The following is a 57230-nucleotide window of genomic DNA, read 5'->3' as shown; positions in this document are numbered from 1 at the left end:
CTTTAACAAGGGCACCGTCACCGAGAAGCGCGCGCTCACCGACGTCGACCTCACCCTCAACGATGGCGACTTTGTAACCGTGATTGGCGGCAACGGCGCCGGCAAGTCCACGCTGCTCAATATGATCGCCGGCGTGTATCCGCTTGATTCGGGTGTTATTGAGCTCGACGGCACCGACATCTCGCGTCTGAGCGAGTCGCAGCGCGCCAAGTACCTGGGCCGTGTGTTCCAGGACCCCATGCGCGGCACCGCAGCCGACATGCAAATTGCCGAAAACCTGGCCCTCGCCAAGCGCCGCGGCCAGCGTCGCGGTCTTTCGTGGGGCGTCACCAAGGCCGAGAAGGACGAGTACGTTGAGCTGCTCAAGCGCCTGGACCTCGGTCTGGACACGCGCCTCAACGCCAAGGTCGGCCTGCTCTCGGGCGGCCAGCGCCAGGCACTCACCCTGCTGATGGCCACGCTCACCAAGCCGCGCCTGTTGCTGCTCGACGAGCACACGGCGGCCCTCGACCCCAAGACGGCTTCTAAGGTGCTCAATCTGACCGAGGAGATTGTCGACGAGAACCACCTGACCACGCTCATGGTCACGCACAACATGAACGACGCCATCCGTCTGGGCAATCGCCTGATCATGATGCACGAAGGCCACGTGATCTACGACGTGGCCGGCGATGAGAAGAAGTCGCTCACCGTCGCCGACCTGCTCCAGAAGTTCGAGGAGGTCTCGGGCGGCGAGCTCGCCAACGACCGCATGCTGCTGAGCTAACGACCTAGAAAACCACCACAAAGGGGACAGGCACCTTTGTGGTGGTTTTCGTTAACCCTTATATCGAGCGCAGAAGCCCGTCCAATGTGATCGGACGGGCTTTTTGGTGGGTATCATGGTTGGACGATCATTAGGAGGTTTCCCTACATGGAATTGTTTGAGCCAATTCTTCATTTCTTTGCACAACGATGGGTCCACAACATCATCTGGGCAGGTATCTTGGCTATCGGAACCGCCGTTGCCGCCAAGGTCGCGTCCAAGACCCTGCGCCACCTGCTTAACCGCGACGATAACCCACTCCCTTCATCCAGCATCTTCATCAACATCGCGCGCGCCGTCATATGGACGATCGGCGGCAGCTTTATCCTCGACAACTGCTTTGGCATTAACGCAAACGCCCTCGTCGCCGCTCTTGGCGTCGGCGGCATCGCCATCTCGCTCGGCTTTCAGGACACGCTGTCAAACCTCATCGGCGGCATGCAGGTGACGTTTATGGGCATTATCAAACCCGGCGACAATATCGAGGTCGGCGGCGTGTCGGGCGTGGTCCAAGATATCACCTGGCGCCATACGACCATCGAGGACGCCTGCGGGCAGACCATCATCGTCCCCAATTCAAACATCTCCAAGAACACGCTCGTGCACTTGATGCCCTTTGGGCGCGTTACCGTGCCCGTTGCCGTAAAGGACACGTCCAAGTGGGCCTCGCTGGATGCGCTGGCAGATGAGCTTACCGACGCCACCAAGGCCGCGGTGCTTCCCATCTCTGGCTTTGACAAGGAGCCGTACGTGCTCTTTAGCGAGATCGGCGACTTTGGCGTCAAGGGCAAAATCATCTTTATCGTCAGCGACGATAGCACCACCTTCACGGCAGCCGACGCCTGCATCCGCGCCATCGCCCCCATCATCGCCTAAAACCACCACAAAGGGGACAGGCACCTTTGTGGTGGTTTCGCATCGTGGTACCATGGTTCATATCGTTGTTTAAACGACTAAGGGAGTAGACACCATGGAAGAGGCCTATCGTCAAGCACGCAAGCGCGGCGAGCAGGGACGCCGTCACGCCATCAGCCAAAGCGAGCACCCGTACCTTACGGACCTCGATAGCCTCGTTGCCCAGCTCCCCTTAGGTCAGCGAGAGAGCGTCGGCCTAAGGGACATTCCGCTCGAAATGGTCGTCGGCACGGTTACCAAGGGCCGTCAGTCAGCCTTTTCGTGCAACTTTATGCCCCTGTTGCCATTTAGCACCGAGTTCGCCCGCAAGTGGTCCAACCTCTATGACATCCAGGTGACCGAGGGCTATCGCGACCCCATCATCGTCACCGAGTTCATGCATCGGTTCTACGTCCAGGAGGGCAACAAGCGCGTCAGCGTCCTCAAATTCCTGGACGCCCCGACGGTTTCGGCCAAGGTCACCCGCCTCTACCCCGGCACATGGGATTCCGTCGAAAGTCGCCTGTACGGCGAGTTCTGCGCGTTTTGGCGCGTCTGCCCCCTATACGAGATTGAGTTCTCGCGCGAGGGAAGCTATGAGACGCTCGCCAAGATGCTCGGCCAGGACCTTGTCGAAAAGTGGCCACAGAAAAAGGTCGACTACCTGCGCCATACCTTCCTACTCTTTAAACGAGCCTACCTGCGCGCCGGCGGCGACCATCTGGACATTACGCCCGCCGACGCTATGCTCGTCTACCTCAACGTGTACAACCAAGACCGCCTGCTGGATACGCCGACTGATATCGTCGTAAACCGCCTGTGCAAGATTTGGCGCGAGCTGGTCATTGCCGGCAAAAATGACGAGGACAAGGTCGATCTTGTCGAAGCGCCGAGCGTCGATGAGGAAGAGGCACCCGCCAAGCCCACCTCCGGCGTGCTCAACTTCTTTATGGGCAAGACCGTCTATTCAGCAGCCAATCCCCTGCGTATCGCCTTTATTCACGAATACCCGTGTGCCACGTCGAGCTGGGATAGTCTGCACGACCAAGGGCGCCAATATCTCGACGAGCACTTTGGCGGCATCGTGCGTACCGAGGCGTTCGAGGACTGTCACGATCCGGACGTGTTCTACGCCGCCGTGGAAACGGCTGTCAAACATGGAGCAAACGTCATCTTCTCGACCTCGCACCGCCTGATGGAATACACGCTCAGGGCTGCCGTCGAGTATCCTCAGGTGCGATTCCTCAACTGCTCCATCGGCCTTCCCCACCAAAGCGTCCGTTCGTACTTTGGCAAGATGTACGAGGCCAAATTTCTCTTGGGCGCCCTTGCCGCCAGCATGGCGGACAACCACCGCATCGGTTACCACGCGTCGGTCTTCGCCTCGGGCGCGCTCAGCGAGATCAACGCCTTTGCGATTGGCGCCTCGCTGCTCGACCCCCGTGCGCAAATTATCCTGACCTGGGGCGATGTGCCCGCTGGAGGCCTTGCCGAGGCCATGTGCCGCGAAGGCGCGAGCGTCATGACCGGCGCCGACATGTCAAAGTCACTCGAAGACCCCACGGCCTACGGACTCCACCGTCTGGTCGATGGCAAGGTTGTCGGCATTGCCATGCCGGTATGGAACTGGGGCCGATACTACGAGCTTATCGTGCGAAGTCTGCTGCACGGCACCTGGGATGAGACCAGTGACGACAGCCAGGTTCGTGCCGTCAACTACTGGTATGGTATGAGCTCGGGCGTCATCGACATTCGCTACGCTCCGGGCCTGCCCTATCAGACGCGTAAGCTTGTTCAGCTGCTCCGCAATGGCATCGTCGAGGGCTCCATCAATCCATTTGGCGGCGAGCTCCATAGCCAAGACGGCGTGGTGCAGATCGAGGGCTTTCCCCCGCTGCCGAGCACGCAAATCGTCGAGATGGACTGGCTGGCCGACAACGTGGTGGGCACCATTCCGCAACTCGACGATGAGCCGAAGGTCCGCGCCCTATGAAAATCCTTGCCATAGCCGATACCGAAGAACGATGCCTATGGGAGTGCTTTCGCAAGGAGCGCTTTGAGGGTATCGATTTGATTTTATCCGCAGGAGATCTGGACCCGGATTATCTTGAGTTTTTGGTCACGGTCATCAACAAACCGCTCATCTACGTGCGTGGCAATCACGATGACCGCTATGCGCGTCATGCACCGGGCGGCTGCATTTGTGTCGAAGACACCGTGTACGTGTATCGCGGCGTCCGCATTGCGGGGCTTGGCGGCTCCATGCGCTACCGAGACGGTGCCAACATGTATACCGAGCACGAGATGGCCAAGCGTGTGCGCAAGCTGTCCCGCAAAGTGAGGATGGTCGGCGGCTGCGACATTCTGCTGACCCATGCACCCGCCGCCGGCGTGGGCGATCTGGATGATCTGCCGCATCGAGGATTCGAATGCTTTAACACAGCACTCGAATCCTGGAATCCCGAGTACATGGTGCACGGGCATGTGCACCAATGCTATGGTCGCGACTTTCAACGCGAACGTCAGCACGCATGCGGGGCAACGATCATCAACGCCTGTGGCTATACGCAGTTTGAGCTGGACGAAGCGAGCTACCCCATCCGTGGCTGGCAGGCAGCTTGGCTCAATTCGCAAACCATGCGCCGCGAGCTCAAGCGCCACGAGGCAATCGAGTCCTCTACCGCCAGAACACCCTGGTAACCGTCACAAAGGGGACAGGCACCTTTGTGGCGGTTTTGGCCCGAGATAGCAAGAAACCCGGTCCTGCACGAGGCAGAACCGGGTTTCTTTAGCAATGCTTGCTTTGCTCAGGCAGTAACTAAAAGTTACTCAGCCAGGAAGTCACGCTGGACAGCGGGATCGACCTTGACGCCAGGGCCCATGGTGGAAGACACGGAGATGGACTTGACGTACTTGCCCTTAGCAGAAGAGGGCTTGACGCGCAGGATCTCGGTGTACAGGGCAGCGTAGTTCTCGACGAGCTGCTGCTCAGAGAAGGACTTCTTGCCCAGGGGCACGTGGCAGATGCCGTAACGGTCGGCGCGATACTCAACGCGGCCGGCCTTGAGCTCGGAAACCATCTTGGCAACATCCATGGTCACGGTGCCGAGCTTGGGGTTCGGCATGAGGCCACGGGGACCAAGAATCTTACCGATGCGGCCAACCTTGGCCATCATGTTCGGCGTAGCGATAGCGGCGTCGAAGTTGATCTCGCCCTTTTGAATCTGGGCGACGAGCTCGTCGGAACCGATGATGTCGGCGCCGGCAGCCTCGGCCTCGCGGGCCTTCTCGCCCTCGGCGAAGACGGCAACACGAACGGTCTTGCCGGTGCCGTGGGGCAGGGAGATGGAACCACGGATGTTCTGGTCAGCCTTACGAGTATCGATGCCCAGACGGAAGTGAGCCTCGACGGTCTCGTCGAACTTGGCGGTGTCGAGCTCCTTGATGAGCTTGGCAGCCTGAAGGGGGGTGTAGAGCGTGGCGCGGTCGATCTTCTCGGCAGCGGCGTTATAGCTCTTACCATGCTTAGCCATGTGCATTACCTCCTGTGGTTAAACGGGCGTGAGCCCTCCCACATCGTATCGTGTGCCCTATTGCACACATATAACGGGCGCCCCGGTCGGAGCACCCGTTATTACCTAAAGAAATCGCTACTCAGCGATGGTGACGCCCATGGAACGGGCGGTACCGGCGATGATCTTCTTGGCGGCGTCAATGTCGTTGGCATTGAGGTCCGGCATCTTGATCTCGGCGATCTTGGTGAGCTGCTCCTGGGAGAGCTGACCGACCTTGTCAGCCTGGGGCTTAGCGGAACCAGACTTGAGGTTCAGCTCCTTCTTGATGAGGTGAGCCGCCGGCGGGGTCTTGGTGATGAAGGAGAAGGACTTATCCTCGTAGACAGAGATCTCAACGGGGATGATGTCACCCTTCTTGTCCTGCGTCTCGGCGTTAAAGGCCTGGCAGAACTGCATGATGTTCACGCCAGCAGCGCCCAGGGCGGGGCCGACGGGAGGAGCGGGGTTAGCTGCACCAGCAGGAATCTGGAGCTTAATGACGTTGGCAACCTTCTTCTCAGCCATGGTCATTCCTTTCGAATCACGAGTGTGAAGTACTTGCTATATCGTAAGCACGCACGTGTTAGAAGCACTCCTGAGATGAGCAGTCACAGAAGAAGCACGCTCGCGCGAACGGACGAAAACTTAAGCGATGACAGCGACCTGGTTAAAGTCGAGCTCAACCGGCGTCTCGCGGCCAAAGATCATCAGCGTGACCTTAAGCTTGCCTGCCTCGGTGTTAACCTCGGAGACCTTGCCATCAAAGTCGGTAAGCGGGCCATCGGTGACGCGGACAGACGTGCCGACCTGAATATCGACCGAAGTGCGCTTGGGCGAATCGCCCTTACCGGGACGACGAGTCATCTTGTTGTACTCGTCGCGGGAAAGCGGAGCGGGCTTGCCGTTGCCGCCCAGGAAACCGGTGACGCCAGGCGTGTTACGAACGCACGTCCAAGCATCGTCATCCATCTCCATGCGGACCAGGACATAACCCGGGAAAATCTTAGAATCCTTGGTCTCGCGCTTGCCACCCTCTTTAATCTCGGTGACGCGCTCCATAGGAATCTCGATATCAAAGATACGGTCCTGCATGCCCATGGTCTCGATGCGATGCTCGAGATCGGACTTAACGCGGTTCTCGTATCCGGAGTAAGTGTGAACGACGTACCAACGCTTAGACATGGTTTAGCCCCTCAATCCAGAGAACAGAGCAAGAGCCTCGCCAAAGCCAGCATCGAGCAGAGCGATGACGACGCCGACGACGATCAGAGAAGCGCAAACGACGACAGAGTAGTTCACGAGCTCCTTCTTATCGGGCCACGTGACACGCTTCATCTCGGACTTGACCGAAGCGAAATACTTCTTGGTGCGGGCGAAGAAACCAGGCTTCTCGTTCTTCTTGGACTTCGCAGCCTTCTCGTTCTTCTTGGCAACGGCCTTCTTGGCCTCAACCTTGGAGTTGGCGGCAGCGTTATTGGCAGGTGCCGACTGCTGAGCCTTCTTCTTGTTCTTCTTGTTGGCCATTTGGGTTACCTCCGCGCAATGCGCTTATACATGAGTAAACCGTAAGCCCCCAATTGGGAGCTTACGGAATAATGACTGGCACGCCAGGAAGGACTCGAACCCTCAACACTCGGTTTTGGAGACCGATGCTCTACCAATTGAACTACTGGCGTATATGACTAGAGACTAGCGAGTCTCTTTGTGCAGCGTATGGTGACGGCACCAGGGGCAATACTTCTTGATCTCCATACGATCAGGCATGTTCGACTTGTTCTTGGTGGTCGTATAGTTGCGGCGCTTGCACTCAGTGCACGCAAGAGTAACTAGAGTACGCATTTATCCTGAACCTTTCATTTCCGCCCCGTACGGGCACGAGATGGTACTTTATCAGCTCTATGTAAGTGCTGTCAATGAAAACCTCGAATCAATTGGTTCTCGGTGGATCCATTCATATTTGGAACACATCAATGAAGCCATCGAGAGCTAATCGACGGTGCAACCAGGACCATTATTGATCCTCTCGACACCAGCAACGGCTCAATATCCATTGCAGAAAAGAACCCGGCACCCATATAAGTGCCGGGTTCTCTAAGTCAACTATCAGAGAGCTAATTTACTCAATGATCGTGGAGACGATGCCCGAACCGACGGTGTGGCCACCCTCGCGGATAGCGAAGCGCAGGCCCTCCTCCATGGCGATCGGGTGGATGAGGTCGCCCTCGATGGTGATGTGGTCACCAGGCATAGCCATCTCGGTGCCCTCGGGGAGCTTGACCGTACCGGTAACGTCGGTGGTACGGAAGTAGAACTGAGGACGATAACCATCGAAGAACGGGGTGTGACGGCCGCCCTCCTCCTTGGTCAGAACGTAGATCTCGCCGGTGAACTTGGTGTGCGGGGTAACCGAACCGGGCTTGCAGAGAACCTGGCCGCGCTCGATGTCCTCGCGCTTGATGCCGCGGAGCAGCAGACCGACGTTGTCGCCAGCCTCGCAGAAGTCCATGGACTTACGGAACATCTCGATACCGGTAACGACGGTGTTCTGGGTATCCTTGATGCCGACGATCTCGACGGGCTCGTTGAGCTTGAGCTCACCGCGCTCGACACGGCCGGTAGCAACAGTACCACGGCCGGAGATGGTCATAACGTCCTCAACGGCCATCAGGAACGGGAGGTCGTTGTTACGAGCAGGCGTCGGGATGTACTCGTCGACGGCGTTCATGAGCTCGCGGATAGCGTCCATCCACTTGGCGTCGCCCTCGAGAGCGCCCAGAGCGGAACCACGGATGACGGGGATGTCGTCGCCGGGGAAATCGTACTCGGAGAGGAGCTCACGGGTCTCCATCTCGACGAGGTCGATAAGCTCGTCATCGTCGACCATGTCGCACTTGTTCAGGAAGACGACGATGTAGGGAACGCCGACCTGACGGGCGAGCAGGATGTGCTCGCGAGTCTGAGCCATGGGGCCGTCGGTAGCAGCGATGACCAGGATAGCACCGTCCATCTGAGCAGCGCCGGAGATCATGTTCTTGACGTAGTCAGCGTGGCCCGGGCAGTCAACGTGAGCGTAGTGACGGGAAGCGGTCTCGTACTCAACGTGGGAGACGGAGATCGTAATGCCGCGCTCGCGCTCCTCGGGAGCCTTGTCGATGTTCTCGAACGCCGTAAAGTCAGCCTTGCAGCCCTCGGTCTCGGAGAGAACCTTGGTGATGGCAGCGGTCAGCGTGGTCTTGCCGTGGTCGACGTGACCAATGGTGCCGATGTTAACATGCGGCTTAGTGCGCTCAAACTTCTCTTTGGCCATAAAGCCCTCCTCTAAACAGGTCGTCCCCGGACGGGACTTTGCCTTTATACCATAGTGGCCTCTCAACATATTATTGAGAAGCCACCGTGTTACCTATGGTAGCGGTGACTGGATTCGAACCAGTGACGCCACGGGTATGAACCGTGTGCTCTAACCAACTGAGCTACACCGCCGGATGGAGCCTGCAACCAGACTTGAACTGGTGACCTCTTCGTTACCAACGAAGTGCTCTACCGACTGAGCTATACAGGCACTTGACGGGTGGGAGCTATAGGATTCGAACCTATGTAGGCAGAGCCAACGGGTTTACAGCCCGTCCCCATTAACCACTCGGGCAAACTCCCAATCGTTCAAGTATCCGCAGGTCCTTTGGTCTTTTGGACCGCCGCCCCCGCGAACGAAAAAGATAATACGATGCAACCTTGGGGGCTGTCAACGAAAACCTCTAGATACACGGTTCCGGGCGTATCTATATACCTTTGACCTGCGGTTTTGCTGTGTTTGGATATGAAGGATGGTGGATTTGCATGTAGCGGTAACATTTCCCGAGGGAACACTTTGTCGTAGTGGAGTACGCTGGCTGGAACGAACTTCGATAACGACTCATTTGCACCTATATATAGGTCGAGATCGGGCTTCCCTGGATCGATCGAGCGTGGATAATCTCCCGTTTGAAATCGAGCGTGGATAATCTCCCACTTTTGGTGTGCCCCCAAGGCCAAAGTGGCAGATTATCCACGCTCATTCTCCAGACGGGAGAACTATAGAGCCGCAACTACTCGGGCCAGGCCAAAGTAGACCCATAGAGCGGCTCACCCTTGGTGCAGGGGTAGCGACTCAAGTAACACGACGATAGCAAGTCGAAGAAATAAGTCATGGCATATTTCGAATAAACGCCGAGTCGGTCAATTCCGTTTCCCGCATTACCAAGACGATATATACGGTCAAAAGACCTCGATTTGTCATCGTTGCTAAACGCAGTAATTAGAATCTTCCTGCCCGAACGGCAATCAAGATACTCACGCGCCTGTGACGCAAATAGCCCGGAGACCGATACGAGAATTATCAATGACTGCGAAGCATCTCCCATGTTTTTCAATTCCGCGACGTTAGCCCCAGCAACTATGCGAACTATCTTGCCCGCATAAAACATTTCCTGCTGAAATCGTACGAGATTGGCGCTCACATTATTGGTGCACCAGATTTCAACGTTTTTATGGCCATCAATTTCGTCGGCAAGGTGCTTAATAGCAATATCGGACACGCCGCTTTCAACCTCAGCGAACATCTCGATCATGCGAACGTCGAGCTCTGCCCTGTACTCCTCGTAGCCAAATTCCTCCTCTCGATGGCTTAAGTCGCTTGGAAAGACTGATTGAGTAAATGATTCTTTCAAATCGCTAAGAGACTGGTAGCCCAATCGATTGCAGAAACGACGAACAGCGGAACGGGTCACGAATGCATCGCGGGTTATTGCGGCAACATTGATTTCGCTCGAACGCCTAATGTGAGCGACGAGATATCGAGCGATGGCGGCATCGTTTGACCCAAACTCGCTGTTGATGATGGAGCTAATGCGATTGAGCACATCGAAGTCATTGATATTCACGTGATCCCTCTTTCCGCTCTCCTCGAAATCATAGTTCATTTATTGAATCAAACAGCTTTGGTCGTTCTCCTATGATTCAAATCAGTTGACGTCATCTTAATCGTAATTCCGCCACACGTATCCACCGTGTTGAATGATGGAAAGGGGATTCATGGGCAACGTGAACAACATGCCGTTTCTCTGGGGTTCCGCCACGGCGTCTTATCAGTGCGAGGGTGCCTGGAACGAAGACGGCAAAGGCCTTGGCGAGTGGGATTTCTTTAGCCACACAAGCAATAAGAACATCAACCATGTTGACGGTGATGTATCTTGCGACTTCTACCATCGCTATGAAGAAGATATCCGCATGATGAAAGAAGGCGGACAAAACACCTATCGCTTCTCTCTTTCATGGAGTCGAATCATCCCCACGGGTATCGGCGAAGTGAATGAAGAGGGTATCGATTTTTATAATCGGGTCATTGATTGCTGCCTCGAAAATGGCATAGAGCCCAACGTTACGCTGTTCCATTACGATCTGCCATTCACGCTTGCTTGCAAAGGCGGATGGCTGAACAATGACATGGCAGAGTGGTTCTGCAAATACGCCAAGATTTGCTTTGAGCGCTTTGGAGACCGCGTCAAAATCTGGGCTACCGTTAACGAGCCGCATTTCTACAGCTACTGCGTAAACATGTTGGGCAACTATCCCCCCAATCGATCGCTCGACGTTCAGTCGTACATGCAGTTTCAGTACAACCTGATGCGCGCAAGCGCACTCGCAGTCCGAACATATCGTCAAATGGGCTACGACGGCATCATCGGCGCCGTCCACGATGGCGGCGTTGTCGAACTCGACCCGGCAACCGAGCACCCTGATGACGTATTTCGATACGCAGACTTTTTCGCCAATCGCATGATTCTGGCACCAGCGCTTCAGGGTCAACTGCCGCCAGAAATGGACGAAATCCTTGAAAAACTTGGCGTCTCGCTCTATCGATCCCCAAATGACGTAGAAGAATTCAGAGACGGTAAAGTCGATTTTATTGGACTCAACGTGTATTGCCGAGAGTATGTAACCGACTGGCACGGTGGAGAGCTTGCCGTTTCGGCGAACAATAAGGGCGGTTCGAGCAAAAAGGTCGAAGGAAAATGCATTGCGCCCTTGTTTGAAAGCGCCCGCGACAGCAATGTTCCCCGCAATAAATGGGGCCGCGAAATACTCCCAGGTTGCATGTATTCAACCATCATGGATGTCCACGAGCGCTATGACGCGCCCCGCATCTTTATTACGGAAAACGGACATGGCGCCTATGAGCAACCAGACGCAGACGGAATGATCCACGATGATGACCGCATCGAGCTTCTGGGCCAGTTCATCGAGCACATGATGAGGGCTAAGCGCGACGGCGCGCGCGTTGAGGGCTACTACCTCTGGTCGACGATGGATCTGTATAGCTGGATCAACGGCTACGAAAAACGATACGGACTTGTCCATATCGACTTCGAGAACAATCTGGAGCGCACCCCCAAAAAGAGCTGGTATTGGTACCGAGACCTTATCTCGAAGTATCAGGAGCAGGAAGGTTAGGAGAAAGAGATGAAATATCAGGCAATGTCCGAAACAGTCCTAAAGGCTGTTGGCGGCAAAGAGAACATTACATCGGTAACTCATTGTGCGACGCGCCTTCGCATCGACGCACGAGACACCTCGATCATCGATCTCCAGCTCGCCAAATCGGCCGATCAGGCGCTCGGGGCAGTAGTCAGCGGTGGCCAGCTTCAGGTGATCATCGGCCCCAACGTCACCGAGGCTTACAACGACTTCCTCGACTTCGCGGGAATCGAAGTCGGCGGTGGCACGGTTGCCGACGATGCCCAAACCGCCAAAGACCTTGCAGAAGGCATTAAAAGCGGTAACACCGCCATGGGCTTGATTGAGAAATTCGGGAACGTCTCTGCACAGGTATTCATGCCCATCGTCCCGGCGCTCATCGTTGGCGGACTCATTCTTTCGATCAAGAATCTCCTGGTCAATTATTGCGGATTGAGCACCGATAGCGGAACCGCCCAGGTCCTGTTGGCGATCTTTAGCGCTTCGTTTAGCTTCTTACCCGTTTATCTTGGTTATCAGCTCGCGGCCGTCATGAAGATGCAGCCCATCATGGGCGCATTGCTGGGCGCGATCATGATCAGCTCGTCCATTAGCGGTGCCGAGGGTCTCGACTTTCTTGGTATTCCCATCCCGACGAACGACTATTCGAGTACGGTAGTGCCCATCGTACTGGGCGTTGTATTCATGTACTTTGTCGACCGCGGCCTTCAGAAGATTATTCCCGACGTTACCAAACTGTTCTTGAAGCCGCTGCTCACCATGATCATCGTCGTGCCCGTCGAGCTTATTATCCTTGGCCCCGCCGGCAGCATGATGGGCTACGCGCTGAGCGATGCCGTCACGTGGCTTATGGACAACGTGGCATTTATCGCTACTCCGATCCTGGCAGCCCTTAACCCCTATTTCGTCATGCTCGGTCTCGATAAGGCTTACATCGCAATCGAAGTTACGAGCCTGGCGCAGCTCGGTTGGGCACCCATTATCTTTGGATTCATCTCGAACCTCTGCATTGGCGGCACGAGCCTCGCCCTGGCAACTGCCATGAAGGGAAACAAAGAGAAGAGGGGTATGGTCACCACGGTTGCCGTCACCGCACTCTGTGGCGTAACCGAGCCCGCGTTCTACGGTTGCCTCATCGAGCGTCCCCGCCTGCTTGTCGGCACGGCAATCGGCGCGCTCTGCGCTGGACTCCCTGCAGGCATCTTTGTTCTGAAAGAGTATGTTGCGGGAGCATGCCCCGGCCTTCTTTCGGCACTCATCTTTATCGCTCCCGATGGGTCCATGGGTAACTTCGTGCTGGCATGCGTTGTCGCCATCATCGCCATCGTCGTCTCCTTCATCGCTGCACGCGTGATCATCAAGAAGAACCCCAGCTATATTGAGTAGATGCCCGCTGTTTGCATTGGGGACATCCTCGGCAGACCATTAGCAAGAACCCAAGAAGTTCCTTAGGAGCTCGATTAATCCATTCGGATTCCTGAGGCACAAACGGCCCCGATTCCACAATGAAATCGGGGCCGTTGTTTCTAAAGCCGTCGATAGACAATCGGTGTTTACCTTAGCTCCCTATCCAAGTTAATTATCCACGCTCGTTCTCCGGTCGGGAGATTTTCTTCGCTCGCGTATCCAGAAATCCACGCTCGAGCAGGACATCCAGATCCGCGCCCGCCCTTGTCTCGATCTGCAACAGCAAGAGGCCTATTCCGCTTCTACATGTTACAGATCAAGATATTCCTAAAACACCCTAAGTTTCATCTCAATCTGTAACAGTTAGATGCCGAATATCGGTCTTGGTGTTACAGATTTAGACAAACTGGAGGACGAGACAAACCAAAAACGGGATGGGCGCTAACCCGATGGCGCACCACCTAAATAGAAACGGGCTCTGTCCCATATAGAGACAGAGCCCGAAACTCTCATGGAGCCAGTGACAGGAATCGAACCCGCAACCCACTGATTACAAATCAGTTGCGCTACCGTTGCGCCACACTGGCACACTTGGCGCTTTCGCGCGAAGCCTGTTTAGGATAAAGGAATTGAGGACGGGGCGCAACAGGCCCTTCGACCGACCACATCTCAAAAACCGTTCGTCAGAACGAACAGTTTTATCTGTTACAATAAACATAAACCTATTCGTTTTGACAGCTGCAAACCCGCAACCCACTGATTACAAATCAGCGGGTAGACCAATCTAGGAAACGGCTCTCTGCCGCAACTCCCCTACCGTCCGCGCAGGGCCTTGAGCTTGGCCAGGGCATCGGGGCTCAGGCGACTGCCCAGGGTCATCTTGATCTGCGGGGCTTCCTCGGCCTCGTGAACGTCGTTGTCGATCTGTTTGATCTCGTCCACCAGCATACGGCTCGAGATGCGCGTGACGCCCTTGCCCATGACGACGGCCTGTATTGTGCCGTCACTCGATACCACGGAGCACGCGCGGCCTTCCTCACGCGCCTCGATGCAGAGCTTCTGCACCACGGTATCGGCAGAGACGCCCGTCGGCGAGAACTCGATGCGCACGCCGCGGGCCGGTAGGTTGGGGCGCTCGTTGGAGATGTTGCCCGCGCCGTCGAACACGATCACGGCCTCGTAACGGCCCTGGGCAAACGCCGCGACATCGTTGATAAGCGCAGTACGAGCCATATCGTGGACGTCGCTGGAATATGGATCGTCGGAATGGTCGTAGACGAGCTTTTCGTAGCGCGGCGTGCAGTGAATCACGTTGTAGCCGTCGACCACCAGCAGCTCGGGCTTATTGGAGTGCACCGTCGAGACCGGGTCGGCGATGGCCTGCGCAAACGCATTGCCGCCCACGCCATAGGTCGCGGCCGAAACAATCGGCTTGGCCGAGCCCTCGCCAAAGCGCTTGGCCTTGGACTTGGCGCGGTTCTTCTTGGACATGCGCTACTCCTCCCCCATGAGCTCGCCGGCATTGCGGCGCAGCCACTCAAAGCACAGCGCGGTGGTCGCCTGGGCCACGTTGAGACTCTCGGTCATGCCGCGCTGGGGAAGCTTGGTCAAAAAGTCGCATTTCTCGAGCACCAGGCGCGAGATGCCGTCGCCCTCGGAGCCCATGACGAGCGCAACGCGGCCCTCGAAGGGAGCATCCCAGCAGCTGCCCTCGGCGTGCTCGGAAGCACCGCCCACCCAAAAGCCGGCGGCCTTGAGGTCGTCAAGCGCTCGGGCGATATTAGGAACCTGCGCGATGGGCAGGTGCATGACGGCACCAGCGGAGGTTTTGTAGCTGCCCACGGTCACACCGGCGGCGCGCTTGTTGGCAATGATGACGCCCGCTGCGCCCACGACCTCGGCAGAGCGCACGATCGCACCAAAATTGCCATCGTCGGTCACATGGTCGAGCACGACGACGAGCGCCGGTCCTTCACCCGCGCGATCGAGAATATCGGCGACATCGGCATAGGGGAAATTGCCCACCTCGAGCGCAATGCCCTGGTGAGCGCCATGGCTCGACAGCGCATCGAGCTGCGTGCGCGGCACATACTTAATGCGGACGTCCGCGGCGTTGAGGTCGTCGACCAGGCGCGACAAGGCGGCATCGCGCTCCCCGCCCTCGGCGATGAGCGCGCACTTGACGGGAAAGCCGGTACGCAGTGCCTCGGCGGCAGCACGACGACCTTCGATAAACTCGCCCTTGGGAACCTGAACGTTGTCGCGGTTGCGATCTCGCTGCGAACGCGCAGCCTGGGCTTGGGAGCGCTCGCGCTGGCCCTTGGGAGTGGCAGCGCGGTCGTTGCGGCGAATCGGACGCGAGCCAGAAGCAGCCTGCTTGCCTCCACGCGGTGCACGTTTGCGATTGTCGGCCATAAAACGGCCTCCTTAAATAGATAACGAACAAGAATCGACCGTCCGAGCCACGGCACCTTGCCTTTCAATCGTTGGGCATGACCACCAGGTCTATGCCCTCCTCTTTCAAGGCAATCTGCCGCACCTCGAACGGTCGACAAATACTAGAGACTCTTAATACGAGTACCCGCGGCCGTATCTTCAATCGTCAGGCCCAGGTCCTTGAGCTGGTCGCGGATGGCGTCGGCCAGATCCCAGTTCTTGGCGGCACGGGCCTCGGCACGGGCCTCGAGAATCTTGGCAGCGGCCTCGTCCACGTCGTCACCCGTGTAGGCGACCAGGCCGGCGGCAACGCCCAGCAGGCCCAGCGGCAACTCGACCTTGGGCTCGGGGAGCTCGACGCCAAACGTATCGAGCAGCTCGACCAGCGTATCGGCAGCAGCAAGCGCAGCGGCCTTGTCGGCAGCGTCGCCCGCCTGCTCCAGGTACTGGTTGCACTCGGTCACAAAGCCAAAGACAGCACCCATGGCACCGGCAGTGTTAAAGTCGTCGTCCATGCACTCCTTAAAGGCGGCACGGGCCTCGGCGGCCTTAGCGGCAAACGCCTCGGATGCTGCCTCATCGGCATCGGCCGTCGCATGGTTCGCGGCCCAGCGCAGGTTCTCGACCGTACCGGCAATGCGTGTGAGCGAGTTCTCGGCACCATCCAGACGCTCCCAGGAGAAGTCAAGCGGCGAGCGATAACTCGTCTGCAGCATCAGCAGGCGCAGGGCCGCGGCAGAGTGCTGTTCGAGCACCTCGGCCAGCGTAAAGAAGTTTCCGAGCGACTTGGACATCTTCTCGCCGTCGACCAGCAGCATGCCCGTGTGCATCCAGGTGTTGGAGAAGCCCTGGTGCCAGGCGCAGGTGGCCTGAGCGCACTCGTTCTCGTGATGCGGGAAGGCAAGGTCGGAGCCGCCGCCGTGGATGTCGATCGGAGTGCCCAGGTAGCGATGCACCATGGCGGCGCACTCGGTGTGCCAACCGGGACGGCCTTCGCCCCAGGGGCTCGGCCAGCTGGGTTCGCCGGGCTTAGCGGCCTTCCACAGGGCAAAGTCGAGCGGATCGTTCTTGTCCTCGTTCTCCTCGATGCGCGCGCCAACCATAAGGTCGTCGATGTTGCGGCCCGAGACCTGACCATAGTTGGGATCGCTGCGCACGGCAAAGTACACATCGCCGTTATCGGCTGCGTAAGCGTGGCCCTGCTCGATAAGCGTCTTGATCATGGCGATCATGGGGCCGATCTCCTTGGTGGCGCGGGGGCGCACATCGGGATCGAGCACGTTGGCGGCGCGCATGACGCCGATAAACTTGTCGGAGAACTCCGTCGCGACCTCGGCGGCCGTTCGGCCCTGCTCGTTGGCGCGCTTGATGATCTTGTCATCGACATCGGTGAGGTTCTGGGCGAACGTGACCTCGTAGCCGCTCGCGATGAGCCAGCGACGAATCACGTCAAAGCTGATGAACGTGCGGGCATTGCCGATGTGGATGTTGTCGTAGACCGTGGGGCCGCACACGTACATGCGGACCTTGCCGGACTCGATGGGCTGGAACTCTTCCTTTTTATGGGTAGCGCTGTTGTAGATACGCATTCGTTACTCCTTAACGGTTTTCTGTAGCAGGCAGACGGCCCAGGCACCGATTCCCTCGCCCTGGCCTTCCCAACCGAGCTTTTCGGTCGTAGTGGCGGCGACGCCCACGTTTTCGACGTCAACGCCCAGGGCATGGGCAAGGTTGGCGCGCATGGCATCGCGGTGCGGAGTGATCTTGGGTTGCTGACAGGCAATGGTGCAATCGGCATCGACAAACTCAAAGCCCAGCTCGCGCGCATAGTCCATCACGCGAGCGAGCAGCACCATCGAATCGGCACCCTCGTAGGCGGGATCGGTGTCGGGAAATAGCCTGCCGATGTCTCCCCCGCGGCAGGCGCCCAGAATGGCGTCGGCCAAGGCATGCGCGAGCACATCGGCATCCGAGTGGCCCAGCAGGCCGCGCTCGTAGGGAATGTCGACCCCGCCGATGATACATCGACGCCCCTCCACCAAACGGTGGACGTCGTAGCCGTGGCCAATGCGCAGGTTACTGAACATGGGGAAGGTCCTCTCCCTCGGCCATGCGGCCAAGCAGAATCGCGGTTACGGGACGCAGGTCCTCGGGCACCGTCACCTTAAGGTTATCGCGCGGGCTCTGGACACAGCGGACGCGGGCGCCCATGCGCTCGACCAGCGAAGAATCGTCGGTCCCGATAAAGCCCTCGGTGATAGCTGCGGTGTGGGCGCGCTTCATGGCGTCGACGCTAAAGATCTGCGGCGTCTGCGCGGCCCAGTAGAGCTCGCGCGGCGGCGTCTCGACGATATTGTCGCCGTCGACGATCTTGAGCGTGTCGATCGCGGGCTGGCCGCACACGACGCCGTCGAGCGAGCGGTCGCCCACAAGCACGTCGATCGCATGATCGATGGCCTCGGTCGTGATGAGCGGACGGGCGCCGTCGTGGATGGCGACATATTCGAAACCCGCCGGTACCGCATGCACGCCGGCACGGGTGGAGTCCTGGCGGGTATCGCCGGCATCGGCAAAACTGATGGGCGTGTCATAGTCAAACGGGTCGATGGCCAGGCGGCGCATCTCGGCACGGCGCTCGGCAGGGCACACCACCACGATGTGGCCGACCTTGTCGCTACGATCGAACGCGCGGATGGACCAGCTCATAAGCGGACGACCCGCTACATTGACGAGCTGCTTGCCACCGGGGTTACCAAAGCGCTGGCCGCTGCCACCGGCAACGACCACGGCGCATACGGGCGCCATTATGCGTTCCCCTGTTTGGTGCCCTTCATGCGGTACAGGGAGTCCGCAAGAATGGCAGGGTTGTTAACGCCAAAGTCGCCCAGGCGCTCCGGATCCTCGCTGATGTCGTCCATGAGCTCCTGCAGCGATCCATACTCGTCGACGATTTTCTCGGCCACGCCGTCGCGCACGACGGACACGCGCGAAAGCGTGCGCAGGCCCAGCGGTGTCATGACGGAGTCCTCGTCCAGGTCGTCGTAACCCAGAACCGCCGCCACATGCTGCGGGTCGGACAAGTCCTTGGGCGTCATACGGCTCAGGTTGGCGCGGATCTTTTCGGCATTGGCCTCGGAAGAATCGCTCGCGTAGTCGCGAATCATCAGGTCGTACTCGGTATCCATGCTGGAGCCGGCGAGCTGCTCGAGCTGCATCTGCACGAGCTTGCCCTGGTTGCCCAACTTGACAATGCAATCCTTAAGCTCAGTCTTTGCCTGCTGCATGATCTCGAAACTCGAGAAAATGCCGGTGATGTCGGCGAGCGTAACGTAGTCGTCGAGCTCGAGGGCCGTCAGGCGCAGCAGGGAGCGATCGAGCGACTGACGGGTAGTCTGGAGCGTGGCGACGAGCTGGTTGACCGAGCTCATGATGGTGGTGACGGGCTGGATCTCGTAGCTCTTGCCGTGGACGTACACGTTGACGACGGCACGACGAGCCGAAACCGAGATCACGATGGCGTCGGTGAGCACCGACATGCGAGCGGCAGTACGGTGACGCATGCCCGTTTCACTCGTGGCGAGCGAGGGATCGGGATTGAGGTGGAAGTTGGCGCGCAGGATCTGGGTGAGGTCGCCATCGATGACGATGGCACCGTCCATCTTGGAAAGCTCGAACAGGCGGTTCGAGGTAAACGAAATGTTGAGCGGGAAGCCGTCGTTACCGGCAGCGAGTACGTTTTCGGTGTCGCCGACGCAAATAAGAGCGCCCAGGTGACCAGCAATGATCATGTCGAGGGCGGTGCGGATCGGCTGGCCGGGGGCAGTCAGGCGAATAGCCTGTTCCATACGCTTTTGCAGCTCGTTCTTATCCAAGGCATCGCTCCCATCGTATACGCTCCATAAACGCTAAATAGTTTCTCACGGTTTGCCCCCGCAGCGCTTGCGAAATCCGATGCTTACAGAATGAGCGAACACCGCTGGGGTAGTCAAAAGAGCCCCAACCCAAATGAGCTGCTTATGTGGTAGCATCGGGATTCACATGAATGAGGGAGTAGTCGCGTGACCGGGTTCGCCTCCGGTGGCGCGGTAAGTCAACACACTGGCCGATGCGGCCTGGCTTGCCTTAATGAACGAGACTCGTGGCTGTGCGCGCAACGCGTACGCCACGGGTCTTTTTTGTTACTCCCCCAAGAGGTACACGCGGGCCCGCCCGCAGAGAGGGAGTCAGACTATGGGACTCGCAGAGCTCGTGCTGCTCGCCGTTGGCCTTTCGATGGACGCCTTTGCCGTATCCATCTGCAAGGGCCTTGGCATGAAGAAGATCGACCTTAAAGTCGCCGCGGTGCTCGGCCTGTTCTTTGGCGGCTTTCAGGCCGGCATGCCCGTAATCGGATGGGCGCTTGGCAGTCAATTCATGGGCATCATCGGACCCATCGACCATTGGATCGCCTTTATCCTTTTGGCCTTTATCGGCGGCAAAATGCTGTGGGAAGCCTTTACCGAGGACGAGAATGAAGGCGACGGCAAGGATGCCGAAAAGATTGACCTGGGCGAGTACCTGATCCTCGCCATCGCCACCTCAATCGACGCCCTAGCCGTAGGCATCTCATTTGCGGCGCTCTCGGTTGACATCGTTCCCGCTGTATCGCTTATCGGCGTCACAACGTTTATCTTCTCCATCGCCGGCGTAGCGATCGGCCACACCTTTGGCGCGCGCTACGAAAAACCTGCCACCATCGTGGGCGGCATCGTGCTCATCCTCATCGGGCTTAAGATCTTGCTTGAGCATCTGGGGATTTTGGCGCTGTAACGCCAAACGCAATCGCTCAAAACTCAACGCCAGTAGCATCACGAATAGTCCCCGCCCAACGGGGTTCTCCCCTCCGCAGGCGTTTCGAAACCCGCCCCCATCCCGGATTCCCACGCAGCGGCCGCGTTCACCGCCGACACGGGGACCCCTAGCTCCCCCGCGACGCGGCAGACCCTCGGCTGCCCCTCGTAAAGGATGCAGAAGACGCGCTCGAGGTCCGACGGTTCGACCAGGCTGCACCGGCAGTCCGCGTACAGCGCGCAGCCCCTCCCGCGCGGGTCGCCGCCCGAGCCCTCATCCGGCTCGTGATGGCGCACCTCGACCCAAAGGCCCTCCGACACGTCATCGAACCCGAAATCGAGCTCCGCCTGGACGCTCTCGCCGAACGCATCGCCCAGGACGAGCTCCGGCACCTTCGTCATACGGCCGTCCAGCCACTCAATCTCTATCATCGTACGCATGGTGCAAGCCTCTTCCGGCACGGGATTGTCAGCTCAAACCGACCCTTACCCATACGGACGAACATAGCTCGCCAGGGGAAGCCCCTGAAGGCCGTGCGCCACAACATGAGGCCGAATCCGCCCCCGGCTGGACAGGCCAACAACGAAGGAGCACACGGAACCGGCGCGGCGTTACAACCGTCCCGGCAAGCGTGTCACTTGGTCAAGTCATGATGCCGACAAACCCGGAAATGCTCCAACGGAGCGCCGAACGAGCGTAACAATATAAAGCCGTGCAACACGCGTTGGACGACCAGAACATCCCAAACAAAGGCCTGTCGGTCCCACCTTCAAGCCCAATAGCAAAATGTGCATCAGCGGAATTGCAGCGATACAAGTCTCAACCATCACACCGCAGCGCGCCTAGTCCCACTCATCCTACTGCAAATGTCCCAGAACGAGAAAACGACCAGCTTAACATGCCAACCTTTATATCCGCACGCGCGTAATTCAACTCATAAGGACCGGTTATCCCTTACCTGTGACACAATCTCAAACGCACAGAACAGAATCATCAGTCCAATCATCGCATAAGAGGCAGCCGAACCTTCAAACACTATTCCACAAAGAACAATCTCCGCGCCGCCAATAAGAACTGTTATCAGGCGCTCTGCCTTTTTGCTCTCGCCGCTCGCATAAAAAGGCGGCAAAGCGCACAAGATCACATATAGCCCGGGAAGGGAATACAGGATCGATAGTCCAAGCCCCCCATCAACCGCAGTGTTTTGCGTAAGAATCAACTGAACCCAAACGGCAATTATCACTGAGCAGGTTGTCGATAAAAGAAGGCTAGAAATATAGCACGCAAGAAAGTCCCGTCGCATTCGAACAGAGAAATCCGCGAACTCTCTTCGCCGCGTGGAAACAATAAGGTACACAGAAATTGCAATAGAACCAATCAGAGAAAACAGCGGAACAACCAGCAATTCAAGCTTATTACCCCATCGATCAACCACACCCCCACTCCAATGAGCGGGAATTGTATCAGGGAGGGCTGACCAAGCCGCCCATAGAATCAGAAATGGAAGAATAGAGAGGATGAAAGATGATAACACTGCAGTAATTTTTTTCGAGGCTCTCATCGATTCCGCATCTCCTTGTGCGCTCACATTCCACTCCGTCTTAAATCAAGTAAAAATAATAGCTTGAATGCAAATTTGTTTTAATTATTGGTTGATCTCATTTCCATTCTTAATAATTGTTATCTTGATTTTATATCGATTATTCGATATATAGTAATATAAATTGTGTTCAAGGAGGGCACCATGATCCGTATTCGCTCCATAGAGCTCTCAAATGTGAAAAACGTTGCTAACGGCACGATCGGCTTCAAGGACAGCCCCTTCGGTTCCAGCGTGATGGGAATATACGGTCAGAACGGATCGGGCAAGACCGCCGTCGTCGAATCCCTCGCGCGAGTCCAGGATTTGATGTGCGGCTTTCCGCTCGACCGTGAAAGCGTCGATCTGATCGGCCCCTCTGCCGAGTGCGCCAAAATCAGCATCGAGGTCGAGGTGACGGAGGGTTCCCCTTCCTCGCTCGGCTTCGTAGGCGGGCTCGGCGGCACCGTAGCGGCCGGGAAGCCCTTCACAGTTTGCTACTCGTTCTCCTTCGACAGGCTCGACGACAGACCGCGCCTCCTCTCCGAGGACCTCTCCGTCCGCGCCGAGGGGCTCGTCAAGAGAAGGCTCGCCGCCTACGATGCGGCCGATACCGAGGACAGCCAGAACCTGAAGCCCGTCAACAGGTGGCGGGCACTCAGAAATCTCGCCGGAAGGGAGGCCGACCTCGACCTCACCGTCGCACGGCGCTCCCCCGACCTGCAGGGCTCCTCGAAGCTGTTCTCGAACGCCATGGTCGCCTTCGCGGTCGCCGCGAGAAAGTCCTATCTCGAGCGCCTCGGAAATAACTCCCTATCCGAGGCGGCGAGGACGGCGTACGAGAGCGTATTGGTTCCACTCATGGACTCCACGACGCTCCTGAACAGGTTCGCCGACGATAAGATGAGGGTCTGTGACACGCGCCGAAGCGCGGCGCTGGCGTTCAACATCTTCCTCCTCGCCTCCCCGGGCAGCAGCACAGGCGGATGGTCACCCGAGGAGGCCGGAAAGGCCCCTGTCATCCGCGACGTGTCACTCCCTATCGATCAGACAACGGTCCTCCCCTCAGAAGTCTGCGACTCGGTCCGCAAGACCGTCGGGACCATCAACTGCGCGCTTGGGGCAATCGTTCCGGGACTCAGCATCCAAGTGAACACCCTCCACGGCGAAACGATGGAAGACGGCACACCGGGCGAGCGCGTCGAGCTCCTATCATGCCGGCAGGGGGTACGCGTCCCCTTCAGAACAGAATCGGAAGGAATCAAGAAGATCGCATCGATGCTCGGCTGGCTGATAAACGTCTTCAATGACGACAGCGCCTGTCTCGTCGTTGACGAGATCGACTCCGGAGTGTTCGAGTTCCTGCTCGGCGAGCTCCTCGAAGTCGTGACCGAGCAGGGCAAGGGCCAGCTCATCTTCACCGCTCACAACCTGCGAGCGCTTGAATGTCTCCCGGTCGGATGCCTCGTCTTCTCGACCTCCAACCCCAACAACCGCTACATCGGGTTCCGGGGCATGGCACCCTCGAACAACCTCAGGAACCAATACCTGAGAGCCATCAACCTCGGGGGGCAGAAGGAACAGCTGTACGAGCCGACCAGAACCTCCGCGATAGGCTCCGCCCTCCTTGAGGCTGGAAGCCCCCAGGCCCTCGACTTCGACTCCCTTCTGTCCTCCATGGGAGGCGAGTGACCATGGCAAGGGAGAAGCGGGTCGTCCTGATTCTCGTGGAGGGGCCGAGCGATGAAAACGCGCTCCTCGAGCCCATGCAGGCCGCGCTCAACTTCGCCGCAAACGGTGCACCGCCCGAGGCGAGGGCGCTCGCCTTCCACTGCGACGTTACCACGGTGCGACCCTTCTCATGGGAGGCCTCCTTCGCCGTCAAGGACAGGGTGCGCGACACCGTGCGCCAGTTCGTCGTCGACCGCATCGCGTCGCGGCACGAGTACGAATGGACCGACCTCGACCGGATCATCCACATCGTCGACCTGGACGGCGCCTTCATACCGAACGAGTGCATCGTCGAGGGGGACTGCGATGGATTCGTCTATGGCCGCGACTCTATCACCGCCCGGGACACCGCTAGGGTGGTAGACAGAAACGAGAGAAAGTCTGCCGCGCTGCTTGAGCTCGCGGGCACGCGCGAGCTCAAGCACAGAAAACACGCAGTCCCCTACAGAGTCTACTTCATGTCCCGCAACCTCGAGCATGCGCTCTACGGCTCCGTACGCGAATTCAGCGATGACGAGAAGAGGCAGCTTTCCGCAGCCTTCGGCAAGAAATACCGGAACGACCCCGAGGGTTTCATCAATCTGCTCCGAAGCGGGGACGTAAAGGTTCCGGGCGATACCGTGGAGGAGACATGGCGCTACGCCCGGGAAGGCACTAATTCCCTCCACCGGGGCTCAAGCCTTCACCTCTTCTTCTCTGACTCTGAACCGGAATCTCCGCCCCGGCCATCCGCTCCCTAGGATCCGAAAGCCCGAATGTCGTGCTGGCGCTTGTGCGAGACGATCAACTTTCGGCAGTCGCTGCTCCCCGTTTTGATCGCATGGCTCTTCCCCGTCGCCCTCCAGCGCCGGGGGTTCCCCTCCATCGCGAAGAGGTAATCCCCGTCCGGCCTTGCCGTCTCTGTAACGCCGAGCCTCCCGACGCGCCTCAAGGAAGGCGGGGTCGTCCCGGGAGAGTGGACAAAACTATAGAGACACGTTCCAAATTGACTAAAGGGTGATATGGGTTAGACGCCAGGCAATTTCCCATTTCTTAAAAGAAGAGAGGGGGCACCTGTCGCAAAAGACCGGGTGTCCCCTCTCGTAATGTCATTTGCAATCCGCTAGCACGTGGCTCGGACCGCTGCCGGCGTGACCTTTACGCGGCAAGGCGCTTGAGGACGTCGATGAGCAGCTCGTAGAAGCGCTCGGCAGAAGCGAGCTCCATGCTCTCGTCCGGGGTGTGGACATCGGAGAGCGTCGGGCCCACGGCGATGGCGTCCAGACCGTGCAGGGCCTCGGCAAACAGGCCGCACTCAAGGCCGGCGTGAATGGACTCGATGCGCAGCTCGGAGCCAAAGAGCTCACGATAGCTCTCGACAAAGACGTCGCGGACCGGCGAATGCTCGGCATAGCTCCAGCCGGGATACTCGAACTCAAACTTGGCGTCGAAGCCCAGGACATCGGCCAGCGTCTGCAGGCGGTCCTTGAACTCGTCCTGCAGCGAGGTGATCGAGGAGCGCGGGGACAGCATGATCTTGACCTCGTCGTCAGAAGTGGCAACCACACCGATGTTGGAGGAAACCTCGACGGAGCCGTCGGTGGCGACGTTGCGGCGAATCACGCCGTTAGGGGCAAGACGCAGGGCGCGGATGAGGGCAAGCGCGGACTTCTGGTCCATGGCCTCGACCTCAGCGTTATCGGCAATCTCGACGGTGCAGGTAAAGCCGGGGTCGAAGACCTCGAGCTCGGCAGTGACGTCGGCGATGATGCCCTTTGCGATCTGGGCCGCGGCCTCGGCGGCAGCGTGGTCGGCGTAGACCAGAACAGCCTTGCACTCACGGTTGATGGCGTTGTCCTTGGTGCCGCCGTTAAAGCTAACGATGGCGGGCTCGCCGGCAACCATCAGGCGGTCGATGATGCGGGCCATGATGAGGTTGCCGTTGCCGCGCTCTAGGTTGATATCGTTGCCGGAATGACCACCCAGTAGGCCGGAGATGTCGAGCGTGAGGGTGCTGCCGGTCTTGTGCTCGCGCACGATGGGACAGGCGTAGGTAACAACGACGCCGCCGGCGCAGCTGACGGTGGCAACGCCCTCTTCCTCGGAGTCAAGGTTAATCATGGTGCGGGCGCTAATCTGGGACTTGTCGAGCGTCTCGGCACCGACCAGGCCAGTCTCCTCGTCGGTGGTGAATACGCACTCGAGGGCGGGGTGAACGATCGAATCGTCATCGAGAACAGTGAGCATCAGAGCGACAGCAATGCCGTTGTCGGCACCCAGGGTGGTGCCGTTAGCGGTGAGGACGCCGTCCTTGACGACCAGGTCGATACCGTCGGTCGTAAAGTCGTGCTCAACGGAGCCCAACTTGTCGCACACCATATCGATGTGGCCCTGCAGCATCACGGCCGGAGCATTCTCGGCGCCGGCAGAAGCGGGCTTGCGAATGATGACGTTGTAGACCTCGTCCTGGTACACATCGAGGCCGCGCTCCTTGGCAAACGCAACCAGGAAATCGCTGATGCCCTTCTCGTTGCCAGACCCACGGGGGATCGCGCTGACCTCCTCAAAGAAATGGAACAGCTGGGCGGGCTCGTAGCCGGTAATCTTGTAATCCATGGTGCCTCCTTGGCGCAACTGGTTAGACAGTAAGACATGCGCCTTGTATATTCCCAGACTTTGCGTGCATAAACCAGTCGAAAACGCCGAGCGCCCTCGCATCATCGGCTAACGGCGGGGAAACGCTACTTTATTAAGATAAAGCAGGTTAGACGGGCCGCACCGAAGGGGCGTTGGACCCTTCAACCAACCTCAAAGCTTGATCAACGTTTATGCATACGCCATTGGTATGTTTAATGAGGTTTTTGTCCTCCGTCACGACGTAATCGGCATCAATGCGATTAGCGACGCCCAGTATCAGGTCGTCCTCAAAGTCGTTGTGATGATACTTGAACACAAAGGAGTCGAAGACCTCATCTGCACCGACCGGGGCGATGAGGGCTAGCTCGCGCATCTGTCGAACGCATGCCCAGGCCGTTTCGTCTGCCGCCGCAATGGCGTTATCGCTCAGTGAGCCAGTCTTTCTTCGGCACTCCTGCTTGATTGCCGCCGAGACAAGATATGAAACGTCTTTGACCGAAAGCGACGAGGCAAACAGGGCAATCCGCTCCGAGGCGTCGGCAATCTCGATCAGATGGGCGACATTTGCCGTACGGTCGGACCTGCCAGAAAAATAATCCATCCATACGTTGGTATCGATTAACAGCTTGAGGACGCCTTCTGTGCTCATAGTTCCACCCACTCGGGATAGCGCTCCGCCATGGCCTCCTCATAGAGGTCGTCATAGTCTCCCGAGAACTCAGGGATGGGGATGCCGTATTTGAGGCACGAATCGCGAACGATATGGCTGCCTTGCGCGGCCCTTGACTCCATGCGCCGGGGCTCCACTCCGTCAGAAACTGGAGCCGCCGCGTCTCCCTTCGAGGGCATATGTCCGTTAACGACCAGATACTCCCAAAGTGTCCGAACGGCTTGCGACGGCGTCATGCCAATCTGTGCCAAAACGGCGTCCCCGGCATCCTTGAGTTGGCGATCCATGCGCACGTTCATCTGAACCGGCCGTGAGTCTAGTATCGACATAGACATGTTGGCTCCTTTTGCTATACGCTTTCCTTTACTTAGTATAGCATTTAGGATGAATGCCGCCTTTACCAGAAAGGGGACGTCCCAGCTGGAACATCCCCTTCATTCAGACTATTTCACACTTTACAGCGCGCCAGAGCCGGCTTGCATCATGCCGCCGGGGCCCGAGGTCACGCCGCCGCTTACGGGCGTGGCGTTGCCGGTGTGCGGCGCCGCCGGAGCGGTATCGCCGCCGAGCGCGCCGACCGGACGCGGTGCCGGAATCTCGCCCGTGCCGTGGCTAAAGACAAACTTGCCGTCGGCCACATCGCACAGGACGGTATCGCCCTCGCCCCACTCGCCGGCCAGCAGCTCCTCGGACAGCGGGTCCTCAATGAGCTTTTGGATGGCGCGGCGCAGCGGACGCGCGCCATTGGTGAGGTCGGTGCCCTCGGCCACAATCTTGTCGTAGGCCGCATCGGTGAGCTTGATGTTCATGCCGTTGGCAATCAGGCGTTGACGCAAGTCGTCCACCAGCAGGTGCGCGATCTTGGTCAGATTCTCGCCCGAAAGCTTCTGGAACACCACGATGTCGTCGATACGGTTGAGCAGCTCGGGGCGGAACAGGCGCTTGAGTTCGCCCATCGCACGGCCCTTAATCTCGCTCGAGGTAAGGCCGTGCTCGCCGGTGGTGCCAAAGCCAACGCTCGCATCCTGCGCAATCTCGCGGGCGCCCACGTTGGACGTCATGATGATCACGGTATTGCGGAAGTCGACCGTCTTGCCTTGGCTATCGGTCAGGCGGCCCTCCTCCAGCACCTGCAGCAGAATGTTGAAGATATCGGGGTGCGCCTTCTCGATCTCGTCAAACAGCACAACCGAGTACGGATGACGGCGCACGGCCTTGGTGAGCTGACCGCCCTCGTCATGGCCAACGTAGCCCGGGGGGCTACCGATAAGCTTGGAGACCTCGAACTCGCTGCCAAACTCCGACATGTCGAAGCTGATGAGCGCGTCCTTGCTGCCAAAGAGATACTCGGCAAGCGTCTTGGCGAGCTCGGTCTTGCCCGTGCCGGTGGGACCCAGGAAGATAAAGCTGCCGCCGGGGCGACGCGGGTCCTTGAGCGGCGAGCGACTGCGGCGCACGGCCTTGGCAACGGCCTCGACTGCCTCGTCCTGGCCGATAATGCGGGTCTTGAGCACGCTTTCGGTCTGCAGCAGGCGACGGCTCTCGCTCTCGGTGAGCGAAGACACCGGCACACCCGAGGTCACGGAGACGATGTCGGCGATCTGGGCGACGTCGATGGTGAGCGGGCTCGCGTCGAGCTCGGCCGTCCAGGCAGCCTTGGCCTCGGCAACCTCAATCTCGGCAGCCTTTTGCTGCTCAGTGATCTCGGCAGCCTTGTTCATGTCGTCGCTCTCGGTGGCCTCCTGTGCGGCAGCCTTGAGCTCTTCGACGCGATGCTCGGCCTCGCGCACCGGCTCGGGCGCGCGGTTAGCGGCGATGCGGGCGCGGGCACCGGCCTCGTCGATAAGGTCGATGGCCTTATCGGGCAGGAAGCGGTCCTGAATGTAGCGGTTGGAGAGGTTCGCGGCGGCCTCGATAGCACCCTGTGTGTAACGCACATGGTGGTGCTCCTCGTAGCGCGGCTTGAGCGCGGTCAGGATCTTGACCGTGTCCTCGACGCTCGGCTCCTCGACATCGATTGTCTGGAAGCGACGCTCAAAGGCCGGATCCTTGGTGAGGTACTTGCGGAACTCCTCGGCCGTGGTGGCGCCGATGATCTGGAAGGCACCGCGTGCGAGAACGGGCTTGAGCATGGAGCTCGCATCGATAGAACCCTCAGCAGAGCCGGCACCGATGATGGTGTGCATCTCGTCGATAAACAAGATAACGTCGTCGGCTTCGGTCGCCTCCTGGATCACGTTCTTGAGACGCTCCTCGAACTCGCCGCGATACTTGGCGCCCGCAACAAGACCCGGCAGGTCGAGTGTCCAGATATTCTGGTTCATGAGGTTCTCGGGCACGTTGCCGGCGGCAATCTGCTGAGCCAGGCCCTCGACGATGGCTGTCTTGCCCACGCCGGGATCACCCAAGATAAGCGGGTTGTTCTTGGTGCGGCGCGAAAGGATCTCCATCATGCGCTGGACTTCCTTTTCGCGACCGATCACGGGATCGAGCTTGCCGTCGCGCGCCTTCTGTGTGAGGTTGGTGGCGAACTGCTTGAGCGTGTCGGTGCCGTCCCCCTTTTGCTGTGAGGCGTCCGAGCCGCTAAAGAACGGCAGGCCCGCACCGGGGCGGCCGGCGCCAGCTCCGGCGAGCGGACGCTTCTTGTCCTGGTCCTTGGCGGTGAGCTTTTCGATGGCCTTTTTGATAGAAGCGGACGAAACACCCAGGCGCATGAGGATGTCCATGGCCATTCCGTTGCCCTCTTCGACGATACCGATGAGCAGGTGCTCGGTCGACACATAGGTCTGGTTGTTCTCGCGCGCCACACGGAAGGAACGCTCCATCACGCTAATGACGAGCGGCGTAAAGGCGAGCTTGGCGGCCTCGGTCTCCTCGCTGGGCTCGGGAACGGTGGTCTGGACCTCCTTGAGGGTGTCCATGATGTCGTCGTAGGAGATATCGAGCGAGCGCAGTGCCTCGGCGGCAATGCCCTCGTCCTCCTTAGCGAGCGCGAGCAGCAGATGCTCGGTACCCACTTTATTTGAGTGTAGATCGAGCGCCTCTTGCTTGGCCATGGACATGACCTTGCGCGCGCGATCGGTAAAACGGTCTAACATGCTAGTTCCTCTTAGACGAGCTAGTTTTTTCAAACGCAAAGCGCCGCCCCGCGGCAGCGCTTTGGTCTCTTTACCCATATGGAGTATATGTTAACCGTTGGGACCTTTTCCGCACGGAGCCATACGACAACGTCTACAAAAAAGGAATCGCTCCGGTCTGTTTGGGGGTCTGGTTCTGAGCGTTGCCTAGCAGGCAGGCTCGACGTCCATGCCCTCGGAAATGTTGGCAACCTCCTCGGCAGCGGGAGCACCCGGCATGTGCACGAGCTCCATGTGCGGCTCGGCAAAGACCGTGCCCATGGGGAAGGCGCGACGGAAGACAAACCGGGCAACCGGACCGGCCACCAGCAGGTTCCAGGGCAGGGCCATGATAAAGTTGCGCGGAATGTTGACGAGCCACATCATCGGCAGCGCCTGCAAATTGGCAAGCGGGCCGCCGGGCATATGGAACAGGCCCTCGCAGGCGCCGTAGAGCGACATGATGATGACCATGGGGACGACCATGCAGGAGCTGACGGCGAGCGTCATAGCGAGCGGCGAGCTCTTGCCCGGAGTAACCAGGAACTTGAAGGCGAAGCCTTTGGCTGGCGGGCTGGCGATAAACCAGTCGCAGCACATGGCAAAGACGTAGGCAACGGGGAAGCCAAGCCATGCAGCGGCAACAACCTCGCCGTTGATGGCCCCATGCTGCAGGGCAACGTTGTAGATGCTCATCCAGAGCACCATACAAAAACACATGATAAAGGTGAACAGCAGGCTCTCTCGTTTGTTGATAGGCATAAAGGGCGAAATCCTTTCTGTGTTACGCCGCGGCGCGTGCAAAAAAACGGGCAGGCGAGATGGAGTTACTGGGACTTCATCTCGCCCGCCCGCGGTACGTGCGTCTGCGACTACTTATGTGGTGGAACTACCCTAACACGAACAACACGCGCTTCGTAAGCGTTGAGTTTGTGGAGATGCTCGGCGTATTGGTGCAAAGTAACCTGTCCCCCTTGCACCAATTAGCTGGTGTGGCGCCAGCGGGGATCGGTGAGAGTTCTCGCTACGCTCAGGCCGACGGGAAGGAACGCCACGATGAGCACCGCACGCACAAACCAGCCAAGCATATTAACCGTGTCAAACGTGCACATGTAGTACATCGAGCGATACAGATACAGTCCCGGCACCATGATGACAATCGATGGCACCGTGAGGGCGATGCGCGGGTACGTGAGCTTGATTTCGGCCAGGCTCGCAAGCAGTCCCGACACCAGCGCGCCGATAAACGCCGCCGCCTCGGGAGGCATGCCTGCACTCAGGCCCAGAAAGGGAAACAGCGTCGGCGCATCGACGAGCGTAAGGCGCAAGGTATTAGACACGGCACCGATGAGCCCAGCCGCCGCGGCCATCTTTATCGGACTGTTGAACATAACCGAGAAGCCAAATACACCGATAAAGCTCATCAGTATGCGCAAGAGCGTAAGAGCCAACGGTGAGAGGCCGAGCGGGGCGAAGTCATCCGGCGCCAGTCCCACACACTCGGCAACCATCCAGCCTACGAGGGTCGCCATCACAATAATTGACACAGCATACGAAAGACGCTCGATGCCGCTTCGCATATCGAGCTTTGCGATGTCGAGGCCTGCCGTAATGAGGGGAAAGCCGGGGATGACAAAGAGCATGGCGCCGATATAGCCTTCTTGGTGCGACATTGCCCCCGGAATGACCTGGCCAAGGCCGAGCAACGCCAGTAAATACGAGATACAGGCCAGCGCGACGCCAATCGTCAACGCGCTAAACTGGCCGAGGCCCTGCTTGAGGATATGAGAACGGGCAAAGTTGCCGACGCCCGCGCCCACGAACGCACATGCCATCTCAATGGGACCGCCACCAAGTAAAAAGACAAAGGCGCCACAGGCGCAGGCCGCCGCAAGGCCCTGTTGCCAAGGCGCGTAATCAGGTTTTGAACTCTCAACGGTCTTGAGCATCTCGTGATACTCATGCACGGTAAACCGGCGCCCATAAGTCTCGATTTCCTTTAGGAAGCTCTCCATCATCCAAATGCGATGAGTGTTGACGCCCGTTGTTGGCAGGCTGACGACCTCGTTAAAGCAGTGGCCGCCTTCGATGCAGGTGCACTCAAACGACAGGAGACTTAAGTCAACGTGGATGGTGACACCGAGTACGGCGGCGACGCGGTTCATGGTATCGCGTACACGCCAGGCACCCGTTCCGCTCGCGAGCATAAGCATACCGGTGCGGCAGATGATGGATGATTTGTCGGTAAGTGGCGCATCGACGGCAAGCTCATCGCCCGCGGTCACGATCTGGCGCCAGTCAGTTTTCATATGGAGCGCGCCGGCACGGACACCGTGGTGCATGGGGGCTCTCGAAGGCAGTGAGTCAAGGCGCGAAGGCTGTGGGGGTTCCGTCGATTCATCCTCAACCTCATCAGCCTCTTCATCGACCAGATCAAAGGAATCAAGCGGCGCTGGCTCGCGACGGTCGATCAGCTCCTCGTCCTCATCATCAAAGTAATTGAACTGATCGAGCATGTCCTCTTCGATCGCGCGCTCGCTCGCATCGTCCATACAGACGCTCCCTTCCTGCCGACTAACTCCCATCCTAGGCAGCGACGGCTAAAGGAAACATAAAAGAGACAACTGTCATGTGAGTCATGTACGCAATAGCCGTTAGGTAGTCGTTGGGGACGTTCTTGAATGGCTAGTCGTTTAAGAACGTCCCTAAGTGCCAACCAAGGCAACGCCGCAGGTAGAGGACGGACAGCGAGCGACGTCCAGGGCGAACAAGTTGGCATGAAAAAGGCAAGACATAGACCTTCTGGTCATGCCTTACCTTTTGAATGACAAATTGTCGCCCTGGGCGGCGCGCAGCGTCGAGCCGTTACGCGGTTCGTAGAACCGCGTAACTAGTTAGCACATCTTTGCGCCGGCGGGGATGGAAGCGTCGAGCTGAATCAGATTGAGGCGCTCCTCGCCCTCCTCCTCGTGAATAGCGCTGATCAGCATGCCGCAGCTGGGAATGCCCATCATCTTGCGCGGAGGAAGGTTGGTGATGGCGAGCAGGGTCTTGCCGACCAAGTCCTCGGGCTCATAGTATTCATGGATGCCGGAAAGGATGGTGCGGTCGGTACCGGTACCGTCGTCGAGCGTAAAGTTCAGCAGCTTCTTGGACTTCTTGACGGCTTCGCACGCCTTGACCTTCACGGCGCGGAAATCGCTCTTGGAGAAGGTATCAAAGTCGACAAACTCCTCGAACAGCGGCTCGACGGCGATCTTAGAGTAATCGAGCGTAGGCTTGAGCGATTTGACGAACGGGCTCGAGGCGTTGCCGGCCTCGGCGGCCTTGGCGGCAGCAGCACCGGACTGGAAACCCTTCTCGGGCTTCATGTGCGGGAACAGCAGGACGTCGCGGATGGAGGCCTGGTTGGTGAGCAGCATGACCACGCGGTCGATACCGATGCCGATGCCGCCCGCGGGAGGCATGCCGTACTCGAGGGCGCGCACGTAGTCCTCGTCGTACTCCATGGCCTCGTCGTCACCGCCAGCCTTCTCGGCCATCTGAGCGGCAAAGCGCTCGGCCTGGTCGACCGGGTCGTTGAGCTCGGAGAACGCGTTAGCGTACTCGTGACCGGCGATAACCAGCTCAAAGCGGTGCGTCAGACGCGGGTCGTCCTCAAAACGCTTGGCAAGCGGGCTGACCTCGATGGGGTAATCGCACACGAAGGTCGGGTTGACGATGGTGTCCTCGCCCAGCTCATCGTAAATCTCGGCGATGATCTTGCCAGCAGTCCACTCGGGCTTGATCTCCAGGCCCTTCTCGCGCGCGGCGGCAGCAAGCTCCTCGACCGGCGTGTCGATGGTGACTTTCTTGCCGAGCACGTCAGAGACAATATCAGTCATGGGGCGGCTTGCCCACTCACCGGAAAGATCGATGGTCTGGCCCTGGTACTCGATGACCTCGGGGTTGCCGATGGCCTTGTTGGCAGCCTTGATGACGCCCTGGGCAAGCGCCTTCATGCCCTCGAGATCGGAGAAGGCACGGTAGGCCTCCATCGTGGTGAACTCGGGGTTGTGGGTGAGGTCCATGCCCTCGTTGCGGAAGATGCGGCCAATCTCGAACACGCGCTCAAAGCCGCCGACGATGCAGCGCTTGAGATGCAGCTCGGTAGCAATGCGCAGATAGCACTCCTGGTCGAGCGCGTTGAAGTGCGTGATGAACGGCTTAGCCGTGGCGCCGCCCTGGATAGTCTGCAGGATGGGGGTCTCGACTTCCATGTAGCCGTCGGACTCCATGAAGCGGCGGAAGGTGGAGAGAATCTGCGAACGCTTGCGGAAGGTCTCGCGGACATCGTCGTTGGCGATCAGGTCGACGTAGCGCTGACGATAACGGGTCTCCTTGTCGGAAAGACCGTGGAACTTCTCGGGCAGCGGACGAACGGCCTTGGCAAGCAGGGTCGCGCTCTTAGGGGCAACGGAGAGCTGGCCGCGCTGGGTGCGCACAACCACGCCGGTCACGCCCAGGATGTCGCCCAGGTCGAGGGACTTGAGCGTATTCCATGCAGCCTCGTCCATGTCGTTGATGCGGCAGAACAGCTGAATCTCGGCAGTCGCATCGCGCACGACGATGAACATGATCTTGCCCTGACCGCGCTTGGCGACCACGCGGCCGGCGATCTTCACGACGTCCTCGGTGTCCTCGCCATCGGCAAGCTCGGCGTACTTAGCCTCGATATCGGCAACGTAGTCCTCAAGCTCAGAGTGCTCGGGATAGGGGTTCTGGCCCGCCTCGAACAGGGCGGCGCGCTTGGCCAGGCGGGTGGCGCGCTCGTCGTTGAGCGTCGATGCCTGATCTGCGGCGTTCTGGTTCTCTGCCATAAGTTAGCTCCTCAAACTAAAACGCTCCCCAGGATTCGGTCCCAGGGAGCGAAAACATACCTTTACGCGGGACCGTGGTCTAGCGTGCAATCTTGGCGATGGTGTAGACGCGAGTCTTGCCGGAAGGCGTAACGACCTCGACGGAGTCGCCCTCGCCGTGACCGATGATGGCGTGGCCGACCGGAGACTCGTTGGAAATCTTGTGCTCGAGCGAGTTGGTCTCGGTGGTACCGACGAGCGTGACTTCCATGACCTCACCGTTGGGATCAATCAGAGAAACGGTGGAACCGATGGAGACGGTCAGATCACCTGTGGTGGCAGCAACCTGAGCGTTGGCAAGGATGGCCTGGATCTCGGCAATACGAGCGGCGTTCTGGGCCTGCTTGTCCTTGGCGGCATCGTACTCGGAGTTCTCCGAAAGGTCGCCGAACGCGCGGGCTTCCTTGATGTCCTCGACGATCTCCTTGGCGTAATCGCCCTCACGCCAAGCGAGCTCCTCGACGAGCTTCTGGCGGCCCTCAGCGGTCAGTACGATCTGGCTTGCGTCCATACGGATATCTCCCCAACTCTGATCAAACAATCAACTGTCAACAAAACGAAAAAGACCGGCTAGCCTGCGGGCAAGCCGGTCAGGTGCTCACCCCAAAGGGATGGGACTACTCTGCGTCCGCGTCGCTGTCCTCTGCCTGCTTCTTCTTGGCAGCAGCGAGCTTGGCCTCGAGCTCAGCGATCTCCTTGTCCTCCTCGGACTGCTCGACCACGACCTCCTCGGCCTGCTTGGTCTCGGCCTTATCGTCGCCCTCCATACCCTCGCGGATATTCTTGACGGTAGAGCCGAGGGACTTGCCGAGCTTCGGCAGGTTCTTGGGCCCGAAGATAATCAGGACAACGACGAGAATAATGATGAGCTCAGGAGCCCTCAGTCCAAACATGTAGACCTCCACAATACAGCGAGACAAGCTCGAATGAGTATACCGCGGGTATCGCGGTATCACAACAATAGCTAAAAAAAGGGACCGCAAGAAGCGGTCCCTCCTCATGCTCTGGTCGGGTTGACTGGATTTGAACCAGCGACCCCTGCGTCCCGAACGCAGTGCTCTACCAAACTGAGCCACAACCCGTTAGCTCGACTATAGTAACAAAGATTTCCGTCGTGTGCTAGAGAAATTTTTACTTCTTTGGCACTTCGATGCGAACCGTGTTGGGAATGAGCTCCGTCGCGCAGGACCACCAGCCGTTTTGCAGGGCAGCGTCGGCAAGCCTTTCGGCCGTGGCGGCGGTGTCGCAAATGGCAAATGAGCAGGCACCCGATCCGCACACATCTACAGCAACGGTGCCGTCCTGTTTACGCAGCCAATCGAGAACCGTTTGAATCTGCGGCTCCATCTGTGCGGAAATGACACCTAGGTTGTTATGGATGAGCGCATATGCCGTCTCGGCATCACCAGCATGCAAGGCAGAAGCTATCGCGCCGGGCTTGTCTGCAGGCACCGGAGCCTCGTCAAAACGTCGATAGGCTTCAATTGTTGAAACGCTTGCCTCGCGCGGCTTGACCAACACGACGGGCGTTGCGGGCAGCGCGGGATACTCAGTTGCCAGCACGTCTCCCCCACCTACGTAGAACGCAAGGCTCGCGTGCAAAAAGAACGGGACGTCAGCACCAATACCCCGCGCAATGTCGTCGAGCGCGGGGTCGGTGCGATCAATTCCCCAGAGCTCCGCCAAGGCGACAATGACCGCGGCCGCGTCCGTCGAGGGGCCGCCCAAGCCGGCGCACAATGGAATGCGCTTCTCAATCGTCACGCAGATGTTTGCCTCGCAACCATAATGCTCGGCCATAGCAACCGCAGCCCGATACGCCGTATTCTTTTGCATGGGAAAATCTGATGCCGGAACCGTCTGGACGGTCAGCGCCTGCGCCGGCGCGACCGTCACGGAATCGGAAAGACCGACGGCTGCCATCAGGGAATCGACCCTGTGGTAGCCGCGGTCATCGCGCTCGGTATGAACCCCCAGGTAGAGGTTAATCTTTGCCGGCGCGGAAAGAGTCAGGGACCGATCGGTCACCGTTAGTGCTCCTCGAGCTGATTGCCGAGCGGGGTAAAAATGTGCTCACCGCTCTCGGGGTCGAACAGCTCGACCTGCCCGGTGAGGACATCGATATACTGGTAGGACTGACGCGACTTGCGGCCGCGACGTTCGTCAACCTCGACGATAAAGACGGCGGGGTGGACGCTCTTGATGGTGCCCATGCGCTCGACGACGCGGGTGCGGCCCATGTTGGCCTTCACCTTGACGCGATCGCCCACCATATCGGTCAGCTTCTCGTGGATGTCGTCGACGTGATTGACTTCCATCTCTTCCATGAACAGGGCCTCCAGAAGGTGCAATTCAAAAAGGGGATAATACCCCTAAGATAGACAAAACTCTAATACTATAGCACCCTGTTGCGACCACGCGCAAGTAGCTAATTTGGCTACTTACAGATTGTCGGTATCGAGGACGATGGTGAATGGGCCGTCGTTGACGAGGTCGACTTTCATATCGGCGCCAAAGATGCCATGCGCCACGTGTTCGACATCTTGACGAACGAGCGTCAGGAAGTACTCGTAGAGCTCGTTGGCGACATCGGGGGCGCCGGCATCCGTAAACGATGGGCGGCGGCCGTGACGGCAATCGGCGAACAGCGTGAACTGCGACACTACGAGAACCTCGCCGTCGACATCGGCAAGTGCCAGGTTGGTCTTGCCGTTCTCGTCCTCGTTAATGCGCAAGCCGCGGAGCTTGCCCCACAGCTTATCGGCCTCGGCGCGCGTGTCGCCGTGGCCCACGCCCAGCAGCACCAGATAGCCGCGCCCAATTTTGCCCACGCACTCGCCGTCGACCGTCACGCCGGCGTTGAGTACGCGCTGCACCACCGCACGCACGGCCTACTCCTCGCCCGTCAGTTTGGCGGACAGATGCTCGAGCGCGTGGAAACGATGGCTGATGGCGTTCTTCTCGTCCGCCGTCAGCTCGGCCATGGTCTTGCCCGGCGTGTCGACCGGCAGGAACAGCGGGTCATAGCCAAAGCCGTGATCGCCGCGGCCCTCGTGTGCGATAACGCCCTCGCAGGCGCCCTCGCCATAGGTGACCAGACCATCCGTGTCGATAAGCGCAACGACGCTCATAAAGCGCGCGGTGCGGTCCTCGTCCGCCACGCCTTCCAGGTTAACGAGAAGCTTGGCGTTGTTGGCGGCATCGTCTCCGTGCACGCCCGCATAGCGCGCGCTATACACGCCCGGCTCGCCGTCAAGCGCGTCGACGACCAAGCCAGAATCGTCGGCGATGGCCATGAGCCCCGTCTCTTCGACGGCAGCCTGCGCCTTGATGATGGCGTTCTCCAAAAACGTCGTGCCGTTTTCCTCGGGGTCCTCAAAATCGCCCAGCTGGCCGAGCGCCACAAAGCGAACCTCGGGCATGACCTTGCCTAAAATGGCCTCGATCTCGGTGAGCTTATGGGCGTTGCCCGTTGCCACGACAATGGTCGCCGCCGGGTCGAGGGTGTCGATGTCGATCTTCTCAAGTGCCATGAGTGGTCTCCTTGTCTCTATAGCAATGCCGCGCCGAGGGCGACGAGGGCCTCCGCCTCTCCCCTCTCAATCAACGGCAGTCTTATACTTCGACGTTTTCCCAGATAAAACCTGCCAAAATAAACCTGTCCCTTTTTGGCAGGTTAGGCGATGGCTTGGCGCTGAAGCTCGATGAGCTCGGCGATGCCTTTGTCGCCCAGGTCGAGCAGGGCGTTGAGGCGCTTACGGTCAAAGGGCGCCTGCTCGCCAGTGCCCTGGAGCTCGATCATCTCACCGGTGTCGGTGGCGACGAGGTTCATGTCGACTTCGGCATGGCTGTCCTCGGAATAATCGAGGTCAAGCAGCGTATTGCCGTCGACAACGCCCATGGAGATTGCAGCCACCTGGCCGGTAAGCGGGATGCGCTCGATCTTGCCCGCCTCGACCCACATGGCGAGGGCGTCGTGCAGCGCCACCCAGGCGCCGGTGATGCTCGCTGTACGCGTGCCGCCATCGGCCTGAATCACATCGCAGTCGACGGTGACGGTGTACTCGCCGAGCGCCTTCATGTTGACGACGGTACGCAGGCTGCGGCCAATGAGGCGCTCGATCTCCATGGAGCGACCCTTGCGGTTGGCGTGCTCGCGCTTGCAGCGCTTGCCGGTCGACGCCGGCAGCATGGCGTATTCCGCGGTCACCCAGCCGACCTTAGCTCCCTTTCGCCAGCCCGGCACGCCCTCCTCGATTGTGGCGGCGCACAACACGCGCGTGTCACCGAACTCGGCAAAACACGAGCCGTGGGCGTGCTTCATGACGCCACGGGTGAGCTTAACGGGGCGCAACTCGTTGGCGGCGCGACCGTTGGCGCGGTTGACCTGCATGTACTCCATAGAAAAATCCTTTCGGCAAAAGGTGTGGCGAAGGCTCTGACGGCGGCCTTACATCTATTTCAGCTCATCGATATCGATATGCTCAATGCTCTTGAGCGGCTGACCAAAGATAAAGCTGCCCGCCACCGCAAACTCGGCAATGTTATCGGCCGTCGTGGCAAAACGATGCTGCGGCTCGGCGGCGACGCCCGCCAGCTGCTCGCGGCGCGTGAGGATATCGGTCAGCTCGCGCGTGGTCTCCTCGGCGGAACTCACGACGCGTACCCCAGGCCCCAGCGCATGGCGGATAGGTCCCACCAACAGCGGAAAATGCGTACAGCCGAGCACCACGGTATCGATACCGTGGTCGCGCAGTGGCTCAACCGTGGCACCCACCAGCGCACGCACGGCAGGCGTATCGAAGATGTCCTCGTTCTCAAGCCACTGCTCTTGCAGATGCGCACCCGAGGCGAGCTCGTGTTCGACAACCTCGACAAAGCTCGAGGCGGGGCAGCCGTATACGTCGACGCCGGCATCTAGGTCCTGAATGGCGCGCGTGTAAGCGCCCGAGCGAATGGTGAGGTTGGTGGCGAGCACGCCCACGCGACGCGTGCGGGTGCTGTTGATTGCCGCACGGGCACCCGGCGCGATCACGCCGATCACGGGAACGTCGAGCACCTGCTGGGCCAGACGCAAGGCCGCAGCTGTCGCCGTGTTGCAGGCGATGACCATAATCTTGACGTCGTGCTTCGACAGCCAACGGCCCGCCTGCAACGCAAACGAGCGCACCTCATCCTCGGTGCGCGTGCCGTAGGGGCAGCGTTTGGTGTCGCCGAAGTAGTAGACGGACTCGCGCGGCAGCACCGTCGCGATGGCGCGCGCAACCGTCAGACCGCCCAAACCAGAATCGAACACGCCAATCGGGCGCGTGTCGCCTGTCGGATTCTCGATATCGGACATTACCTCACCAGTCTCTCTCGAAAAGACATGTCCAAGTGCGGCGACGCCGCGCTACGAACGCGCCGCGACCAGCAGCTCTGCCGTCGCCGCCCAACCGTCGACAATTTTGCCGCGCGTAACGAAAGCGTTCTCGCAAGCAGCCAGGAACTCGGGCGCACCGGCGCTCGTCAGGCCATTCTCGACCAGGCAGAACGTGCCCACGTGATCGGCCATGTAGAAGTCGGACTCGGAATCGCCGAGCGCGAGCGTCTCCTCGCGCTCGATCCCCAGGTGCTCGCAGAAGCGCGCGATGGCAACGCCCTTGTTGAGGCCGGCGGGATTGATGTTAAACGCGCGACCGTCCTCGACGCGATCGAGCTCGAGCGTCGTCGGCTTGGACAGATGCGTCAGGTGACCGTTACAGGCCCACACCAGGCCGCAGCCGGCCTCGTCCAGGATGGCCTGGACCTCATTGTCGGGCACATCGCCGCGCATGCCGACGGTGACCTCGCGGTACTTGTAGCCGGTCGACATGTCGTTGTGATACTCGATCTTGTGCGGCCAGCGGGCAAGAATCTTCTCGCACACGCCGGTCTGCTCGATCACCTGGTGCGGAGTAAGGCCGCAGGCGGGGTCGTAAGGCATGTCGCCAGTCAGATACTCCCAATCGTTGGCTTTGAGGTCGTACATGACCAGGCCGCCCATCTCACCAATGTAGGAGTTGAGGCCGAGCACGCGCGCGTCCTCGTGGATCATGGTACGGTTGCGGCCCGAGGTGGGAACCACCTGAATGCCAGCGCGAGCGAGCGCCACGACGGCCTCGACGAGTTTGGTCGAGGGGTTGTCGTCGTTGTCGCGCAGCACGCACGAGCCGGGCGCGAGCATCGTGGCATCCAGGTCGGTAAAGACGTACTTGACCTTGGCCAAGCGCTCGCGCATCTCGCCCGAAAGCTCGGCAACGGTCGGCAAGGTGTTGTGGGACATGGTTACTCCGTTTACGTAGAAGGGTTTGGACTTGGACGGCATGTTTTGATTGAGGGAACACGCTTATGGCGACAGCGCACTCAGGGCGCCGCCGCCATCATGGTTCATTAGTCAAACTGGGTAACATCGATCAGGCGATTGGCCAGCGAAAGGTCGCTCTCGATGGGCACGAACTCGTCGCCCACGTGCATGAGCTCCTCGTCACCCTTTGCCAGCAGCAAGACAATGGTGGGAGCATCGGGGTTGACGTACTCCTCGCGCGCCGCCTTGAACGCCGCATGCACAGCGGCTTCGCGGTCGAGGATGATCTTGTTCGGCGTATCGTCGGGAACATGCTCGGCAAGCTCGCGACAGACCTTCATCGGGTCCTCGTGAGCTGGATCCTCGTTCGTAAAGATCATCAGGTCGGAATACGGTGCGGCCTCGCGTGGCAATTGCTCGCGGCGCTCCTGCGCCTTGCCGCCGGCGGCGCCAAACAGCGCAATGACGGGGCTAGCGGGAAACGCGCGCTTGACCGACGAGAAAAGCGAACGGAACGAAAGCTGGTTGTGCGCATAGTCAACGACGCAGATCACGCGGCCGTCCTTCGACTCCACGACCTCCATGCGGCCCGGCACACGCAGTTTGGAGAGGCCCTTCTTGATAGCCTCGATACCGATGCCGATCTCGCGCGCAGCGGCGATAGCGACCAGCGCGTTTTCCACGTTAAAGTCGCCCGCGATACCCAGCAGGACCTTCTCCCCCGCCTCGGGCTCGTCGGCGCTCATGCCGTGCAAGTTGAACTCGATGTTAAAGCCGAGCATGCGGACATCGCTCGCCCACAGGCTTGCCTCGGGATGCTCGACGCCAACGGTCACCAAGCGCTCGGCCGTCGACGCTGCCTCTAGCACACGGTCAACCTCATCGGTGCCCAGATTCACCACGGCGGTCTTTGCCTGGTCAAAGATCCTAAGCTTGCTCTCAAAATAATCCTCAAACGTGGGGTGTTCGATCGGCGAGATGTGGTCGCGGCCGATGTTGAGGAAGCACGCCACGTCAAACGGCAGATTCTCGACGCGTTGGTACTTGAGCGCCTGGCTCGAGACCTCCATGACCATGGACTGGCGACCGGACGTGCGGCAGTTGGCGATATGGCGCCAAACCTCGGGGGCCTCGGGCGTGGTGTTGGTGCTCTCGTAGCACTCGATACCATCGTCGGTACTCACCGAGCCGATCATGCCGCAGGACTCGCCCGCCGCCTTGATGATGGACTGGAGCATAAAAGCGGCCGTGGTCTTTCCCTTGGTGCCGGTGATGCCCACGATCTTGACGTCGTGGTCGGGACGGTCGTAGACCTCCGGCGGCAACAGGGCCATGGCCGTGCGAACACTATCAACAACCAGCATCGCAGCACCGCTCTCCTGCGCCAGCGGCTCCAGAGACTCGACCAGCGACTCCTCGCACACAAATGCGACGGCGCCCGCATCGAGCGCCATGCTCAAAAACGCGGGCTTAAAGGCAGCACCTTTGCAAAAGAATACGTCACCTGCCGAGACCGCGCGCGAATCAAACGAGCAGCCGGTCACGGCGCGCTCGTCAACCTGCTCTGATGCGCGCAGCTCGCCGCACACATCGAGAAGCTTGGCAAGCGTATCGACCGTGGTCACGGTCGCGGAATCCGAATGGTGCATCTTTCACCTTTCTCAGCCATTTGGCAGGGACGGTTTTATAGTAACTGAAACGCACCCACGCAAAAACGGCTCCCGGAGGAGCCGTTACGCGCAGGCGTTCGTAAGCCGAGGCTAGGCAGCCTGAACAGCGGGCTGGTCCTCGTCGATAAAGAAGCGCTTGTACCACACTAGGAACACGAGCGGCGTATAGATCTTGCGCTGGAAATCGCCCTTGCCCGCAAAGTGCAGATCGAGCAGGTGCATGAGCTCGTCGGTATTGAAGAACTCGCTTGCCCACGGCGCGGTGAAGTACTCCTTGACATAGTCGTACCACTTTTGCTCGCGCAGCCAGTAGACAATCGGCACCGGGAAGCCCACCTTGGGACGGGTGGCCCACTCATCGGGCAGCGACTTGTTGGCAGCGTGGCGGAGTACCTGCTTGTTGCCGTTCTCGTTGATGCGGTAGCGATCGGGAATGTGCTCGGCGAACTCCATGACTTTGCGGTCCAGGAAGGGCACGCGCAGCTCCAGCGAGTGCGCCATGCACATCTTGTCGGCCTTGAGCAGAATGTCGCCCGGGAGCCACATGTTCATGTCCAGGTACTGCTTCTTGACCAGTTCGGGCTGACCCTTCACGCGTGCGTAGATGGGTGCAGCGAGCTCAAAGGCGCAATCGCCGGTGTTGTACTCGGGCTTGAGCACGCCGTCGACCTCGCGCTCCGGCCATACCAGAGCCTGTCCCAGGAACGACTTCTCGGGGATCTCGGCACCCTTGACCAGGAAGTTATGTCCCTTGAAGTACGGCATATGCAGCGCCAGGTTACCGAGCGCGCGACGGATGGGCAGCGGCACCATCTTTTTGTACTTGCGCACCGGGACCGTGTCCTCGTAGTAGGCGTAGCCGCCAAAGAGCTCGTCGGCGCCTTCGCCCGAAAGCACGACGGTAACGTCCTTGCGGGCCATCTCGGCCAAGAACCACAGCGGCACGGAAGACAGGTTGGACTGCGGCTCGTCCATGTGATACTGGATGTCCTCGAGCGCACCGAAGAACTCGTCGGCGGTAATCATCTTGCGAACGTTCTCGACGCCGAGCTTATCGGAAAGTTCCTTGGCGTAGTTGGTCTCGTTGAAGTTCTTGTAGTCAAAGCCCACCGAGAAGGTCTTGTCGGGCATGAGGCAAGCGGCGATGTAGCTGGAGTCGACGCCACCGGAGAGGAACGACGCGACCTTGACGTCGGCGATGCGATGGGCCTCGACACTCTCGTGCACGACCTCGTCCAGCTCATCGACATACTCTTCGAACGGCTTCTCGACGGCAGAGTAATCGCAATCCCAGTAGCGCTCGATGTTCATCTTGCCGGTCGGGATATCGACGGTAAAGTAGTGCGCCGGCGGCAGCTTGTAGACACCCTCGAAGAAGGTCTCCTCAGTCGCCGAATACTGCAGCGTCATGTACGGACGCAGAGCCTTTTTGTTGACCGCCTTGTGGAAGTGCGGGTAGTCCAGGAAGCTCTTGATCTCGGAACCAAAGAGCACGCCCGGAGCGCCGTCGCCCGCATCGGCCATGGGATAGTAGTAGAGCGGCTTGATGCCAAAGATGTCGCGGGCGCCAAAAAGCTTGTTCTTCTTTTTGTCCCAGATGACGAAGGCGTACATACCGCGCAGACGATCGAGTACGGCCTCGCCCCACTCCTCGTAGCCGTGCAGGAGGCTCTCGGTGTCGGCGCCGCAGTGGAACTTGTAGCCCTTGGCCTCGAGCTCGGAACGGAGTTCTTGGAAGTTGTAGATCTCGCCGTTGAAGACAATGACGACGCTGCCGTCCTCATTGGCCATGGGCTGAGCGCCGGCCTCGGTCAGGTCGAGGATCGACAGGCGGCGGAAGCCCAGGGCAACGCGGCCGTCGATAAACTGACCGCCCATGTCGGGACCGCGATGGACGATGCGGTCCATCATCTTGGTGAGCACCTCGGATTGGTTATCCGTCCCACCGACAAAACCGACAAAACCGCACATATACTATCCCCTCTGCTGTTGCTGGGCATCAAATCGAATCAGTAGCTTTTAAGTATACCCGAGGGCGTAAAGAGGGGCGGAATGTTCAGGCAATCTCAACTGAATCAGCTCCGCTGTGACACGCGCCGGTTACCTTTAATGGATATGAGGTGAATGGGGCGATTGTTTTGCTATACTCTCTCCGCACGGGCGATTGGCGCAACGGTTAGCGCAGGTGCTTTACACGCACAAGGCTGGGGGTTCGAATCCCTCATCGCCCACCATTGAATTGGAAACGGTCCTCGCAAGGGGACCGTTTTTGTTTGGGCCCAGCGCATGGGATTCGAACCCGAAAGGGTGCGGAGCTGAGGAAACGCGAAGCGTTTTCCAGCGCAGCACGCGAGGGCCGTAGGCCCGAAGCGAAAGCGGGCGGCGTCAGCCGCACGCGACATCCCTCATCGCCCACCACTGATTTGATAGGCTCCCAGCAATGGGAGCCTTTCTTTTTTGGGCCCAGCGCATGGGATTCGAACCCGCCAGCACATCTGTCACAAAGGCCGTGGCCAAATAATGGCAAAAATGAGTACTGCTACTTTGCTTGCAACATATAAACAGATAGTGTTTGCTTAGGTTACGCAACATATGTCCATTATAAGGACTAACAGTCAGATCAAAATCGTGTATTCATCGCCATTTCGACTTGCCATCTGGCCTTATTAGTCCAAAATTGCTGCTACCAAATCGGTAACAGTACTCATATTTGATGTTTTTTGACCAGCAGGTCTCCCTGCCTTAGCAAATCTAAGGCAAAACGGGCTCCAGACCGCTGAATCATGCCGCATAGGGCACGTCCGCAGTCCGGAACTCGGTCCAAATTGAGTTATTGCGCCGCGTTAGCCCAAAACACCCGACAGGATCTCGATCAGACTGTCCACGTCGGCTTCCTCGCAGACGAGTGGCGGCAGGAAACGCAGCGTATGCGCACCCGTAGCGTTGATCACGGCACCGGCGGCCAGCGCGCGGGCAACAACACCATGCGCGTCGCCCGCGGCATCATCCAAATCACAGCCGAGCATCAAGCCGCGACCACGTACCTCGGTCACGTGCGGCAGCTTGGCGAGCTTTGCCTCCATATAGGCACCCACCTTGGCAGCATGCTCGGCATAATCGCCACGCACAAGCGCGGAGAGCGTCGCGGCACACGCCGCGATGGCCAAGCAGCTACCGCCAAAGGTCGAGCCGTGGTCGCCCGGCTTAAACACGTCGGCAATCTCCTTCTTCGCCACGACGGCACCCATGGGCACGCCATCAGCAATGCCCTTGGCAAGGCTCATGATGTCGGGCTCCACGCCATAGGTCTGGAACGCAAACGGCTTGCCGGAGCGGAAGATGCCGCACTGGACCTCGTCGGCGATAAGCACGGCGCCCACTTCGTGTGCCAGGTCGCGCGCCGTAGCCATAAACTCCTCGGTCATGGGATGCACACCGCTCTCACCCTGGATCGGCTCGAGCATCACGGCACAAATTTCGCTCCCCAGCTGCTTAAAGATCGCACGCAGCTCATCCACATCGTTGGGCGTGCAGGCCACAAAGCCACCCGGCAGCGGGCGGAAGCTGTCCTGCAGCCAATCCTGCATGGTGGCGGCAATGGTCTCGAGCGTACGGCCGTGGAAGCCGCCGCGCATGCACACGATGGTGTTGCCGCCATTACCGGCACGCTTGGCGTACAGGCGCGCGAGCTTCATCGAGCCCTCGTTGGCCTCGGCGCCAGAGTTGGCAAAGAAGGTCTCCCAAACCTGCTCATCCGCAGCCGGGGCACCAAGAGCAGCTGCCGTGGTCTCATCGCCGGCGGCAATGGCATCGGCAAGCACGCGCGCACCATCTACGTCGTCGTTAGCAAGCTTGGACAGCAGCGCCGCGACCTGTCCGCGCTGCTCAATGTAGAAGTAATTGGAGACATGCATGAGCTTTTTGGTCTGTGCCTCGAGCGCCGAGAGCACAGCCGGGTCGCCATGACCTAGGCTGCACACGCCGATGCCGGCAAGAAAGTCGAGGTACTCACGGCCATCGTCGCCGGTGAGCTTCATGCCGTGACCCTCGACAAACTCGACCGGAGAGCGGCCAAAGGTATGCATAACGTAATGGGATTCAAGCGATTGCTGAGCTGCAAGTGACATGGGATGCCTTTCGTTGAGCGCCGGACGGCGCAGGCCTATGGGTGTAGGAATGGGGCGGCTGAGGGTCAGCTAGACCGTCTGAAGCTTCTCGACCTCGTCAAGATTCTCGGTCAGACGCGCAGCAAACGTCGAAAGCGGATGCGGATGCGTATCGAACTCGTAAGCCGTCTCGGTGGAATGGATCACGGTACCGACGCCGGCATCGGTCAGCAGCTCCAGCAGCAGCGAATGCGGCGTGGTGCCGTTGATGATGTGAGCGCGAAATACGCCGCCGGCAAGCGCATCGACGGCCGCGCGCAGCTTGGGAATCATGCCCTTATCGACCTCGCCGCCGTAGAGCATTTCGTTAACCTCGTCGAGTGTTAGGTTGGAGATGAGTGAGTCTTTATCGCTAAAGTCCTTGTACAGGCCGTCGACGTCGGTCAAAAAGATCGCCTTGTGCGCGTGGAGCGCTGCCGCAACGGCACCGGCGGCGGTATCGGCGTTGATGTTGAAGAAACCGCCGTCCTCCCCCGCCGCGACGGTAGCGATAACGGGGATGTACTCGCTATCGAGTAAGCGCTCGATATAGTCGGTGTTAACGTGCGTCACTTTGCCCACGCGACCGAGCTCGGGGTCGAGCGGCTCGGCGATGAGCGTGCCAGCATCGCTGCCCGACACGCCCACGGCCAGGTTGCCGTGGTGGTTGATGGCGGCAACCAGCTCCTGGTTAACCTTGCCGCCCAGCACCTCGCGCACGATATCCATAGTCGCCGGCGTGGTCACGCGCTGGCCGTTCTTAAACTCGACGGGGATGTCGTAGTGGCTCAGCGCCTCGTTGATGGCCTTGCCGCCACCGTGCACGATAACAGGGCGCATGCCGATGATCTTGAGCAGCACGATGTCGCTCATCACGTCGCGGCGCAGCTGCTCATCAACCATGGCGGCTCCGCCATATTTGATAACAACCGTCTTACCGGTCAGGTTCTTAATCCACGGCAGCGCTTCGAACAGCAGCTGCGCGGTTGCTTCGTTGGATTCGTTCGAACGACAATCGCGTGCGAATTTCATAATCTGCCTCGTCTTTCGTATCGTTATCGCGCCGTGCTCCGCTGTCCGCAATCGCGGCAAGATGCGCAGCGTGCCTGGAATCTAGGAACGGTAGTCGCCGTTAATGGAGATGTACTCATGCGTGAGGTCGCAGGTCCACACGGTCGTTGCCGCGTCGCCTGCGCCCAGGTCGGCCGAGATCACGATCTCGGGCGCCTCGAAACGTCGTAGAGCCTCGTCCTCGTCAAAGGGAACAGTCAGACCATCGCGACAGACAGGCATGCCCATCATGTCGATGGAAACGTCTTCCTGATTAAACTTCACGCCGCACTTGCCAAGCGCCATAGCAACGCGGCCCCAGTTGCAGTCGTGGCCGGCGATGCAGGTCTTAACGAGCGGCGAGTTGGCAACGGCACGGGCGGCGATATCGGCCTCCTCGTCGTTCACGGCGCCGGTAACGTTGACCGTAACAAGCTTAGATGCGCCCTCACCATCGGCGGCGATATTGCGCGCCAGGCTCTCGCACACCTCGTGCACGGCAAATGCCAACTCGTCAAAGGCATCGGAGCCCTCGACGATAGGCTCGGCATCTGCGGCAGCGGCGCCGGAGGCAAGCATGATGCAGGTGTCGTTGGTCGAGGTGTCGGAATCGACCGTTACCTTGTTAAAGGTCTGCTTGACGGTCGAGAGCAGCAGGGCATGAAGTGCCGCAGGCTCGACGGGGGCATCGGTGGTGATAACTGCGATCATGGTGGCCATGTTGGGCATGATCATACCCGAGCCCTTGCACATTCCGCCTACCGTATAGACATTGCCCGCATGACCCGCAGCCTCACTGACGTAGGATACGGCGTACTCCTTGGAGTGCGTGTCGGTCGTCATGATGGCGCGAGCGGCATCGGCGCCACCGTGGGCGGAGAGCGCCTCGTAGGCAGCAGGAATGGCGGTCTCAAACGTGTCGATCGACAGAATCTGGCCAATCACACCCGTGGAGGCAACCAGAATCTGCTGGGGCTCGCAGCCGATGACCTGCGAGGCGATGTTGCACGTCTCGCGCGCGCAGGCAAGGCCCGTCTCGCCCGTGGCGGCATTCGCGTTGCCGGAGTTGATTGAAACGCCGGCGATGATGCCATAGCCCTTGCCCACACCGCCCAGGTTGGCGCGGCTCACCTGCACAGGCGCTGCGCAAAAGCGATTGGTCGTAAACACGCCGGCACCGGGACAGGGTTTATCGGGCACGACGAGCGCGTAATCCAAGCGCTCGGGATTCTTGCGAAAACCCGCATGAATACCCGCGGCCTTAAAGCCGGCCGCTACCGTAATGCCACCCTCGACGGCACGAATCTTGATATCGAACTGCTCTGTATTCATCGTCCTTACGACTCCTTATATCAAACAAAAAACGGACATCGGTTGGTGCGCCATGCCAGTCGTGATCATGAGACCAGCTTAAGAGTGGCGCCCCACTCGATGCCCGACTACCAAATCGTTAACAATCGAATGTGCTACACCGGGCACGCCACTGTGGGCAAGCCTCGTCGCTCGTCAAAGCCAAAGACGATATTGGCGCATTGGACTGCTTGGCCCGCAGCGCCCTTGCACAGATTGTCGATGGCGCCCGTCGCCACCAGCACGCCCGCGCGCTTGTTGAGCGCGAGGCCAATCTGGGCGGCGTTGGTGCCGACGACCGAAGCCGTCTTGGGCTGCTGGCCGGCGTCGAGCACGCGCACAAAGGTGCGTCCAGCGTAGAACTGCTTGTAATAGTCGACAACATCCTCAAGAGCCAACGTGTCGAGAGCCTGCGGCGCGAGCGGCAGCGTCACCGTGGAGAGCAGACCACGCTTGAGCGGTGCCAGGTGCGGGGTAAAGACGACGCGATCGGTCAGGCCCAAGATCTGCTCGATTTCGGGCGTGTGGCGATGCTTGCCCACGCCGTATGCTTCCAAATTCTCGTCGGCGCTGCAAAAATGCGTACGAGCGTTGCAGGACTTGCCGGCACCCGTCACACCGCTGATGGCATCGACAATCACGGGGCCGTTCTCGGCCACCCAGCCCGCGCGCACGGCGGGCGCGGCGGCAAGGCTCGTTGCGGTGGGATAGCAACCGGCGCAGGCGACCAGCACGGGTTTGCCGTCGGCATGGTCGGATGCGGCGGTCTCCAAGTCCTGGCAGAACAGCTCGGGCAGACCGAAGGCACGGGTCTTGAGCAGCTCGGGGCTCGTATGCTCGGCGGCATACCAAGCCTCAAAAACGGACGCGTCGTTCAGACGGTAGTCGGCCGAAAGATCAAAGCAGGAGACGCCCGATGCAAGCAGCGCGGGCACCTGTGCCATGGCAGCCGTGTGCGGCACGGCCAAAAAGACCGCGTCGCAGTTCTTGAGCTCAGGGGCATCATGCGTCGTAAAGACAAGATCGCTTACGCCGGTGAAGCTCGGGTGCACCGCAGACAACGGCTGGCCGGCATCGGCGTTGGACGTAATGGCAGCAAGTTCAAACTCGGGATGACCGAGGACGAGGCGAATGAGCTCGGCTCCGGCATATCCAGCCGCGCCGACGATTCCAACCTTCAAAGACATATCAGACTCCTTGTCTGCGATTTATGCACCGATGCGCATTTCGCAGCGGTCGTTATGAAGTGAGTTGAAACTTTAGCACCAAAAGATGCATTAATACGTAAATGGCTTGCATATTCATGCATTGAAACATTCCCGACACATTCGCTTGAAGGAATTGACAAATGGAGCGGGCCCCGTATTGACCGGCGCTCCTAACGGCGCCGGGCAATACGGGGCCCGCCCATGCGAAAACCAAGTTGTTAGGATGAGCCAGCTGGCTAGAGCTCGACCGGCACCCATTCGTCGTGATTGCAGATAAAAGCCTCGGGATCCTCGACGCTAAAGAAGACGAGCGTGGGGTCGTTAGGCCCCTCATAGTGCTCGCCCAGGCGCTCTAGATGCTTCCACCCAGCTTCGCGCATTTCGCCTAAAGCCCGGTCATCCAAGCCGGCACGCCCGCGCAAGATGAGCCAGCCATGGCCCGGCCACCAACTCGTGGCCTCAAAGCGCTGGTTTTGCAGCAGCTCTTGCCACACATCTTTGGTGCGCGCTGTTACAAACCACAGCTTGCCATCCTGGATCTGCGCAAACGAAAACGGACGCACATGAGGCTGTCCGTCAACGCTCGTCGCCAAATACCATGCCGGCACCGACGTCAGATACTCCAACACCGTATTCAATCCGTCCATGTGTCCTCCTGGCGCTAGCTAATTCGGAACGGGTAGTTAATTTGAGACGCTCTAGAGCTCCAGGCGCTCCTCGCTGCCGTCGATATCACAGAAGCGCGCGGCAATGTTGCGGACCGAAAAGAAAGCAAGGCGGCCGTCGTTGGCACTCTCGTGTTCCTCGCCGATGCCCACCATGTGCTTAAAACCCGCTTGACGCACCTTGTCGCTCGCAACCGCGTCGTCCTCAAGTGCGGCCTCGCCGGTCAACACGATCCAACATTCCCCCGGCTTCCAGCCCGAGAGCTCAAACTTGGGATTCGCACTCAGCTCCGCCCACACATCCTTGTCGCGCGACGTGCAAAACCACAGCTTACCGTCATCGACCATGGCAAACGAAAACGGCCTCACGCGAGGCTGATGCCCGTCGGTCACATCGGTCGTGGCCAGATACCACGCCGGAATGCGCCTGAGATACGAACAGGCGCGCTCAAGCTGAGCCGTGCGGTCGTTGTCGGTCATAGGGACCCCTTTCTTGCGCTCGAATCGCGCCTAAACAAGTTGAAGGTTGACGACGATGACACACGCAAACAGCAGCATCGTCACAACCGCAGCCAGCGCATCCCCGCGGCGAAATGCAAGCGCATGCAGACGCGTGCGGCCCTGCTCGCCGTGATAGCAGCGTGCATCCATGGCGGCAGACAACGTCTCGGCATGACGGAACACGCCCGTGAACAGTGGAATCGCCACACTGCCGAGCATACGCACGCCGCCGAGCGGGCCACCCGTTACGCGTGCACCGCGGCTTGCCTGCGCGTCCGCCGTCTGCTTCATCTCGGTGGCAAACTGCGGCATAAAGCGCAACGCGATGCCCATGATCATGCCGAGCTCATGCGCAGGGAGCCCCACGCGCGCAAACGGTGCGAGCAGACGCTCAAAGCCCGCGGTGAGGTCGAGCGTAGGCGTGGTGAGCGTAATGGCGCTCATGCCGGCCATCATCAGGGTCAGGCGACACGCCATAAAGGCGGCAGAACGCAGTGAGCCCTCGCTTATCTGCAGAAAGCCGAGCTGCCACAGGATGCGCCCACTCTGATCGGTAAACAAGTTGAGCACCGCGACCACGACGACGATTGCCAGCAGCGGCGCCATCGACGACAGAACGCGACGAGCCGGCACCCGGGACACGGCATAGATCAGCACGACGAAAATTGCGACAGGAGCCAGTCCGCGGAAGCCGCCGACGGTCAGCGTCGTGATTAAAAACACAAAGCCCAGGAGCAGCTTGGTGCGCGGATCCAGGCGATGGATCGCACTATCGCTCGGATAGTAGCTGCCAAACGAAAACGCCTCCATTAGCAGCCCTCCTCTCGCGCGACCGTCTTGGATTTAGCAATGTCCGCGACGTTAGAAGGACCGTCTGAGCGACCGATCAGCAAATCTGCCAGCTCGTCGGCCAGCGACTCAACCGTATAGAGCCCGCTGCAACGCAGCGGCACGCCCGCCTCCGCGAGCGCCAACGCCATGCGCTGGGCGGCGGGAACGCCCAAGCCGATCGACTTGAGCTCATCGGCATGTGCAAACACCTGCGCGGGGGTTCCCTCGGCAAACACCGCACCTTCGTTCATCACGACGATGCGGTCGCAGCAGTTGGCCAGGTCATCCATACTATGCGAAACCATGACAACGGTCAGGCCATCGCGGTGAAGTCGATCGATAAGCTCAAGGAAATCCCTGCGCGCAGCCGGATCGAGCCCCGCCATGGGTTCATCGAGCACCAGGACTTCGGGCTCCATGGCGAGCACACCGGCGAATGCCACACGCCGTTGCTGACCGCCCGAAAGCTCAAAGGGACTCTTGTCGCCGACCGTGGAAAGGTCGAGGCCCACGCGCGAGAGCGACGACTCGACGCGACGGTCGACTTCATCTTGCGGCAAGCCAAGGTTGTGCGGGCCAAACGCCACGTCCTGCGTCACGGTTTCGGCAAACAGCTGACGCTCGGGATATTGAAACACCACGCCGACCTTGGCCTTAACCGCAGCGGCATCTTTCTTGTTTGCCAGGTCGAGCCCCAGCGCGCGAACGAATCCCTCCTGGGGGCGAATCAAACCGTTGAGATGCTGGACCAGCGTCGACTTACCCGAACCGGTATGACCTGCTAAGCCCAGGAACTCGCCGCGACGCACCGTCAGCGATACATCGCGCAGCGCCCACGGGCTGCTAGGGTCGTTGCCCCAGAGGGTCTGTTTGTTCGATTTGCCCGCAGTGACCGAGCGCTTATGCCAGCGGCGGCGCTCGCGCGGACTGAGCGAATAACTGTACGAAACATGGGATAGCTCGATGACGGGCTCCGACGCGTTGCCCTCGTTGCCTACCGGAACAGTGCCGTCAGCGATTTCCGACTGGGATACGGAAGACTGCCCCGCGATGCCTGCCCTACTTCGCTCGGCATAAGCCTGCGCAATCTCGGCGACCATATCCGCCTCACGCACCTGCGCGCAAACGGGCACGCCCTTCGCACGAAGCGCCATGCCCAAACGGCACGACTCCGGCATATCAAGGTTGAGCTGCGCGAGTTCGTCCGCCTGCGTCAAGATCTCCTCGGGCGTGCCCAACATGGCAACGCGGCCCGCTTGGAAGACAGCAACGCGATCGGCCTCAGCGGCCTCTTCCATAAAGTGCGTAATCATCACGATGGTCATGCCGCGTTCGTGCAGCGCGTGACAGGCCTTCATAAGGCCCTTGCGCCCGCGCGGATCGAGCATCGAGGAGGCCTCATCCAAAATGAGAACGCGCGGCTCCATGGCGAGCACGCCGGCAAGCGCCACGCGTTGCTTTTGACCACCCGAGAGTGCATGGGTCTCGTGGTGCTCAAAGCCCACCAGGCCCACGCCCTTCAGCGCCTCGCGTACGCGCTGCGCAATTTGCGCCGATGGCACGCCAAGGTTTTCGGGACCGAACGCAACGTCATCTTCGACAAGCGTTGCCACCAGCTGATCATCGGGATTCTGGAACACCATGCCCGCGGTCGAACGAATGTCGTAGACCAGCTCGGGGTCGGACGCATCCATGCCGTTGATGCGTACCGTGCCCGCGTCGGGCTGCAGCAGTGCATTCAGATGCTTGGCAAACGTCGACTTGCCCGACCCATTACCACCGAGGATGCAGAAAAACTCGCCGTCCTCGATATTCAGATCGACGCCGTCGAGCGCCGGTACGGCACCGTCATAGCTAAAGGAAACGCCCCGACACTCAATCATGCGCGGCCTTTGACCTGGTCCTTTTTAGGCGTGATGAGGTTGGAGACCGCCTTGTACACCGCAAGCGTCAATACCGAATTAAGCACGGTCTTGATAAGGTTGAACGGCAGCACGGCAGGAATCATGAGCGGGGCGATCACATCGACCGAGCCATACCAGAACCAAACGCCGATGGTCAGGTTCGCAACCATGGACAGCGCCGTAGCGGCAATGACGCCGAGCACCAGACCAATCACGGCACCCTTGTAGGTGTGCATCTTTTGGTAGACGATCGCCGCGGGCAGAATAAAGCCCAGCGTAGCGACCAAGTTCATAAGCGCGCCGACCCAGTCACCCGTGGTGAGCGCATGGATAACGATCGCCATGGCGGCAACAGCAGTACCGGCACCGGGACCGTACGCAAACCCGCACACCATCGCCGGCACCAGCGACGGGTCATACGTCAAAAACGGCGCCGAAGGAAGGATGGGCAGCTGCACGTACATAAACAGGGCGCCCAAGGCGCACATCAACGCCATGGTAACGAGCTGTTTGGTGCTCCACCTATTCGTGTTCTCAAAATGGATATGCTGCGACTGTTCAGACATAAGATCACCTGCCTCTTTCATCCGGACTCTAACCGTTGGTACTGGGATCTCACCAGTTCAGCCGACATGCGAACCAACGCACACACGGGTCGCGGACTCATCGGCTCGGTCGCAGACGCCTCGCCTGCGCCACGGCACCCCTTTGGCACCGCCCGATTTACCGCCAGTGGGGAATTCCACCCCGCCCTGAAACAGCACTTGCAAGTGTAGCACCAGTAGGCTTTCGCGCAAGTATGCCAAGGGTAATTTATGGTAGGGAAACGCCCCACAAATACGCCCGGGATAGAGCGGCGCAACAACAATGCTGCAGCACGCTAACAACTGATCGCAGGCAAGTACGAAAGATCAAGAAGGGCAGTCAACACAGAATTCCCCGAAGTGCAAAGGGCGCGATTCCACAATCTAACCCGAATTCCACCACAAATTGCTGAGTCAATGGATGTAGACTCAAGCCAGACAGAGAAATTAGGTTTTCTGCCATCTCCCTGTCCTCCGTTTTTTGAAGACCTCCGACAGTGGCTCCAATCTTTAGCCGGAGTACCACAGCTCGGGGGTCAATTCATGTAGCAGGAGATATCATGACAAGAACCGCTGTCCTAATCGATGGAAATTTCTTCCTGAAACGAGCGCGCAGGCTATGGGGAGACACTTCACCCGAAAAGCGCGCATCGGAATGTCATGCCTATGCCCTGCGGCACATATCCGCTAAACGAAAGATGACGCTAGAATACGGCGACCGCTCCCTATACAGAATCTTCTTCTACAACTGTCCACCACTAGAAAACGGCACTTTTAAGCAGCCCTGGGACGAACACAATACCGTGTTCAGCCGGAAGCATCCCTCCAATGTATGGATGTCCGATTTCCACGCAGCCCTCGGGGAGAAGAGGAAAGTTGCGATGCGCATGGGCGAACTACGCTCAGCGAACGCGCATTACAACTTGAAACAAGAATCGCTCAAGAAGCTACTCAAGGGTGAGTTGACAACAACCGACCTCGGGCAGGAAGATTTCACCCTCGTTGGGTTAAAGCAATCCGGTGTTGACATGAGAATCGGACTCGATGTCGCCTCGCTCGCCCATGGGAGAACTGTTGATCAAATCGTTCTCATAGCTGGTGACACAGACTTCATCCCAGTCGCAAAAACGGCCAGAAGGGCAGGACTCGATTTCCTAATCGATCCGATGGGCCACCATCTGCCTAGCGAGCTCATTCTTCAATCTGATGGCATCGAAGATATATCGAATGAGTTCGATCCTGCCAAAGTCAGATAGCAAGTAAGGGGCCGTCCCGCGGGACGGCCCCTTTCATAAACCTCGAGCAAGCCGTCTACCCAAGAACTTGCAAGACGCGAGTCGAGACGAGCCCGCCACTCAATTGAGCAGACAGTCGATTAAAGTCGAACAAATGAGAGATTTCGAAAAGTTGAACAATAATTCAGCACAAAAAGGACCCCTTGTCCGCGGCTCCAAAGGAGCAGGACAAGGGGTCCCAATCTAACCGAGGACGTTCCGGAGAGAAACCCCGTCACGCCCCCGGATTCCCGGTGGGAGTTCTAGACCTTGTCGGCCTTAGTACATACCGCCGCCCTGCTGACCAGCGGTAGCAGCAGCGATAGCGTCCTCAAGCTGAGTGTTCTTGGGCACATCGGAGACGGTAGCCTCGGTGATGAGGATCAGGCTGGCGACAGAAGCAGCGTTCTGAAGGGTGACGCGGCTGACCTTGACGGGGTCGAGGACGCCCATCTCGATCATGTCGCCCCACTCGCCGTTGGCAGAGTTGAGACCCTGGCCGGCGGGCAGCTCGGCAACCTTGTCGACCACGACAGCGCCCTCAAAGCCAGCGTTCTTGGCGATGGTAGCGACCGGAGCGGTCAGAGCCTTCTTGACGATGTCGACGCCGATCTTCTCCTCGGGGTCGTCGATCTCGACAGCGTCGAGCGCAGGAGCAGCGTCCATGAAGGCGACGC

The 57230-nt window shown here is 59.2% G+C and carries 53 protein-coding genes, 7 tRNA genes and 1 riboswitch (2 of these 61 cut by a window edge); of the genes, 11 read left to right on the top strand and 49 right to left on the bottom strand.

Annotation, left to right across the window (positions count from 1 at the left end; all coding sequences use genetic code 11):
* From PMW67_RS01780 to PMW67_RS01765, 4 genes are all read left to right on the top strand, one after another.
* Positions 1–766: the 3' portion of an ABC transporter ATP-binding protein gene (locus PMW67_RS01780; protein ID WP_117655044.1), read on the top strand. It extends 29 nt beyond the left edge of the window; 766 of the gene's 795 nt are visible here — the last part of the coding sequence; the start codon falls outside the window, past its left edge; its stop codon occupies positions 764–766.
* A 147-nt stretch (positions 767–913) separates the two neighbouring features.
* Complete coding sequence (locus tag PMW67_RS01775; RefSeq protein ID WP_117773474.1) at positions 914–1681, top strand: mechanosensitive ion channel family protein; 768 nt, start codon at positions 914–916, stop codon at positions 1679–1681.
* A gap of 94 nt (positions 1682–1775) precedes the next feature.
* Positions 1776–3692: a BMP family ABC transporter substrate-binding protein gene (locus tag PMW67_RS01770; protein ID WP_117773475.1), complete on the top strand. Its 1917-nt coding sequence runs from the start codon at positions 1776–1778 to the stop codon at positions 3690–3692.
* Complete coding sequence (locus PMW67_RS01765) at positions 3689–4399, top strand: metallophosphoesterase family protein (RefSeq protein ID WP_117773476.1); 711 nt, start codon at positions 3689–3691, stop codon at positions 4397–4399. Before PMW67_RS01770 ends, PMW67_RS01765 begins: the two co-directional genes overlap by 4 nt.
* Positions 4400–4524: 125 nt before the next feature.
* Here the strand turns inward: PMW67_RS01765 and rplA are convergent, their stop codons facing one another.
* From rplA to PMW67_RS01710, 11 genes are all read right to left on the bottom strand, one after another.
* A complete protein-coding gene (gene rplA / locus PMW67_RS01760; RefSeq protein WP_022093892.1) occupies positions 4525–5232 on the bottom strand; it encodes a 50S ribosomal protein L1 in 708 nt (235 codons plus the stop codon).
* Between the two features lie 117 nt (positions 5233–5349).
* Positions 5350–5778, bottom strand: coding sequence for a 50S ribosomal protein L11 (gene rplK, locus PMW67_RS01755; protein ID WP_022093893.1), 429 nt, complete (start codon positions 5776–5778; stop codon positions 5350–5352).
* Positions 5779–5898: 120 nt separating this feature from the next.
* The gene (gene nusG / locus PMW67_RS01750) at positions 5899–6435 is read right to left on the bottom strand and encodes a transcription termination/antitermination protein NusG (RefSeq protein ID WP_006234984.1); all 537 of its coding nucleotides are present in this window, start codon (positions 6433–6435) and stop codon (positions 5899–5901) included.
* 3 nt (positions 6436–6438) lie between these two features.
* Positions 6439–6777 carry a preprotein translocase subunit SecE gene (gene secE, locus PMW67_RS01745; protein WP_117773477.1) on the bottom strand — a complete coding sequence of 113 codons (339 nt, stop codon included), beginning with the start codon at positions 6775–6777 and terminating at the stop codon, positions 6439–6441.
* A gap of 76 nt (positions 6778–6853) precedes the next feature.
* Positions 6854–6929, bottom strand: a tRNA-Trp gene (locus PMW67_RS01740).
* Positions 6930–6942: 13 nt separating this feature from the next.
* A complete protein-coding gene (gene rpmG, locus PMW67_RS01735) occupies positions 6943–7092 on the bottom strand; it encodes a 50S ribosomal protein L33 (protein ID WP_117655047.1) in 150 nt (49 codons plus the stop codon).
* 277 nt (positions 7093–7369) lie between these two features.
* A complete protein-coding gene (gene tuf / locus PMW67_RS01730) occupies positions 7370–8560 on the bottom strand; it encodes an elongation factor Tu (protein ID WP_089572520.1) in 1191 nt (396 codons plus the stop codon).
* A 96-nt stretch (positions 8561–8656) separates the two neighbouring features.
* Positions 8657–8733, bottom strand: a tRNA-Met gene (locus tag PMW67_RS01725).
* A 3-nt stretch (positions 8734–8736) separates the two neighbouring features.
* Positions 8737–8812 (bottom strand) — tRNA-Thr (locus PMW67_RS01720).
* A gap of 10 nt (positions 8813–8822) precedes the next feature.
* Positions 8823–8904, bottom strand: a tRNA-Tyr gene (locus tag PMW67_RS01715).
* Positions 8905–9335: 431 nt separating this feature from the next.
* Positions 9336–10169: a MurR/RpiR family transcriptional regulator gene (locus tag PMW67_RS01710; RefSeq protein WP_164473278.1), complete on the bottom strand. Its 834-nt coding sequence runs from the start codon at positions 10167–10169 to the stop codon at positions 9336–9338.
* Positions 10170–10320: 151 nt separating this feature from the next.
* On the opposite strand from PMW67_RS01710, the gene PMW67_RS01705 reads away from it, so the two are divergent.
* Together PMW67_RS01705 and PMW67_RS01700 are read left to right on the top strand one after the other, a co-directional pair.
* Positions 10321–11739 (top strand): glycoside hydrolase family 1 protein, encoded by a 1419-nt coding sequence (locus tag PMW67_RS01705; protein ID WP_117635377.1) that lies wholly within the window; start codon positions 10321–10323, stop codon positions 11737–11739.
* A 24-nt stretch (positions 11740–11763) separates the two neighbouring features.
* Positions 11764–13149, top strand: coding sequence for a PTS transporter subunit EIIC (locus PMW67_RS01700; RefSeq protein WP_271738603.1), 1386 nt, complete (start codon positions 11764–11766; stop codon positions 13147–13149).
* A 533-nt stretch (positions 13150–13682) separates the two neighbouring features.
* Here PMW67_RS01700 and PMW67_RS01695 read toward each other — a convergent pair.
* The 7 genes from PMW67_RS01695 to disA form a co-directional block, all read right to left on the bottom strand.
* Positions 13683–13757 (bottom strand) — tRNA-Thr (locus PMW67_RS01695).
* Positions 13758–13983: 226 nt separating this feature from the next.
* Positions 13984–14661: an NYN domain-containing protein gene (locus PMW67_RS01690; RefSeq protein WP_055309418.1), complete on the bottom strand. Its 678-nt coding sequence runs from the start codon at positions 14659–14661 to the stop codon at positions 13984–13986.
* A gap of 3 nt (positions 14662–14664) precedes the next feature.
* The gene (gene rlmB / locus PMW67_RS01685) at positions 14665–15585 is read right to left on the bottom strand and encodes a 23S rRNA (guanosine(2251)-2'-O)-methyltransferase RlmB (protein WP_124785977.1); all 921 of its coding nucleotides are present in this window, start codon (positions 15583–15585) and stop codon (positions 14665–14667) included.
* 143 nt (positions 15586–15728) lie between these two features.
* Positions 15729–17195: a cysteine--tRNA ligase gene (gene cysS / locus PMW67_RS01680; RefSeq protein ID WP_117773481.1), complete on the bottom strand. Its 1467-nt coding sequence runs from the start codon at positions 17193–17195 to the stop codon at positions 15729–15731.
* Positions 17196–17198: 3 nt separating this feature from the next.
* Positions 17199–17693, bottom strand: coding sequence for a 2-C-methyl-D-erythritol 2,4-cyclodiphosphate synthase (gene ispF, locus PMW67_RS01675; protein ID WP_117773482.1), 495 nt, complete (start codon positions 17691–17693; stop codon positions 17199–17201).
* Entirely contained in the window at positions 17683–18411 is a 729-nt protein-coding gene (ispD, locus tag PMW67_RS01670) for a 2-C-methyl-D-erythritol 4-phosphate cytidylyltransferase (protein ID WP_117773483.1), read from the bottom strand. Before ispD ends, ispF begins: the two co-directional genes overlap by 11 nt.
* Positions 18411–19451: a DNA integrity scanning diadenylate cyclase DisA gene (gene disA, locus PMW67_RS01665; RefSeq protein WP_369831362.1), complete on the bottom strand. Its 1041-nt coding sequence runs from the start codon at positions 19449–19451 to the stop codon at positions 18411–18413. Before disA ends, ispD begins: the two co-directional genes overlap by 1 nt.
* 385 nt (positions 19452–19836) lie before the next feature.
* Between disA and PMW67_RS01660 the strand changes: the two genes are divergently transcribed.
* Positions 19837–20415, top strand: a complete 579-nt coding sequence (locus tag PMW67_RS01660; RefSeq protein ID WP_117773484.1) for a manganese efflux pump MntP — start codon at positions 19837–19839, stop codon at positions 20413–20415.
* A 38-nt stretch (positions 20416–20453) separates the two neighbouring features.
* Here the strand turns inward: PMW67_RS01660 and PMW67_RS01655 are convergent, their stop codons facing one another.
* A complete protein-coding gene (locus PMW67_RS01655; RefSeq protein ID WP_117773485.1) occupies positions 20454–20876 on the bottom strand; it encodes a hypothetical protein in 423 nt (140 codons plus the stop codon).
* Positions 20877–21370: 494 nt separating this feature from the next.
* Complete coding sequence (locus PMW67_RS01650; RefSeq protein WP_124785975.1) at positions 21371–22024, bottom strand: DUF1648 domain-containing protein; 654 nt, start codon at positions 22022–22024, stop codon at positions 21371–21373.
* 156 nt (positions 22025–22180) lie between these two features.
* Between PMW67_RS01650 and PMW67_RS01645 the strand changes: the two genes are divergently transcribed.
* Together PMW67_RS01645 and PMW67_RS01640 are read left to right on the top strand one after the other, a co-directional pair.
* The gene (locus PMW67_RS01645) at positions 22181–23707 is read left to right on the top strand and encodes a hypothetical protein (RefSeq protein WP_271738602.1); all 1527 of its coding nucleotides are present in this window, start codon (positions 22181–22183) and stop codon (positions 23705–23707) included.
* A gap of 2 nt (positions 23708–23709) precedes the next feature.
* On the top strand, positions 23710–24486 hold the full coding sequence (locus PMW67_RS01640) for a hypothetical protein (RefSeq protein ID WP_117773488.1): 777 nt from the start codon (positions 23710–23712) through the stop codon (positions 24484–24486).
* A gap of 397 nt (positions 24487–24883) precedes the next feature.
* On the opposite strand, the gene PMW67_RS01635 is transcribed toward PMW67_RS01640, so the two are convergent.
* From PMW67_RS01635 to asnB, 19 genes are all read right to left on the bottom strand, one after another.
* The gene (locus PMW67_RS01635; RefSeq protein ID WP_117773489.1) at positions 24884–26341 is read right to left on the bottom strand and encodes an aminoacyl-histidine dipeptidase; all 1458 of its coding nucleotides are present in this window, start codon (positions 26339–26341) and stop codon (positions 24884–24886) included.
* A gap of 148 nt (positions 26342–26489) precedes the next feature.
* Positions 26490–27011: a PIN domain-containing protein gene (locus tag PMW67_RS01630; protein WP_117773490.1), complete on the bottom strand. Its 522-nt coding sequence runs from the start codon at positions 27009–27011 to the stop codon at positions 26490–26492.
* Complete coding sequence (locus tag PMW67_RS01625; RefSeq protein ID WP_197032147.1) at positions 27008–27367, bottom strand: type II toxin-antitoxin system RelB/DinJ family antitoxin; 360 nt, start codon at positions 27365–27367, stop codon at positions 27008–27010. Before PMW67_RS01625 ends, PMW67_RS01630 begins: the two co-directional genes overlap by 4 nt.
* A 120-nt stretch (positions 27368–27487) precedes the next feature.
* The gene (locus tag PMW67_RS01620; RefSeq protein ID WP_117840011.1) at positions 27488–30130 is read right to left on the bottom strand and encodes an ATP-dependent Clp protease ATP-binding subunit; all 2643 of its coding nucleotides are present in this window, start codon (positions 30128–30130) and stop codon (positions 27488–27490) included.
* Between the two features lie 186 nt (positions 30131–30316).
* Positions 30317–30910 (bottom strand): DUF2798 domain-containing protein, encoded by a 594-nt coding sequence (locus tag PMW67_RS01615; protein WP_117840012.1) that lies wholly within the window; start codon positions 30908–30910, stop codon positions 30317–30319.
* A 221-nt stretch (positions 30911–31131) separates the two neighbouring features.
* Positions 31132–32700 (bottom strand): threonine/serine exporter family protein, encoded by a 1569-nt coding sequence (locus PMW67_RS01610; RefSeq protein WP_231500736.1) that lies wholly within the window; start codon positions 32698–32700, stop codon positions 31132–31134.
* A gap of 342 nt (positions 32701–33042) precedes the next feature.
* Positions 33043–35007 (bottom strand): lysine--tRNA ligase, encoded by a 1965-nt coding sequence (gene lysS, locus PMW67_RS01605; protein ID WP_117840013.1) that lies wholly within the window; start codon positions 35005–35007, stop codon positions 33043–33045.
* A 79-nt stretch (positions 35008–35086) separates the two neighbouring features.
* Complete coding sequence (gene greA / locus PMW67_RS01600) at positions 35087–35557, bottom strand: transcription elongation factor GreA (RefSeq protein WP_006234960.1); 471 nt, start codon at positions 35555–35557, stop codon at positions 35087–35089.
* 106 nt (positions 35558–35663) lie between these two features.
* Entirely contained in the window at positions 35664–35939 is a 276-nt protein-coding gene (tatA, locus tag PMW67_RS01595) for a twin-arginine translocase TatA/TatE family subunit (RefSeq protein WP_022094895.1), read from the bottom strand.
* Between the two features lie 112 nt (positions 35940–36051).
* Positions 36052–36128 (bottom strand) — tRNA-Pro (locus PMW67_RS01590).
* Positions 36129–36177: 49 nt separating this feature from the next.
* Complete coding sequence (gene ispE, locus PMW67_RS01585; RefSeq protein WP_117774375.1) at positions 36178–37074, bottom strand: 4-(cytidine 5'-diphospho)-2-C-methyl-D-erythritol kinase; 897 nt, start codon at positions 37072–37074, stop codon at positions 36178–36180.
* A 2-nt stretch (positions 37075–37076) separates the two neighbouring features.
* Positions 37077–37373, bottom strand: coding sequence for a Veg family protein (locus PMW67_RS01580; protein WP_006234957.1), 297 nt, complete (start codon positions 37371–37373; stop codon positions 37077–37079).
* A gap of 114 nt (positions 37374–37487) precedes the next feature.
* Complete coding sequence (dtd, locus tag PMW67_RS01575) at positions 37488–37934, bottom strand: D-aminoacyl-tRNA deacylase (protein ID WP_089572532.1); 447 nt, start codon at positions 37932–37934, stop codon at positions 37488–37490.
* A 3-nt stretch (positions 37935–37937) separates the two neighbouring features.
* On the bottom strand, positions 37938–38579 hold the full coding sequence (gene rdgB / locus PMW67_RS01570) for an RdgB/HAM1 family non-canonical purine NTP pyrophosphatase (RefSeq protein ID WP_022094898.1): 642 nt from the start codon (positions 38577–38579) through the stop codon (positions 37938–37940).
* Between the two features lie 143 nt (positions 38580–38722).
* A complete protein-coding gene (gene rph, locus PMW67_RS01565; RefSeq protein WP_117774376.1) occupies positions 38723–39448 on the bottom strand; it encodes a ribonuclease PH in 726 nt (241 codons plus the stop codon).
* A gap of 54 nt (positions 39449–39502) precedes the next feature.
* Positions 39503–40387 (bottom strand): glutamate racemase, encoded by an 885-nt coding sequence (murI, locus tag PMW67_RS01560; RefSeq protein WP_117774377.1) that lies wholly within the window; start codon positions 40385–40387, stop codon positions 39503–39505.
* Positions 40388–40438: 51 nt separating this feature from the next.
* Positions 40439–41350 (bottom strand): HAD family hydrolase, encoded by a 912-nt coding sequence (locus tag PMW67_RS01555; RefSeq protein ID WP_117774378.1) that lies wholly within the window; start codon positions 41348–41350, stop codon positions 40439–40441.
* Positions 41351–41457: 107 nt separating this feature from the next.
* Positions 41458–43020, bottom strand: coding sequence for a Mur ligase family protein (locus tag PMW67_RS01550; RefSeq protein ID WP_117774379.1), 1563 nt, complete (start codon positions 43018–43020; stop codon positions 41458–41460).
* A 111-nt stretch (positions 43021–43131) separates the two neighbouring features.
* Entirely contained in the window at positions 43132–45012 is a 1881-nt protein-coding gene (gene asnB, locus PMW67_RS01545) for an asparagine synthase (glutamine-hydrolyzing) (RefSeq protein WP_271738601.1), read from the bottom strand.
* A 187-nt stretch (positions 45013–45199) separates the two neighbouring features.
* On the opposite strand from asnB, the gene PMW67_RS01540 reads away from it, so the two are divergent.
* Positions 45200–45275: transfer RNA gene (locus tag PMW67_RS01540), tRNA-Val, on the top strand.
* Between the two features lie 609 nt (positions 45276–45884).
* Here the strand turns inward: PMW67_RS01540 and PMW67_RS01535 are convergent.
* The 9 genes from PMW67_RS01535 to PMW67_RS01495 all read right to left on the bottom strand — a co-directional run bounded on the left by PMW67_RS01535 (position 45885) and on the right by PMW67_RS01495 (position 55261).
* On the bottom strand, positions 45885–47168 hold the full coding sequence (locus PMW67_RS01535; protein ID WP_117745772.1) for an aminotransferase class III-fold pyridoxal phosphate-dependent enzyme: 1284 nt from the start codon (positions 47166–47168) through the stop codon (positions 45885–45887).
* A gap of 69 nt (positions 47169–47237) precedes the next feature.
* Entirely contained in the window at positions 47238–48218 is a 981-nt protein-coding gene (argB, locus tag PMW67_RS01530; protein WP_117648252.1) for an acetylglutamate kinase, read from the bottom strand.
* Positions 48219–48299: 81 nt separating this feature from the next.
* Positions 48300–49568, bottom strand: a complete 1269-nt coding sequence (argJ, locus tag PMW67_RS01525; protein WP_117840014.1) for a bifunctional glutamate N-acetyltransferase/amino-acid acetyltransferase ArgJ — start codon at positions 49566–49568, stop codon at positions 48300–48302.
* A 134-nt stretch (positions 49569–49702) separates the two neighbouring features.
* Positions 49703–50773, bottom strand: coding sequence for an N-acetyl-gamma-glutamyl-phosphate reductase (gene argC, locus PMW67_RS01520; protein WP_117774044.1), 1071 nt, complete (start codon positions 50771–50773; stop codon positions 49703–49705).
* A gap of 257 nt (positions 50774–51030) precedes the next feature.
* Positions 51031–51441, bottom strand: a complete 411-nt coding sequence (locus PMW67_RS01515; protein WP_117637582.1) for a pyridoxamine 5'-phosphate oxidase family protein — start codon at positions 51439–51441, stop codon at positions 51031–51033.
* A gap of 51 nt (positions 51442–51492) precedes the next feature.
* A complete protein-coding gene (locus PMW67_RS01510) occupies positions 51493–51939 on the bottom strand; it encodes a pyridoxamine 5'-phosphate oxidase family protein (RefSeq protein WP_117563813.1) in 447 nt (148 codons plus the stop codon).
* 30 nt (positions 51940–51969) lie between these two features.
* Positions 51970–52770 (bottom strand): energy-coupling factor transporter transmembrane component T family protein, encoded by an 801-nt coding sequence (locus PMW67_RS01505; protein WP_117563814.1) that lies wholly within the window; start codon positions 52768–52770, stop codon positions 51970–51972.
* Positions 52770–54674: an energy-coupling factor transporter ATPase gene (locus PMW67_RS01500; RefSeq protein ID WP_271738600.1), complete on the bottom strand. Its 1905-nt coding sequence runs from the start codon at positions 54672–54674 to the stop codon at positions 52770–52772. Before PMW67_RS01500 ends, PMW67_RS01505 begins: the two co-directional genes overlap by 1 nt.
* Positions 54671–55261 carry an ECF transporter S component gene (locus PMW67_RS01495; protein ID WP_271738599.1) on the bottom strand — a complete coding sequence of 197 codons (591 nt, stop codon included), beginning with the start codon at positions 55259–55261 and terminating at the stop codon, positions 54671–54673. The genes PMW67_RS01500 and PMW67_RS01495 overlap by 4 nt, the downstream gene beginning before the upstream one ends.
* A gap of 5 nt (positions 55262–55266) precedes the next feature.
* Positions 55267–55459, bottom strand: a riboswitch (FMN riboswitch).
* Positions 55460–55839: 380 nt separating this feature from the next.
* Here PMW67_RS01495 and PMW67_RS01490 point away from each other — a divergent pair.
* The gene (locus PMW67_RS01490) at positions 55840–56535 is read left to right on the top strand and encodes an NYN domain-containing protein (protein ID WP_271738598.1); all 696 of its coding nucleotides are present in this window, start codon (positions 55840–55842) and stop codon (positions 56533–56535) included.
* A 297-nt stretch (positions 56536–56832) separates the two neighbouring features.
* Here the strand turns inward: PMW67_RS01490 and groL are convergent, their stop codons facing one another.
* Positions 56833–57230: the 3' end of a chaperonin GroEL gene (gene groL, locus PMW67_RS01485; protein ID WP_006234938.1), read on the bottom strand. It continues 1240 nt past the right edge of the window; 398 of the gene's 1638 nt are visible here — the last part of the coding sequence; its start codon lies off the right edge, out of view; the stop codon is at positions 56833–56835.

The sequence above is a fragment of the Collinsella aerofaciens genome (genome assembly GCF_028209395.1).
Lineage (GTDB): Bacteria > Actinomycetota > Coriobacteriia > Coriobacteriales > Coriobacteriaceae > Collinsella > Collinsella aerofaciens_AZ.
The sequence above is the reverse complement of the archived record's forward strand: the minus strand, read 5'-3'. Positions and strand labels throughout refer to the sequence as shown.

Coding starts and splice junctions, on each gene's coding strand:
- PMW67_RS01620 (WP_117840011.1), bottom strand. CDS start 30,130: ATGTTAGACCGTTTTACCGATCGCGCGCGCAAGGTCATGTCCATGGCC.
- rpmG (WP_117655047.1), bottom strand. CDS start 7,092: ATGCGTACTCTAGTTACTCTTGCGTGCACTGAGTGCAAGCGCCGCAAC.
- rlmB (WP_124785977.1), bottom strand. CDS start 15,585: ATGGCCGACAATCGCAAACGTGCACCGCGTGGAGGCAAGCAGGCTGCT.
- rdgB (WP_022094898.1), bottom strand. CDS start 38,579: ATGGCACTTGAGAAGATCGACATCGACACCCTCGACCCGGCGGCGACC.
- PMW67_RS01765 (WP_117773476.1), top strand. CDS start 3,689: ATGAAAATCCTTGCCATAGCCGATACCGAAGAACGATGCCTATGGGAG.
- PMW67_RS01580 (WP_006234957.1), bottom strand. CDS start 37,373: ATGGAAGAGATGGAAGTCAATCACGTCGACGACATCCACGAGAAGCTG.
- rph (WP_117774376.1), bottom strand. CDS start 39,448: ATGGAGTACATGCAGGTCAACCGCGCCAACGGTCGCGCCGCCAACGAG.
- PMW67_RS01500 (WP_271738600.1), bottom strand. CDS start 54,674: ATGATTGAGTGTCGGGGCGTTTCCTTTAGCTATGACGGTGCCGTACCG.
- PMW67_RS01775 (WP_117773474.1), top strand. CDS start 914: ATGGAATTGTTTGAGCCAATTCTTCATTTCTTTGCACAACGATGGGTC.
- argB (WP_117648252.1), bottom strand. CDS start 48,218: ATGAAATTCGCACGCGATTGTCGTTCGAACGAATCCAACGAAGCAACC.
- murI (WP_117774377.1), bottom strand. CDS start 40,387: ATGTCCGATATCGAGAATCCGACAGGCGACACGCGCCCGATTGGCGTG.
- asnB (WP_271738601.1), bottom strand. CDS start 45,012: ATGTGCGGTTTTGTCGGTTTTGTCGGTGGGACGGATAACCAATCCGAG.
- PMW67_RS01510 (WP_117563813.1), bottom strand. CDS start 51,939: ATGACCGACAACGACCGCACGGCTCAGCTTGAGCGCGCCTGTTCGTAT.
- PMW67_RS01770 (WP_117773475.1), top strand. CDS start 1,776: ATGGAAGAGGCCTATCGTCAAGCACGCAAGCGCGGCGAGCAGGGACGC.
- nusG (WP_006234984.1), bottom strand. CDS start 6,435: ATGTCTAAGCGTTGGTACGTCGTTCACACTTACTCCGGATACGAGAAC.
- PMW67_RS01555 (WP_117774378.1), bottom strand. CDS start 41,350: ATGTCCCACAACACCTTGCCGACCGTTGCCGAGCTTTCGGGCGAGATG.
- tuf (WP_089572520.1), bottom strand. CDS start 8,560: ATGGCCAAAGAGAAGTTTGAGCGCACTAAGCCGCATGTTAACATCGGC.
- rplA (WP_022093892.1), bottom strand. CDS start 5,232: ATGGCTAAGCATGGTAAGAGCTATAACGCCGCTGCCGAGAAGATCGAC.
- ispD (WP_117773483.1), bottom strand. CDS start 18,411: ATGGCGCCCGTATGCGCCGTGGTCGTTGCCGGTGGCAGCGGCCAGCGC.
- PMW67_RS01535 (WP_117745772.1), bottom strand. CDS start 47,168: ATGTCACTTGCAGCTCAGCAATCGCTTGAATCCCATTACGTTATGCAT.
- PMW67_RS01640 (WP_117773488.1), top strand. CDS start 23,710: ATGGCAAGGGAGAAGCGGGTCGTCCTGATTCTCGTGGAGGGGCCGAGC.
- PMW67_RS01490 (WP_271738598.1), top strand. CDS start 55,840: ATGACAAGAACCGCTGTCCTAATCGATGGAAATTTCTTCCTGAAACGA.
- PMW67_RS01505 (WP_117563814.1), bottom strand. CDS start 52,770: ATGGAGGCGTTTTCGTTTGGCAGCTACTATCCGAGCGATAGTGCGATC.
- disA (WP_369831362.1), bottom strand. CDS start 19,451: ATGGAACAGGCTATTCGCCTGACTGCCCCCGGCCAGCCGATCCGCACC.
- secE (WP_117773477.1), bottom strand. CDS start 6,777: ATGGCCAACAAGAAGAACAAGAAGAAGGCTCAGCAGTCGGCACCTGCC.
- lysS (WP_117840013.1), bottom strand. CDS start 35,007: ATGGCAGAGAACCAGAACGCCGCAGATCAGGCATCGACGCTCAACGAC.
- PMW67_RS01495 (WP_271738599.1), bottom strand. CDS start 55,261: ATGTCTGAACAGTCGCAGCATATCCATTTTGAGAACACGAATAGGTGG.
- greA (WP_006234960.1), bottom strand. CDS start 35,557: ATGGACGCAAGCCAGATCGTACTGACCGCTGAGGGCCGCCAGAAGCTC.
- PMW67_RS01630 (WP_117773490.1), bottom strand. CDS start 27,011: ATGAGCACAGAAGGCGTCCTCAAGCTGTTAATCGATACCAACGTATGG.
- PMW67_RS01515 (WP_117637582.1), bottom strand. CDS start 51,441: ATGGACGGATTGAATACGGTGTTGGAGTATCTGACGTCGGTGCCGGCA.
- PMW67_RS01635 (WP_117773489.1), bottom strand. CDS start 26,341: ATGGATTACAAGATTACCGGCTACGAGCCCGCCCAGCTGTTCCATTTC.
- tatA (WP_022094895.1), bottom strand. CDS start 35,939: ATGTTTGGACTGAGGGCTCCTGAGCTCATCATTATTCTCGTCGTTGTC.
- PMW67_RS01705 (WP_117635377.1), top strand. CDS start 10,321: ATGGGCAACGTGAACAACATGCCGTTTCTCTGGGGTTCCGCCACGGCG.
- argJ (WP_117840014.1), bottom strand. CDS start 49,568: ATGAATACAGAGCAGTTCGATATCAAGATTCGTGCCGTCGAGGGTGGC.
- PMW67_RS01655 (WP_117773485.1), bottom strand. CDS start 20,876: ATGCGTACGATGATAGAGATTGAGTGGCTGGACGGCCGTATGACGAAG.
- PMW67_RS01550 (WP_117774379.1), bottom strand. CDS start 43,020: ATGCACCATTCGGATTCCGCGACCGTGACCACGGTCGATACGCTTGCC.
- PMW67_RS01625 (WP_197032147.1), bottom strand. CDS start 27,367: ATGTCTATGTCGATACTAGACTCACGGCCGGTTCAGATGAACGTGCGC.
- ispF (WP_117773482.1), bottom strand. CDS start 17,693: ATGTTCAGTAACCTGCGCATTGGCCACGGCTACGACGTCCACCGTTTG.
- PMW67_RS01610 (WP_231500736.1), bottom strand. CDS start 32,700: ATGGACGATGCGAGCGAGCGCGCGATCGAAGAGGACATGCTCGATCAG.
- PMW67_RS01690 (WP_055309418.1), bottom strand. CDS start 14,661: ATGTCCAAGAAGAACCGCGCCAAGTCCAAGGCCAAGCGCTTTGGCGAG.
- PMW67_RS01615 (WP_117840012.1), bottom strand. CDS start 30,910: ATGCCTATCAACAAACGAGAGAGCCTGCTGTTCACCTTTATCATGTGT.
- PMW67_RS01645 (WP_271738602.1), top strand. CDS start 22,181: ATGATCCGTATTCGCTCCATAGAGCTCTCAAATGTGAAAAACGTTGCT.
- PMW67_RS01660 (WP_117773484.1), top strand. CDS start 19,837: ATGGGACTCGCAGAGCTCGTGCTGCTCGCCGTTGGCCTTTCGATGGAC.
- rplK (WP_022093893.1), bottom strand. CDS start 5,778: ATGGCTGAGAAGAAGGTTGCCAACGTCATTAAGCTCCAGATTCCTGCT.
- cysS (WP_117773481.1), bottom strand. CDS start 17,195: ATGCGTATCTACAACAGCGCTACCCATAAAAAGGAAGAGTTCCAGCCC.
- PMW67_RS01700 (WP_271738603.1), top strand. CDS start 11,764: ATGTCCGAAACAGTCCTAAAGGCTGTTGGCGGCAAAGAGAACATTACA.
- argC (WP_117774044.1), bottom strand. CDS start 50,773: ATGTCTTTGAAGGTTGGAATCGTCGGCGCGGCTGGATATGCCGGAGCC.